This window comes from Pseudomonas oryzihabitans, from assembly GCF_032027545.1.
Lineage (GTDB): Bacteria > Pseudomonadota > Gammaproteobacteria > Pseudomonadales > Pseudomonadaceae > Chryseomonas > Chryseomonas oryzihabitans_F.
On sequence record NZ_JAVSJB010000025.1, the window covers coordinates 1 to 53,912 of the forward strand.

General features: G+C 66.3%; 46 protein-coding genes. 23 read left to right on the forward strand and 23 right to left on the reverse strand.

Features of this window, described 5'->3' with window-relative positions; translation table 11 throughout:
* Positions 1-58 precede the first annotated feature (58 nt).
* From RND78_RS24730 to RND78_RS24750, 5 genes are read right to left on the reverse strand one after another with little or no spacing between them, the layout of a single operon-like run.
* The gene (locus tag RND78_RS24730; RefSeq protein ID WP_312732636.1) at positions 59-1,783 is read right to left on the reverse strand and encodes an acetyl/propionyl/methylcrotonyl-CoA carboxylase subunit alpha; all 1,725 of its coding nucleotides are present in this window, start codon (positions 1,781-1,783) and stop codon (positions 59-61) included.
* A complete protein-coding gene (locus RND78_RS24735) occupies positions 1,780-3,384 on the reverse strand; it encodes a 5-oxoprolinase/urea amidolyase family protein (protein ID WP_312732637.1) in 1,605 nt (534 codons plus the stop codon). The genes RND78_RS24730 and RND78_RS24735 overlap by 4 nt, the downstream gene beginning before the upstream one ends.
* Before the next feature lie 10 nt (positions 3,385-3,394).
* Complete coding sequence (locus RND78_RS24740; protein WP_312732638.1) at positions 3,395-4,201, reverse strand: putative hydro-lyase; 807 nt, start codon at positions 4,199-4,201, stop codon at positions 3,395-3,397.
* Positions 4,198-4,968, reverse strand: coding sequence for a 5-oxoprolinase subunit PxpA (locus RND78_RS24745; RefSeq protein WP_312732639.1), 771 nt, complete (start codon positions 4,966-4,968; stop codon positions 4,198-4,200). The genes RND78_RS24740 and RND78_RS24745 overlap by 4 nt, the downstream gene beginning before the upstream one ends.
* Before the next feature lie 20 nt (positions 4,969-4,988).
* Positions 4,989-6,278 (reverse strand): NRAMP family divalent metal transporter, encoded by a 1,290-nt coding sequence (locus RND78_RS24750; protein ID WP_409457125.1) that lies wholly within the window; start codon positions 6,276-6,278, stop codon positions 4,989-4,991.
* Between the two features lie 207 nt (positions 6,279-6,485).
* Here RND78_RS24750 and RND78_RS24755 point away from each other — a divergent pair, with 207 nt between their 5' ends.
* The 5 genes from RND78_RS24755 (at position 6,486) to RND78_RS24775 (ending at position 11,908) form a co-directional block, all read left to right on the forward strand.
* Positions 6,486-7,148 carry a GntR family transcriptional regulator gene (locus RND78_RS24755; RefSeq protein WP_312732641.1) on the forward strand — a complete coding sequence of 221 codons (663 nt, stop codon included), beginning with the start codon at positions 6,486-6,488 and terminating at the stop codon, positions 7,146-7,148.
* Positions 7,149-7,408: 260 nt separating this feature from the next.
* Complete coding sequence (locus RND78_RS24760) at positions 7,409-8,002, forward strand: aminodeoxychorismate/anthranilate synthase component II (RefSeq protein WP_312732642.1); 594 nt, start codon at positions 7,409-7,411, stop codon at positions 8,000-8,002.
* Complete coding sequence (trpD, locus tag RND78_RS24765; protein ID WP_312732643.1) at positions 8,003-9,052, forward strand: anthranilate phosphoribosyltransferase; 1,050 nt, start codon at positions 8,003-8,005, stop codon at positions 9,050-9,052.
* Positions 9,049-9,873 (forward strand): indole-3-glycerol phosphate synthase TrpC, encoded by an 825-nt coding sequence (trpC, locus tag RND78_RS24770; protein WP_312732644.1) that lies wholly within the window; start codon positions 9,049-9,051, stop codon positions 9,871-9,873. Before trpD ends, trpC begins: the two co-directional genes overlap by 4 nt.
* A gap of 268 nt (positions 9,874-10,141) precedes the next feature.
* A complete protein-coding gene (locus RND78_RS24775; RefSeq protein WP_312732645.1) occupies positions 10,142-11,908 on the forward strand; it encodes a BCCT family transporter in 1,767 nt (588 codons plus the stop codon).
* A 205-nt stretch (positions 11,909-12,113) separates the two neighbouring features.
* On the opposite strand, the gene crp is transcribed toward RND78_RS24775, so the two are convergent.
* Complete coding sequence (gene crp, locus RND78_RS24780; RefSeq protein WP_312732646.1) at positions 12,114-12,758, reverse strand: cAMP-activated global transcriptional regulator CRP; 645 nt, start codon at positions 12,756-12,758, stop codon at positions 12,114-12,116.
* A 208-nt stretch (positions 12,759-12,966) separates the two neighbouring features.
* Between crp and RND78_RS24785 the strand changes: the two genes are divergently transcribed.
* Together RND78_RS24785 and speD are read left to right on the forward strand one after the other, a co-directional pair.
* A complete protein-coding gene (locus RND78_RS24785; protein WP_312732647.1) occupies positions 12,967-13,389 on the forward strand; it encodes an OsmC family protein in 423 nt (140 codons plus the stop codon).
* A 291-nt stretch (positions 13,390-13,680) separates the two neighbouring features.
* Positions 13,681-14,475, forward strand: coding sequence for an adenosylmethionine decarboxylase (gene speD / locus RND78_RS24790; RefSeq protein ID WP_026083764.1), 795 nt, complete (start codon positions 13,681-13,683; stop codon positions 14,473-14,475).
* Between the two features lie 57 nt (positions 14,476-14,532).
* Here speD and RND78_RS24795 read toward each other — a convergent pair whose 3' ends face one another.
* The 3 genes from RND78_RS24795 to RND78_RS24805 form a co-directional block, all read right to left on the reverse strand.
* Entirely contained in the window at positions 14,533-15,792 is a 1,260-nt protein-coding gene (locus tag RND78_RS24795) for a sodium:proton antiporter (protein ID WP_312732648.1), read from the reverse strand.
* Between the two features lie 194 nt (positions 15,793-15,986).
* On the reverse strand, positions 15,987-16,178 hold the full coding sequence (locus RND78_RS24800; protein ID WP_312732649.1) for a hypothetical protein: 192 nt from the start codon (positions 16,176-16,178) through the stop codon (positions 15,987-15,989).
* Between the two features lie 87 nt (positions 16,179-16,265).
* Entirely contained in the window at positions 16,266-19,772 is a 3,507-nt protein-coding gene (locus RND78_RS24805; protein ID WP_312732650.1) for an EAL domain-containing protein, read from the reverse strand.
* A 369-nt stretch (positions 19,773-20,141) separates the two neighbouring features.
* Between RND78_RS24805 and RND78_RS24810 the strand changes: the two genes are divergently transcribed.
* Positions 20,142-20,501: a BON domain-containing protein gene (locus RND78_RS24810; RefSeq protein ID WP_007159717.1), complete on the forward strand. Its 360-nt coding sequence runs from the start codon at positions 20,142-20,144 to the stop codon at positions 20,499-20,501.
* Between the two features lie 63 nt (positions 20,502-20,564).
* Positions 20,565-21,017: a PA2169 family four-helix-bundle protein gene (locus RND78_RS24815; RefSeq protein WP_312732651.1), complete on the forward strand. Its 453-nt coding sequence runs from the start codon at positions 20,565-20,567 to the stop codon at positions 21,015-21,017.
* A gap of 166 nt (positions 21,018-21,183) precedes the next feature.
* Here the strand turns inward: RND78_RS24815 and acs are convergent, their stop codons facing one another.
* The 9 genes from acs to RND78_RS24860 form a co-directional block, all read right to left on the reverse strand.
* Positions 21,184-23,148, reverse strand: a complete 1,965-nt coding sequence (gene acs, locus RND78_RS24820) for an acetate--CoA ligase (RefSeq protein WP_312732652.1) — start codon at positions 23,146-23,148, stop codon at positions 21,184-21,186.
* Between the two features lie 127 nt (positions 23,149-23,275).
* On the reverse strand, positions 23,276-24,940 hold the full coding sequence (gene pgi / locus RND78_RS24825) for a glucose-6-phosphate isomerase (protein WP_312732653.1): 1,665 nt from the start codon (positions 24,938-24,940) through the stop codon (positions 23,276-23,278).
* Positions 24,941-25,109: 169 nt separating this feature from the next.
* The gene (gene panC / locus RND78_RS24830; RefSeq protein WP_312732654.1) at positions 25,110-25,967 is read right to left on the reverse strand and encodes a pantoate--beta-alanine ligase; all 858 of its coding nucleotides are present in this window, start codon (positions 25,965-25,967) and stop codon (positions 25,110-25,112) included.
* Positions 25,964-26,764 (reverse strand): 3-methyl-2-oxobutanoate hydroxymethyltransferase, encoded by an 801-nt coding sequence (gene panB, locus RND78_RS24835; RefSeq protein ID WP_312732655.1) that lies wholly within the window; start codon positions 26,762-26,764, stop codon positions 25,964-25,966. Before panB ends, panC begins: the two co-directional genes overlap by 4 nt.
* 128 nt (positions 26,765-26,892) lie before the next feature.
* Entirely contained in the window at positions 26,893-27,396 is a 504-nt protein-coding gene (gene folK, locus RND78_RS24840; protein ID WP_312732656.1) for a 2-amino-4-hydroxy-6-hydroxymethyldihydropteridine diphosphokinase, read from the reverse strand.
* Positions 27,393-28,784, reverse strand: coding sequence for a polynucleotide adenylyltransferase PcnB (locus RND78_RS24845; protein WP_312732657.1), 1,392 nt, complete (start codon positions 28,782-28,784; stop codon positions 27,393-27,395). The genes folK and RND78_RS24845 overlap by 4 nt, the downstream gene beginning before the upstream one ends.
* A 700-nt stretch (positions 28,785-29,484) precedes the next feature.
* Complete coding sequence (locus RND78_RS24850; protein ID WP_059231998.1) at positions 29,485-30,900, reverse strand: sigma-54-dependent transcriptional regulator; 1,416 nt, start codon at positions 30,898-30,900, stop codon at positions 29,485-29,487.
* Positions 30,901-31,015: 115 nt separating this feature from the next.
* A complete protein-coding gene (locus tag RND78_RS24855; protein ID WP_312732658.1) occupies positions 31,016-33,964 on the reverse strand; it encodes a sodium:solute symporter family transporter in 2,949 nt (982 codons plus the stop codon).
* Positions 33,948-34,124 carry a hypothetical protein gene (locus tag RND78_RS24860; RefSeq protein ID WP_007159707.1) on the reverse strand — a complete coding sequence of 59 codons (177 nt, stop codon included), beginning with the start codon at positions 34,122-34,124 and terminating at the stop codon, positions 33,948-33,950. The genes RND78_RS24855 and RND78_RS24860 overlap by 17 nt, the downstream gene beginning before the upstream one ends.
* 103 nt (positions 34,125-34,227) lie before the next feature.
* On the opposite strand from RND78_RS24860, the gene RND78_RS24865 reads away from it, so the two are divergent.
* Positions 34,228-34,644 (forward strand): VOC family protein, encoded by a 417-nt coding sequence (locus tag RND78_RS24865; protein WP_312732659.1) that lies wholly within the window; start codon positions 34,228-34,230, stop codon positions 34,642-34,644.
* Here RND78_RS24865 and gluQRS read toward each other — a convergent pair.
* Together gluQRS and dksA are read right to left on the reverse strand one after the other, a co-directional pair.
* Positions 34,638-35,531, reverse strand: a complete 894-nt coding sequence (gene gluQRS, locus RND78_RS24870; protein WP_312732660.1) for a tRNA glutamyl-Q(34) synthetase GluQRS — start codon at positions 35,529-35,531, stop codon at positions 34,638-34,640. The two genes, RND78_RS24865 and gluQRS, sit on opposite strands and share 7 nt — an antisense overlap.
* A gap of 68 nt (positions 35,532-35,599) precedes the next feature.
* The gene (gene dksA, locus RND78_RS24875; protein WP_058763290.1) at positions 35,600-36,043 is read right to left on the reverse strand and encodes an RNA polymerase-binding protein DksA; all 444 of its coding nucleotides are present in this window, start codon (positions 36,041-36,043) and stop codon (positions 35,600-35,602) included.
* Between the two features lie 291 nt (positions 36,044-36,334).
* On the opposite strand from dksA, the gene RND78_RS24880 reads away from it, so the two are divergent.
* The 6 genes from RND78_RS24880 (at position 36,335) to deoA (ending at position 42,401) form a co-directional block, all read left to right on the forward strand.
* Complete coding sequence (locus tag RND78_RS24880) at positions 36,335-37,510, forward strand: pyridoxal phosphate-dependent aminotransferase (RefSeq protein WP_312732661.1); 1,176 nt, start codon at positions 36,335-36,337, stop codon at positions 37,508-37,510.
* Positions 37,507-38,214 (forward strand): DNA/RNA nuclease SfsA, encoded by a 708-nt coding sequence (gene sfsA, locus RND78_RS24885; RefSeq protein ID WP_312732662.1) that lies wholly within the window; start codon positions 37,507-37,509, stop codon positions 38,212-38,214. The genes RND78_RS24880 and sfsA overlap by 4 nt, the downstream gene beginning before the upstream one ends.
* A gap of 105 nt (positions 38,215-38,319) precedes the next feature.
* Positions 38,320-39,582: a NupC/NupG family nucleoside CNT transporter gene (locus tag RND78_RS24890; RefSeq protein ID WP_312732663.1), complete on the forward strand. Its 1,263-nt coding sequence runs from the start codon at positions 38,320-38,322 to the stop codon at positions 39,580-39,582.
* 135 nt (positions 39,583-39,717) lie between these two features.
* Positions 39,718-40,650, forward strand: coding sequence for a nucleoside-specific channel-forming protein Tsx (locus tag RND78_RS24895; protein ID WP_409457126.1), 933 nt, complete (start codon positions 39,718-39,720; stop codon positions 40,648-40,650).
* Between the two features lie 13 nt (positions 40,651-40,663).
* Entirely contained in the window at positions 40,664-41,077 is a 414-nt protein-coding gene (locus RND78_RS24900; protein WP_312732664.1) for a cytidine deaminase, read from the forward strand.
* Positions 41,078-41,090: 13 nt separating this feature from the next.
* Positions 41,091-42,401 carry a thymidine phosphorylase gene (gene deoA / locus RND78_RS24905; RefSeq protein ID WP_312732665.1) on the forward strand — a complete coding sequence of 437 codons (1,311 nt, stop codon included), beginning with the start codon at positions 41,091-41,093 and terminating at the stop codon, positions 42,399-42,401.
* Between the two features lie 193 nt (positions 42,402-42,594).
* On the opposite strand, the gene RND78_RS24910 is transcribed toward deoA, so the two are convergent.
* Together RND78_RS24910 and RND78_RS24915 are read right to left on the reverse strand one after the other, a co-directional pair.
* On the reverse strand, positions 42,595-43,407 hold the full coding sequence (locus RND78_RS24910) for a cyclic nucleotide-binding domain-containing protein (protein ID WP_312732666.1): 813 nt from the start codon (positions 43,405-43,407) through the stop codon (positions 42,595-42,597).
* Positions 43,408-43,537: 130 nt separating this feature from the next.
* The gene (locus RND78_RS24915; protein WP_312732667.1) at positions 43,538-45,085 is read right to left on the reverse strand and encodes an AAA family ATPase; all 1,548 of its coding nucleotides are present in this window, start codon (positions 45,083-45,085) and stop codon (positions 43,538-43,540) included.
* 152 nt (positions 45,086-45,237) lie between these two features.
* Here RND78_RS24915 and mrcB point away from each other — a divergent pair, with 152 nt between their 5' ends.
* Genes mrcB through RND78_RS24930 form a run of 3 tightly spaced genes read left to right on the forward strand, consistent with a single transcriptional unit; the run spans position 45,238 to position 48,694 of the window.
* Entirely contained in the window at positions 45,238-47,580 is a 2,343-nt protein-coding gene (mrcB, locus tag RND78_RS24920; protein ID WP_312732668.1) for a penicillin-binding protein 1B, read from the forward strand.
* Positions 47,581-47,615: 35 nt separating this feature from the next.
* On the forward strand, positions 47,616-48,368 hold the full coding sequence (locus RND78_RS24925) for a tetratricopeptide repeat protein (protein ID WP_312732674.1): 753 nt from the start codon (positions 47,616-47,618) through the stop codon (positions 48,366-48,368).
* Entirely contained in the window at positions 48,368-48,694 is a 327-nt protein-coding gene (locus RND78_RS24930; RefSeq protein WP_312732669.1) for a YqcC family protein, read from the forward strand. The genes RND78_RS24925 and RND78_RS24930 overlap by 1 nt, the downstream gene beginning before the upstream one ends.
* 1 nt (position 48,695) lies before the next feature.
* On the opposite strand, the gene RND78_RS24935 is transcribed toward RND78_RS24930, so the two are convergent.
* On the reverse strand, positions 48,696-49,160 hold the full coding sequence (locus RND78_RS24935) for a DUF4124 domain-containing protein (protein ID WP_312732670.1): 465 nt from the start codon (positions 49,158-49,160) through the stop codon (positions 48,696-48,698).
* 397 nt (positions 49,161-49,557) lie between these two features.
* On the opposite strand from RND78_RS24935, the gene RND78_RS24940 reads away from it, so the two are divergent.
* The 4 genes from RND78_RS24940 (at position 49,558) to pssA (ending at position 53,837) form a co-directional block, all read left to right on the forward strand.
* Positions 49,558-51,282 carry an acetolactate synthase 3 large subunit gene (locus RND78_RS24940; protein ID WP_312732671.1) on the forward strand — a complete coding sequence of 575 codons (1,725 nt, stop codon included), beginning with the start codon at positions 49,558-49,560 and terminating at the stop codon, positions 51,280-51,282.
* Positions 51,283-51,284: 2 nt separating this feature from the next.
* Positions 51,285-51,776, forward strand: a complete 492-nt coding sequence (ilvN, locus tag RND78_RS24945; protein ID WP_007159690.1) for an acetolactate synthase small subunit — start codon at positions 51,285-51,287, stop codon at positions 51,774-51,776.
* 26 nt (positions 51,777-51,802) lie between these two features.
* The gene (ilvC, locus tag RND78_RS24950; protein ID WP_007159689.1) at positions 51,803-52,819 is read left to right on the forward strand and encodes a ketol-acid reductoisomerase; all 1,017 of its coding nucleotides are present in this window, start codon (positions 51,803-51,805) and stop codon (positions 52,817-52,819) included.
* Between the two features lie 163 nt (positions 52,820-52,982).
* The gene (gene pssA / locus RND78_RS24955) at positions 52,983-53,837 is read left to right on the forward strand and encodes a CDP-diacylglycerol--serine O-phosphatidyltransferase (protein WP_312732672.1); all 855 of its coding nucleotides are present in this window, start codon (positions 52,983-52,985) and stop codon (positions 53,835-53,837) included.
* The last annotated feature ends 75 nt before the right edge of the window (positions 53,838-53,912 follow it).

Consider the following 53,912-nt stretch of genomic DNA (forward strand, 5'->3'; position numbering starts at 1 on the left):
CTCCTACAAAAGCATCACCCCCTGTAGGAGCGGCCCATGGCCGCGATAGGTCCGCTCGCTAGGCCTCTTCGATCCGTCCCAGGATCGCCCCGGCGGCCAGATAGTCCCCGGGCGCCTGGGTGATCGCCAGGCGCCCGGCGCGCGGGGCGAGCACCTGGGTTTCCATCTTCATGGCTTCCATCACGGCCACGACCTGACCGGCTTGGAGCTGGGCACCGTCTTCGACCGTCCAGGCGTGCAGGTTGCCCGCCACCGGGGCGGTGAGGGCGTTGGCGTCCGCCGCGGGGGCTGGCGCAGCCGTTTCGCCCGCTGGGGCGTTCACCGCCAGGCCGCGCAGCAGGACGGTGGGCAAGCCCAGGGCATGGCGGCGGCCGTCGATCTCGACGAAGGTGCGCAGTACGCCGTCGTCAGCCGGCTCGCTACGTGGCGCCAGGGCGATCTGCTCGGCGAACACCGTCTCTATCCAGCGGGTGTGCACGGCGAAGTCCGCGCCGGTGAAGTCGGCGTGGGCCATCACCGCCTGGTGGAAGGGCAGCACCGTGGCGACCCCTTCCACGCTGAACTCCGCCAGGGCACGGCGGGCGCGGGCGATGGCCTGCTCGCGGGTGGCGCCGGTGACGATCAGCTTGGCGATCATGGAGTCGAAGTTGGGCGCCACCTGGGAGCCGGCCGCCACGCCGCTGTCCAGGCGGATGCCAGGACCGCTGGGGGCGCGGAAGGCGGTGATGGGGCCCGGGGTGGGCAGGAAGCCGCGACCCGGGTCCTCGGCATTGATACGGAATTCGAAGCTGTGCCCGCGGGGCGCCGGTACCTCGCTGAAGGACAGCGGCAGGCCGTCGGCGATACGCAGCTGCTCGACCACCAGGTCCAGGCCGCTGGTTTCCTCGGTGACCGGGTGCTCCACCTGCAGGCGGGTGTTGACCTCCAGGAAGGACAGGGTGCCGTCCTGGCTCAGCAGGAATTCCACGGTGCCAGCGCCGACGTAGCGGGCGGCGGCGCAGATGTCGCGGGCGGAGGCGTGGATGCGCTGGCGCAGGGCGTCGTCCAGGAAGGGCGCGGGCGCCTCTTCCACCAGTTTCTGGTTGCGGCGTTGCAGCGAACAGTCGCGGGTACCCACCACCTCGACCCGGCCATGGCGGTCGGCCAGCACCTGGGCTTCGATGTGCCGCGGGCGGTCGAGGAAACGTTCGACGAAGCATTCGCCCCGGCCGAAGGCGGCGGTGGCCTCGCGGACCGCCGATTCATACAGCTCGGCCACCTCGTCCAGGCGCCAGGCCACCTTGAGGCCCCGCCCGCCACCGCCGAAGGCCGCCTTGATGGCGATGGGCAGGCCGTGCTGTTCAGCGAAGGCCAGCACCTCGGCAGCACCGCTCACCGGGTCCTCGGTGCCGGCCACCAGGGGGGCGCCGACGCCCAGGGCGATCCGCCGGGCCTGGACCTTGTCGCCCAGCGCATCGATGGTGTCCGGGTCCGGGCCGATCCAGGTCAGGTCGGCCTCCTGCACCGCCCGGGCGAAGTCGGCGCGCTCGGACAGGAAGCCGTAGCCGGGGTGGACGGCATCGGCGCCCGCGCGGTGGGCCACGTCCAGTAGCTTGGCGATGTCCAGGTAGGTCTCGGCCGGACGCTGGCCCTCCAGGCCATAGGCCTCGTCGGCCAGGTGCACGTGCAGGGCGTCGAAGTCGGCGTCGGCGTAGACGGCCACCGAACCCACGCCGTAATCACGGCAGGCGCGGACGATGCGGACGGCGATCTCGCCGCGGTTGGCGATCAGGACTTTTTTCATCGGGTGTTCTCGGCAGCGGGAGAAGCGCTGGGGCGCAGTTCGGCAAAGGGACCCAGCGGATTGAAGCGGATACGGGCGCCGACCGGGATTTGCCCGGCCAGGTCCAGATGGTGGCTGGCGACGGCGCCGATCACCGGATAGCCGCCGGTGAGCGGATGGTCGGCCAGGAACAGCACCGGTTGGCCATTGGGCGGCACCTGGATGGCACCCAGGGCGGTGCCTTCGCTGGGCAGCTCGCCGGATACCCGGCGCTCCAGGGGCGTCTCGCCAGCCAGGCGGATGCCGACCCGGTCGGACTGGGGCGTGACGCGCCAGCTCTGCCCGGCCAGGGTTTCCAGTGCGGCTGGGGTGAACCAGTCGCTGCGCGGACCGAGGACCACGTCGAGCACCACCTCTTGGTCGGCGCTGGGCAGCGTCACGGGCGGCATTTCGCTACAGGACACGGCAGCGCCGCCGACCTTGGGATGGAAGCCCAGGCGGTCGCCGGCGGCCAGGGGCGCCGGGCCGACGTTGGCCAGGGTATCGAACGCCAGGCTGCCCAGTACCGGTGCCACGGCGAAGCCGCCGCGCAGTGCCAGGTAGCTGCGCAGCCCCGCCGGCGGACTGCCCAGGCTGAGGCGGTCGCCGTCTTCCAGGAGGAAGGGCTGGTAGGGCAGGGGTTGCAGCCGGCGTCCGGCGCGGGTGAGCACCTCCAGGGGCGCCGGGGCGCCGGTGACGGCGACCAGAGCCCGGCCGTGACAGACGCAGCTGAAGCCGCCCAGCAGGATTTCCAGGCAGCCGCTGCCAGGCGCGTTGCCCACCGCGCGATTGGCCGCACGCAGGGCGCCGCGATCCAGGGCACCGGAGGCGGAGACACCCTGGCCGGTCTGGCCTTGACGGCCAAGGTCCTGCAGCAGGGTCCGCAGGCCGGGGGTGAGGATTTCCAGATAATCCCCGGTGACCGGCGCGGTGGGTGCTGCAGCCGGCATCTCGGGCAGGCCGCCTGCGGGCAGCGGTCCGGCGTCGCGGAAGCGTACCCGATAGCCGGGACGGAGCAGGGCCGGCTCCGGGCGCGACAGGTCCCAGAGGTGCAGGGGCGTCACCCCCAGCAGTTGCCAGCCACCGGGACTGGCCTGGGGATAGACGGCGGCGAAACCACCGGCGATGGCCACCGAGCCGGCCGGCACCCGGGTGCGCGGCGAAGGGCGACGCGGTACCTGGAAGCCCGGGCCGCCGCTGAGATAGCCGAAGCCCGGGGCGAAGCCGCAGAAGGCCACCTGGTAGTCGCTGCCGGTATGGCGGCGGATCACCTCGGCCACGCTCAGGCCGAGCAGCCGGGCCACTTCGTCCAGGTCCTCGCCGTTGTAGTGCACCGGGATCTCGACGAGCTTGCCGGCCTCGCGACCGCCGCCGCCGAGGGGCAGGGCGGCGATATGGTCCACCAGGTCGGCCGCTTTCAGGGCGCTGGGGCGGAACTGGACCAGCAGGGTGCGGGCCGCCGGGACGATCTCCTCGATCCCGGGCAGCGGCCGGGCCTGCAGGGCGTCGAACAGGGCCAGGGTCTCGTCGAGATCGGCCAGCTCCACCAGCAGCGCATCCAGGTTGACGGGCAGAAAACGCAAGGGGCTTCTCCTAGAGGTGATAGGTGCGGTCGGGCACATCGGTGATGAACATATGGCCGGGCGCATGGGTGATGGCGAAGGGCACCTTGGAGGCCATGACCGCTGCCTGGGGGGTGACGCCGCAACCCCAGAACACCGGGATCTCACCCGGCTCGATGCGCACGGCATCGCCGAAGTCCGGTCGCGCCAGGTCGGCGATGCCCAGCCGCGCCGGCTCGCCGATATGCACCGGGGCGCCGTGCACCGCCGGGTAGCGGGCAGTGATGGTGGCCGCCTCGGCGACCCGCTCGGCGGGGATGGGACGCATGGACACCACCATCTCGCCATGCAGGCGGCCGGCCGGGCGGCAGGCGCGGTTGGTGCGGTACATGGGCACGTTGCTGCCATCGGTGATGTGACGGATCTCGATGCCGGCTTCCAGCAGGCCGGTCTCGAAGGTGAAGCTGCAGCCGATCAGGAAGGTCACCAGGTCGGGATGCTCGGCCCAGGCCGCGCGGCCATCGGCGACTTCCTCCACCAGCATTCCATCGCGCCAGACGCGATACAGCGGCAGGTCGGTGCGCAGGTCGGCGCCCTCGGCCAGCGGCGTGCGGTAGCTGCCGGCGTCGGTGACGTCGAGCACCGGGCAGGCCTGGGGATTGCGCTGGGCATAGAGCAGGAAGTCGTAGGCCCAGTCGCGCGGCAGGGCGATGAGATTGGCCTGGGTCATGCCGGGGGCGACGCCGGCGCTGGGGGCGACCAGGCCGTCGCGGTAGCGGGCGCGGGCCTCGCGGGCGGCGTCGATGGCGGCGTTCTGGGCTGCTTGGAGCGGATTCATGGGTAGGTCTCCGTGAAGGCGCGGGGCGTGACCCCGGCGAGTTCGAGATGGCGACGCAGGGCGCGGGCCATGTCGACCGCGCCGGGACTGTCACCGTGGACGCAGATGGACTCGGCTTCGATGCGCGTCAGGCTGCCGTCGATGGCTTCCACCACGCCGTCCTGCACCAGGCGCAGCATGCGCTGGGCGACGAGTTCGGCATCGTGCAGCACCGCTCCGGGCAGGCGCCGCGAGACCAGGGTGCCCTCGGGGGTGTAGGCGCGATCGGCGAAGGCTTCGGCCACACAGGTCAGGCCGGCGGCGCGGGCCCAGCCCAGCAGCGGCGAGCCGGCCAGGCAGACCAGCACCAGGCCCTCGTCCAGCTGGCGCAGGGCGGCGATCACCGCCTGGGCCTGGCGTTGGTCCTGGGCGATGGTGTTGTACAGGGCGCCGTGCGGCTTGACGTAGGTCACCCGCGTCCCGGCGGCGCGCGCCAGGGCCTGCAGGGCGCCGATCTGGTAGAGCACATCGGCGGTCAGCTCGTCGCTGGCGATATCCAGGTTACGCCGGCCGAAGCCCACCAGGTCGGGATAGGCGACGTGGGCACCCACGGCCACGTCCTTGGCAGCGGCCGCCTGCAGGGTGCGCAGGATGCCGGCCGGATCGCCGGCGTGGAAACCGCAGGCGACGTTGGCGCTGGTGACGATGTCGAGCATGGCGGCATCGTCACCCATCCGCCACTGGCCGAAGCTTTCGCCCAGGTCGCTGTTCAGATCGATGGTCGGCATAGGGGGCTCCTGTGATGGGATCAGGCGGCGTTGAGCAGGGCGAAGATGGGGCCGGCGGACTTGACCGCCATGTACCACGACAACAGGCAGGTGAGCGCGCCGAGCACCAGCAGCCAGCGGGGGTAGTGGTAACCCTCCATGAGGTCGGAACGGCGCCAGCCGACGTACATGAACAGCGTCAGGCCGAGCGGCAGGATCAGGCCGTTGAAGCCACCGGCGAACACCAGCAGGGCGGCCGGCGGCTTGCCGATCAGCAGGTAGATGGCCAGGGCGATCAGCACGAAGACCACGGTGCAGAGGTTGCGGGCCCGTTCGGTGATGGTCTTGGAGAACACGGTGATGAAGGTCATGGAGGTGTAGGCGGCGCCGATGATGCTGCTGATGCCGGCGGCCCAGAGGATCAGGCCGAACACGCGCAGACCGTATTCGCCGAGACTGGCGTCGAAGGCCTGGGCGGCCGGGTTGGCGGCCTGGCCGGAGACGTCGATCACCACCCCGCTGGCGACCACCCCGAAGATGGCCAGGAACAGCACGTAGCGGGCGATGCCGGTGACCAGGATGCCGCTGAGCGCCGCCTTGGAGACCGCCTCGAGGTTTTCCACGCCGACGGTGCCACGGTCCAGCAGGCGGTGGGCGCCGGCATAGGTGATGTAGCCGCCGACGGTGCCGCCGACGATTGTGGTGATGGAGGCGAAGTCCAGCACGTCCGGGAAGAACGTTTGGTGCAGGGCCTCGCCGACGGGCGGATGGGAGGCGAAGCAGGCGACCACGATCAGTGTCACCTTGAACACGCCGAGCACCACCATGATGCGATCCATGGCGATCCCGGCGCGGTGCGACAGGAAGATGCCGATCGCCATCAGGGCGCTGAGCGCGCCGCCCCAGGCCGGGTCCATACCGATCAGGGCGTTCAGGCCCAGGCCGGCACCGGCGATGTTGCCCAGGCTGAACACCAGGCCGCCGGAGATCACCAGTACCGCCAGCAGGTAGCCACTGCCGGGAAGGGCGGCGTTGGCGATGTCCGAGGCGCGCATGCGGGTCAGGGCGACGATGCGCCAGACATTCAGTTGCACCACGAAATCGATGAGGATGGAGGCGAGGATGCCAAAGGCGAAGGCGGCGCCCAGCTTGGCGGTGAAGGTAGCGGTCTGGGTGAGGAAGCCGGGGCCGATGGCCGAGGTGGCCATCAGGAAGATGGCGGCGATCAGTGAGGCTCGGCGGTCCTTGGCAAAGGCATTGGCGGCATGGGTGGTCTGGGTCACGGCGGCGGTCCTGGTCGGGAAGGCAGGTCCGGCTAACGCAACCTCCATGCCACTGGCCGCCAAAAACCATTATTTGTAGGTTTTACCTGTATTTATTGTTCAACAAAAATATATTTTTGGTTCTTTCATTTGCACCATTTTGTTACTCATCTACCCAGGGTTGCTACCATCTGGTGCGCCGCCGCCTGGGTTTCCTTGCCTAAGCCCGCGCCCTCGGACACCATCGGCAGCGCAACTGCTTGCCCCGGAACCTCCATGAAGACACCCGTGCCCGACAATGCCCGTACCCTCGGCGAATCCGTGACCGCCGAGATCCGCCGCCAATTGGTGGAGGGGGAGCTCAAACCCGGCCAACGGCTTTCCGAAGCGGCGCTGGCGGAGCGCCTGGATATCTCCCGCAATACCCTGCGCGAGGCCTTCCGGATACTGACCCAGGAGGGACTGCTCAAGCATGAGCCCAATCGCGGGGTATTCGTCTGCGTGCCCGACATGGCCTCGATCATCGACATCTACCGGGTACGGCGCTTCATCGAATGCCAGGCCTTGGCCCAGGCCTATCCGCGGCATCCGGGCGCGCTGCGCATGCGCGAGGCGGTCTCGGCGGCCCAGCAGGCTCGCGCGGCCCAGGACTGGGTGGCGGTGGGCACCGGTAACATGGCCTTCCACACCGCCATCGTCGAACTCGCCGACAGCCCGCGGCTGTCGGCCTTCTACGCCCAGCTTTCCGCCGAGCTACGGCTGGCCTTCGGCCTGCTCAACGATCCGGAATTTCTCCATGGTCCTTACCTGGAGATGAACGTCGCCATCGTCGAGTTGTTGGAGGCGGGCAAGCCCGCCGAGGCCACGGCCGCCCTGGAAAGCTATCTGGTGCAGTCCGAGCGGACGGTGCTGGCGGCCTACGGTCGGCTCAAGGCCTGAGCCGCCAGCGGTTGCGCCGGGCGCCGGGCTGGGCTAATGTGCGGAGAGAACCACGTCGGAATCCATCCCGTGACCTGCAGCGCCGCCCTCTCGATGCCTCTCTTCAAGGCCCACGCCCGTTGGCGCTGGCGCGCCTGATATCCCCCCGCCGGTACGTCCGGCCCGCCTTGCTTGTTCCAGCCCCCGGCCAGCCGCTTCCGGCACCGTGGCGAAGCTGAGTCCTCTTCAACAGCTGCAATCGATTCCAAGGGTGATCCGCCATGCTGCTGATGCTCGATAACTACGATTCCTTCACCTACAACCTGGTGCAGTACCTGGGCGAACTGGGCGCCGAGGTCAAGGTGGTGCGCAACGACGAGGTGCCGGTCGAGGCGCTCGAAGAACTGGCGCTGGAGCGCATCGTTGTCTCCCCCGGCCCCTGCACGCCCAACGAGGCGGGCATTTCCCTGGCCACCCTGGAGCGCTTCGCCGGCAAGCTGCCGGTGCTGGGCGTCTGCCTGGGCCACCAGAGCCTGGGCCAGGCCTTCGGCGGCGAGGTGGTACGTGCCCGCGAGCCGATGCATGGCAAGACCAGCCCGGTCTACCACAATGGTGAAGGCGTCTTCGCCGGCCTGCCCAATCCCTTCACCGTGACCCGCTACCACTCGCTGGTGGTCAAGCGCGAAACCCTGCCCGACTGCCTGGAGATCACCGCCTGGACCCAGCATCCGGACGGCAGCATCGACGAGATCATGGGCCTGCGGCATCGCGAGTTCATGATCGAGGGGGTGCAGTTCCATCCCGAGTCCATCCTCACCGAACACGGTCACGATCTGCTGGCCAATTTCCTCCAGCAGCAGGGAGGGCACCGCTAGATGGACATCAAGCAGGCCCTGAATCGCATCAGCGGCCAACTCGACCTCAACGTGGCCGAGATGCAGGCGGTGATGCGCCAGATCATGACCGGCGGCGCCGACGAGGCGCAGATCGGTGCCTTCCTCATGGGCATGCGCATCAAGAGCGAGACCATCGACGAGATCTGCGGCGCGGTCAGCGTGATGCGCGAGCTGGCCACCCCGGTAGTGCTGCCGACGCTCGACCATGTCGTCGACGTGGTGGGCACCGGTGGCGATGGCGCCAACATCTTCAACGTCTCTTCCGCCGCGGTGTTCGTGGTGGCGGCGGCCGGTGGCAAGGTGGCCAAGCATGGCAATCGCGCGGTGTCCGGCAAGAGCGGCAGCGCCGACCTGCTGGAGGCCGCCGGCATCTACCTGGAATTGACGCCCGCGCAGATCGCCCGCTGCGTCGAGCAGGTGGGCGTCGGCTTCATGTTCGCCCAGTCGCACCACAGCGCCATGCGCCATGCTGCCGGTCCGCGTCGCTCCCTGGGGCTGCGCACCCTGTTCAACATGCTCGGCCCCCTGACCAATCCGGCGGGGGTGCGCCACCAGGTGGTCGGGGTCTTCAGCGCCGCCCTCTGCCGGCCGCTGGCCGAGGTGCTGCAGCGCCTGGGCAGCCACCACGTGCTGGTGGTGCACTCCCGTGACGGCCTGGATGAATTCAGCCTGGCCGCGGCGACCCAGGTCGCCGAACTCAAGGATGGCAGTATCCGCGAGTACGAGGTACTGCCCGAGGACTTGGGCATCAAGAGCCAGACCCTGGTCGGCCTGACCGTGGATGGCCCCGAGGCGTCCCTGGCGCTGATCCGCGATGCCCTTGGCCGACGCAAGACCGAAGCCGGCCAGAAGGCCGCCGACATGATCGTGCTCAATGCCGGCGCCGCCCTCTATGCCGCCGATCTCGCCCACAGCCTGCACGAGGGGGTACTACTGGCCCACGACGCCCTTTACAGTGGCCTGGGACGGGAAAAGCTCGAGGAGCTGGCCCATTTCACTTCCGTCTATCGAGAGGAGAATCGCGCGTGACCGTGCCCACCGTGTTGCAGAAGATCCTGGCCCGCAAGGCCGAGGAAATCGCCCTGCTCAAGGCCCGTACCACCCTGGCGGAACTCGAGGCCCAGGCGCGCGCCGCCGATGCGCCGCGCGGCTTCGCCCGCGCCCTGCAGGCCCGGGTGGCGCGCAAGGAGCCGGCCATCATCGCCGAGGTGAAGAAGGCCTCGCCGAGCAAGGGTGTGATCCGTGAACACTTCGTCCCGGCGGAGATCGCCCACAGCTACGCCCTGGGCGGCGCTACCTGCCTGAGCGTGCTCACCGACGTGGACTTCTTCCAGGGCGGCAACGCCTATCTGCAGCAGGCCCGCGCCGCCTGCCAGCTGCCGGTGATCCGCAAGGACTTCCTCATCGATCCCTACCAGGTGGTGGAGGCCCGGGCCATTGGCGCCGATTGCATCCTGCTGATCGTCGCGGCGCTGGAAGACGGCCAGATGAGCGAACTGGCCGCCGTGGCCAAGGACGTTGGCCTGGACGTGCTGGTCGAGGTCCACGATGGCGCCGAGCTGGAGCGGGCGCTGACCGTGCTGGACACCCCGCTGGTGGGCATCAACAACCGCAACCTGCACACCTTCGAGGTGACGCTGGACCACACCCTGGAATTGCTGCCGCGCATTCCCGCCGACCGGCTGGTGATCACCGAGAGCGGCATCCTCAATCGTGCCGACGTGGAGCTGATGGAGATCAACGAGGTACGTGCCTTCCTGGTCGGCGAAGCCTTCATGCGCGCCGACGAGCCAGGCCAGGAGCTGCAGCGGCTGTTCTTCCCGGAGCGGCGCTTCCCCCTCGACGCCTGATCCCGCAGGCGCGTTCGCGAAGGCCCTGGTGGAGGACACCAGGGCCTTTTGTTTTCTGGCGCAGTGATCCAGGTCGACTCCTGCGGCTGCCGGACAGCGAGAGCGACCTCCGTGTGTCCACAGCCGACGCAGGGGTTTTTTTCCGCCTGCCTAAACCCGGTTAATGGCGGCCGATTCGCTAAACCGTGACGAATCGGGGAGCTGTATGGCCGTCGTTCCCGCTGGCGACAGCTCCCGTGCATCAGGCTATCCAGGGGCAAGCAGAACCATGGCAACGGCAGAAAAGAGCGACACACTCGATATCAGCATCACCGATCCGTCGCGCACCGAGGAGGCCCGGCGCGATCGGCGCCTCGCCGGCACCACGGACTGGGTCGTCTTCGGCGTCACCAGTCTCGCCGCGCTGGCCTTCGTGGTCTGGGGCTTCGTCAGTCAGGCCAGCCTGGCCAGCAGCGCCTCCACCGCCCAGGCCTGGGTCATCACCCACTTCGGTTGGCTGTTCGTGCTCACCTCCACCGGCTTCGTGGTCTTCGTCATCTGGCTGGCCGCCAGTCGCTACGGACGGATTCCCCTGGGGCGCGACGACGAACAACCGGAATTCCGTACCCTATCCTGGGTAGCGATGATGTTCAGCGCCGGCATGGGCATCGGCCTGATGTTCTTCGGCGTCGCCGAGCCGCTGTCGCACTACCTCAACCCGCCGCCGGGTGGCGTAGCGGGGCAGAGCAGTGCCGCCCTGCAGGTGGCCATGGCCACCACGCTGTTCCACTGGACCCTGCACCCCTGGGCCATCTATGCCGTGGTCGGCCTCGCCATCGCCTACGGCACCTACCGTCGCGGACGCTGCCAGCTCATCTCGGTGGCCTTCCGGCCGCTGATCGGCGAGCACGCCAATGGCCCCCTGGGGCGCGTCATCGACATGATGGCGATCTTCGCCACCCTGTTCGGTTCGGCGGCCTCCCTGGGGCTGGGCGCCCTTCAGATCGCCGGTGGCCTGGAGCACAATGGCTGGATCGAGCAACCGGGCAAGCTGCTCTACATCGGTATCATCACGGTGCTGACCATCGCCTTCATCGTCTCCGCCGTGTCCGGGGTAGAGAAGGGCATCCAGTGGCTGTCCAACACCAACATGGTGCTGGCGGTGGCCTTGGCGCTGTTCGTCTTCATCGTCGGCCCGACGCTGTTGATGCTCAACCTGCTGCCCACCGCCATCGGCGACTACATCGACCTGCTGCCGGAGATGATGGCGCGCACCAGTGCCAGCGGTGGCGACGCCATGGGCAACTGGCTGTCCAGCTGGACGGTGTTCTACTGGGCCTGGTGGATCTCCTGGACACCCTTCGTCGGCATGTTCATCGCCCGCATCAGCCGCGGTCGCACCATCCGCCAATTCGTCACCGGGGTGCTGTTGGTGCCCAGCCTGGTCAGCGTGGTCTGGTTCGTGATCTTCGGCGGCGCGGCCATCGATGCCGTGCGGGTGGGGGCCTTCACCCTGGTCGACGGCGCGGTGAACAGCAACTTCGCCCTCTACGACTTGCTGGCCAGCTACCCCTGGGCCTCGGTCACCTCGGTGCTGGTCATGGTGCTGGTGGCGATCTTCTTCGTCTCCGGTGCCGATGCCGCCTCCCTGGTGATGGGTACCCTGTCAGAGCGCGGCACCACCGAGCCGTCGCGGCGCACGGTGATCTTCTGGGGCGCCCTCACCGGCGCGGTGGCGGCGATCATGCTGGCCATCGGTGACCCGGGCAATCCGGGCGCGGCTTTGAATGGCCTGCAGAATCTGACCATCGTCGTCGCGCTGCCCTTCGTGGTGGTGATGGCCTTGCTGTGCCTGGCGCTCTACCGCGACCTGCGCAGCGATCCGCTGATGCTCAGGCACCTGCGCGGGACCGAATTGATCGAGAAGGCGGTGCTCTATGGCGCGGCCAAGCACGGCGAGGAATTCCACTTCGTGGTGGGCGAGCCGAAGTCGGCGAAGACCACCGCCGCCAGCGGAGCGGCCGAGGTACGGGGCGAGAAGAAGAGCGAGATCTGAGAGCCTGTTCAAAATCTGCTGCGCGTCGGCCAAACGGCGTTGAAAACGGCTTCGGAATGCTCATTTACCACTCGTAAACTCCGCTTCCTCAGCCATTTTCGCCTTGTTTGGCTCTAGCTCGCGAGATTATGAACAGGCTCTGAGGCCCGGGCGAAAGGAAGGCGCCTTCCCCCCGGCACCTGGCGGGGGAAAGGCGCACGGTGGGTCAGCGGGTGCCGAACACCACCATGGTCTTGCCCTTGACGTGGACCAGTCCCTGCTCTTCGAGGGACTTGAGGACGCGGCCGACCATCTCGCGGGAGCAGCCGACGATGCGGCCGATTTCCTGGCGGGTGATCTTGATCTGCATGCCATCCGGATGGGTCATGGCATCGGGCTGCTTGCACAGGTCGAGCAGGGTGCGGGCCACGCGACCGGTGACGTCGAGGAAGGCCAGGTCGCCGACCTTGCGGGTGGTCTGGCGCAGGCGCTCGGCCATCTGGCGACCGAGGGAGAAGAGCATGTCCGGGTCCTGCTGGCTCAGTTCGCGGAACTGGCTGTAGCTGATCTCGGCGACTTCGCACTCGGTACGGGCGCGGACCCAGGCACTACGCTCGGGCTCGTTGCCTTCCTTGGAAAATAGACCCATCTCACCGAAGAAATCCCCGGCGTTGAGATAGGCGATGATCATTTCCCGGCCTTCGTCATCCTCGATGAGGATGGTGACCGACCCCTTGAGAATGAAGAATAGGCTTTCGCTGTTGTCGCCAGCGTAGATGATGGTGGTTTTCGCCGTGTAGCGACGACGCGAGCAATGCGCGAGCAACTTGTCGATGTGCTGTAACTTCGCGGGAGGGATGATAGCGGCCATGCTGATTCCTGAGGTTGAAAACTAACCTGAGTCGGGGCACCGATGTCCGAACCGGTGCATGCATAAGCTGCGCCGGTTCCGATTCAAAGACCGGAATGAGAACATGCGCAGTGTAAATGCGAGCTGAATAACCCAGCACCACCAGCCAGTTTACGACATTCAACATGTTAAGCTGATCACCATTTGCACCTAAAGTAGGACAAAAGCGATGAAGGCACGCATTCAGTGGACAGGCGAGGCCATGTTCCTCGGCGAATCCGGCAGTGGTCACGTGGTGGTCATGGACGGTCCGCCGGAGAGCGGCGGGCGCAACCTCGGCGTGCGGCCGATGGAGACCGTGCTGATCGGCCTGGGTGGCTGCGCCAGCTACGATGTGGTCAGCATCCTGCGCAAGGCGCGCCAGCCGGTGGAAAGCTGCGAGGCTTTCCTCGAGGCCGACCGCGCCGACACCGAACCCAAGGTATTCACCCGCATCCACCTCAAGTTCGTGGTCAAGGGCCGCGGCCTCAAGGAGGCCCAGGTCAAGCGGGCCATCGAATTGTCTGCGGAAAAGTATTGCTCGGCCTCCATCATGCTCGGCCGGGCCGGCGTCGAGATCAGCCATAGCTACGAACTCATCGAACTCGCCTGACCCCTCGCGCGACGCCCGTCCGGGCGTCGCCTGCCGGCCCGGGTTGGCCACCAGCGCCCTGGGTGGTGGCCAACCCGGGCCGACATCAATTCATCACCTGCCCCCGGCAGACTCTGGCCCCAGCCGCTGCCGATCTGCATAATGCGCCGCTCTTAAGGGGTCCAGACCCCGACAAGTACAGCCAATCGCCATCGCGAAGAGGTGTTCGCCGCCCTACGCAGCTTGCGCAATCCGCAACTGACGGGCATTCAGGACCGCGGTCAGAGACCGCACGACGGGAGCTTTACCACCGTGAAAAGCAAACTCAGGCTCCATGGGTTCAATAACCTGACCAAGACCTTGAGCTTCAATATCTACGACATCTGCTACGCCGAGACGTCGGAAGATCAACAGGCCTATGTCCAGTACATCGACGAGGAATACGACGCCGAGCGTCTGACCCAGATCCTGACCGACGTGGTCGACATCATTGGGGCCAACATCCTCAACATCGCCCGTCAGGACTATGATCCCCAGGGCGCCAGCGTGACCATCCTGATCTCCGAGCAACCGGTCGAGCCGACCGAGAGCCAGATCGAGGAGTCGCCCGGCCCGCTGCGCGAGACCATCCTCGGTCACCTGGACAAGAGCCACATCACGGTGCACACCTATCCGGAGATCCATCCGGACGACGGCATTGCCACCTTCCGCGTCGACATCGACGTCTCCACCTGTGGCGTGATTTCCCCGCTCAAGGCCCTGAACTACCTGATCCATCAGTTCGACTCGGACATCGTCACCGTGGACTACCGGGTGCGCGGCTTCACTCGCGACATCGAGGGGCGCAAGCACTTCATCGACCACGAGATCAATTCGATCCAGAACTACCTGTCCGAAGACACCCGTGCGGCCTACCAGATGACCGACGTGAACGTGTACCAGGACAACCTGTTCCACACCAAGATGCTGCTCAAGGAGTTCGAGCTGGACAACTACCTGTTCGGCGACGCCTCCCGCAGCCTCTCGACCGAACAGCGCCAGCAGATCACCCAGCGGCTCAAGCACGAGATGCGCGAGATCTTCTCCGGCCGTAATCTGCCGCGCTGATCGTTCGGGCGTTGCCCAGAGAACCCCGCCACGGCGGGGTTCTTGCTTTTCCGGGGCTCAGTGGTGCTCGTCGCGCGCGACCGGGGTGCCGCCGGTGACGCTCTTGACCACCCGGCCGATGGTCAGGCCCTGGCCGAGGATGGAGACCAGCACCACGATGTAGGTCAGGGCCAGGATCAGATCCCGTTCCGGACCAGCCGGCAGACTTAGCGCCAGGGCCACGGAGACTCCGCCGCGCAGGGCGCCCCAGGTGAGGATGCGCGCCGTGCCACGGGTCATGTTGCGCCAGTGCGGGCTGAGCAGCACCACCGGCGCCACGCTGATCCAGCGGGCGAAGAGGATCGCCAGGGTCACCAGCAACGCGGCGCCCAGGTGCGTCCAGCTGAACGGCAACACCAGGAGCTCCATGCCGATCAGGGCGAACAGCAGGGCGTTGAGCATCTCGTCGATCAACTCCCAGAAGCCGTCCAGGTAGCGGCGGGTGAAGTCGTTCATGGCCTTGGTGCGGCCCAGGTTACCGATGATCAGGCCCGCCACTACCATGGCGATGGGACCGGAGACGTGCAGGTGGCTGGCCAGGGTCGAGCCGCCGATCACCAGTGCCAGGGACAGCATCACCTCGATCTGGTGCTGCTCGATGCTCAGCATCAGCCAGTAGCAGAGGAAGCCGATCACCAGGCCGAAGAGGATGCCGCCGCCGGCTTCTTCGAGAAACAGCCAGAGCGCGGCATGAACGGTAGGCGTCTCACCCAGCTGGATCACCCCCAGCAGCACCGAATAGACCACCACCGCCACGCCGTCGTTGAACAGCGCCTCGCCGACGATGGTGGTCTCCAGCGACTTGGGGGCACCGGCCGAGCGCAGGATACCGAGCACGGCGATGGGGTCGGTGGGCGAGATTAGGGCACCGAAGATCAGGCAGTAGAGCAGGTCGACGTGCCAGCCGAGCCAGCCGAAGATCCAGTAGGTCAGGTAGCCGATCAGCACCGTGGAGATGACTACGCCGAGGGTGGCCAGGCCGCCGATGGCCCATTTGTAGTCGCGCAGGTCCTTGAGGTTGACGTGCAGGGCGCCGGCGAACAGCAGGAAGCCGAGCATCCAGTTCATCAGCAGGTCGTTGAAGTCGATCTGCCCGAGCAACTCGCCGATGCGCTGTTCCAGGCCGGGAAAGCCCAGCCAGGTCAGGCTCTGCAGGCCGACCGAGAAGATCAGCGCGATGACCATGACGCCGATGGTGGGCGGCAGGCCGACGAAGCGGTAGTTGAGGTAGGTCAGCAGGGAGGTGAAGCAGATGAAGGCAGCAGCGAGTTCGAGCATGGGCGTTCCAGATCCATCAGACAGCGAGACCCCGCGAACGCGAGGCCTGGAAGTAGGATGGGGCGGAGGCCGCAAAAGTTACATAATGAATAGCTCGCTATCCAAGAGCCCGATCAGTTGAGGCCGTGGGTCGGCCCTGGCCTGCGCTTTCGACAGCGGGAGCCGGACCGATCCACGAGATGAACGGCGGCGGGCTAGAGCGGTACGCTCGCGGGCGGCACCGCCTCGCGCAGGGGCAGTGGATGGGGCGCAGCGATGCGCGCTTCCAGGGTGGCGACGTAACTACGGGCGTCGGCTTCGCTGAGAAAGGTGATGGCTTGCTTGTCGAGACAGACTTGCCAGGCACTGGTACCGGACTTGCGCAACGGACGGACCACGATCTTCATGCTGATGCCCTCGGGAACAGACGAAAGGTGGAGCCTGCATTCTAGAGCGGTTTTGTTTGCAGGACAGTGACATTTCGTCGCCTGGTTTCAGGCGCGGGTCCGCTGGCGCTCGGTATACCAGGCCTCGAATTCCCGGGGTGGCAACGGCTGGCTGAACAGGAAGCCCTGGCACTGCTGGCAGCCCAGCTTGCGCAGGATGTCCCACTGCTCGGTGGTTTCCACCCCCTCGGCCAGCACGTCCAGGTCCAGCCCCTGCCCCAGGGCGACGATGGCGGCGGCGATGGCCTGGCTGCTGTGGGTGCCGCTGTCGCTGCGCAGCTCGTGCATGAAGCTCTGGTCGATCTTGAGCTTGTCCAGCGGGAAGCGGCGCAGGTAGGCCAGCGAGGAATAGCCGGTGCCGAAGTCGTCCACCGCGATGCGCACGCCCAGGGTCTTGAGGGTGGCCAGCGAGAGCAGCGCCTCCTCGACATTGTCCATCAGGGTGCCTTCGGTGATCTCCAGCTCCAGGTGCTCCGCCGGCAGACGGCTGCGCGCCAGGGCCCGGGAGATGGTGCTGGCCAGGTCGCGCTTGGCGAATTGCCGGGGCGAGATGTTGATGGCCAGGGTATGCAGGTCCAGGCCGCGCTCCAGCCAGTCGTGCATCTGCTGGCAGGCCGCTTCGATGATCCAGTCGCCCAGCGGCACGATGAGACCGGTCTCCTCGGCCAGGGGAATGAATTCCGCAGGCGGGATCAGCCCCAGTTCCGGGTCCTGCCAGCGGACCAGGGCCTCCACGCCGATGGCCTGCGCCGTGCTCACGCTCATCAACGGCTGGTAGTGCAGCACGAAGTCACCACGTTTGAGCGCCGTACGCAGTCGCGATTCCAGGTTGAGGCGGCGCCGCGATTGCTCGGTAAGGGCCTGGGTATAGAAGCGGAAGGTATCGCGACCCTGGTCCTTGGCCTGGTGCATCGCCGCATCGGCATTGCGGATGAGATCGTCGGCGGTGGTGCCGTCGTCGGGGAAGAGACTGATGCCGATGCTGGCGCTCAGATAGATGTCGTGGTCGCCGAGGTGGAAGGGCTGCTCCAGCTTGGCGAGCATCGCCTGGGCGATCTGGGCGGCGAATTCGGGTCGGTCGAGGCGCTCGATGATGACCAGGTACTCATCGCCGCCGAGACGCGCCAGGGTGATGTCCTCACTGAGCAGGGCACGCAGCCGCGCGGCGAACTCCACCAGCAGTTCGTCGCCCAGGGCATGGCCGTGGCTTTCGTTGACCGTGCGGAAATGGTCGAAATCGAGGACCAGCACCGCGACCAGGTATTCCTGTGGCTCGGCCAGGGCCAGGGCATGCTCCAGCCGAGTCCTGGCCAGCAGGCGATTGGGCAGGTCGGTCAGGGGATCGTGGTGGGCCAGATGGCTCAGCCGTGCCTCGCTTTCGCGCAAGCGGGTGGTGTCGCTGACGGTGACGGTGTACTGGCGTCTTTCCCGCGGGTAGAGGGTGTCGATGGCGGTCCAGGCCGGGAAGGTGCTGCCGTCGAGGCGCGGCCAGAGCAGTTCGCCTTCCCAGCGTCCCTCGCGGCGCACCGTGCGCCAGAGGTCGCGGTAGAAGCGCTGGTCCTGGCGGCCGCCACCGGGCAGGCCGAGGCGCTGCCCGAGCAGGGTGCCTTCCTGGGTGCCCAGCAGGCGGGCGAAGGCCGGATTCACCGCCAGGATCCAGCGGCGTTCGTCCAGCAGCAGCAGGCCGTCGCGGCTGTTCTCGAACATGGCCGCCGCCTGCCGCAGGCTTTCTTCCTGCTGCTTGCGCAGGGTGATGTCCTGGGCGGTGCTGATGAAGTACTGGGGAATGCCCTGGTCGTCGCGGATCAGCCGGGTGGTGACGTTGGCCCAGACCGGCTGGCCATTGCGATGCAGGTAGCGCTTCTCCAGGGTGTAGCGATCCTGGCCGGTATCGATCAGCTGTTGCCGGAGCGCAGCGCCCAGCGACCGTTCGTCGGGGTGGGTGACCGAGGCGGCATCGCGCTGCAAGAGTTCCGGTTGCGAATAGCCGAGCATCTGGCAGAAGTGGTGGTTGACGCTGAGCCAGCGGCCATGCAGGTCGCTGAGCATGATGCCAGTGTAGGCCTGCTCGAAGATGCCACGATAGCGCGCCTCGCTGGCGCGTTGGGCCTGGACGACCCGCTGCTGACGGATCGCCAGCACCGCCAGGCGGGTGAATTCGGTGATCAGCGCCTGGGTTTCCGGCTCGGGCAGCCGCGGTTCACCGTAGTAGATGCCCAGGGCGCCGACCGCGCGTTGCTGTTCGTCCTGTAGTGGCAGAGCCCAGGCGCCGCGGATACCGGCGGCCAGGGCTGCCGGCAACAGCGGCTGCCAGGCTGGGTCCAGTTCGATGTCGATGGTGAAGACCGGGGCGTTGCCGGTGACGGCGGTACAGCAACCCTGGTCGTGCCGTTGCCGCGGGACGCTCTCCAGGGCCGCCTGGAAGGCCGGTGGCAGACTGGGCGCCGCGGCCACCCGCAGGTGGTCGCCCTGATCGTCCAGCAGCAGGGCAACGCGCATCTCCGGATAGATGCGCTCCAGGCGCAGGGCGATCCCCTGCTGGATTTCCGCCAGCGGCAGGCCGGTGAGCAGGTCGTCGAGGACATCGCTGCGGGCCTGCTGCAGCTGCTGGGCCTGGTAATCGTGATGGATGTCGGTCAGGGTGCCCTGGATCTCGCCATCCAGGCCGGCGCGCAGTTCCATCTGCATCCAGCGGTGGCTTTCCACCGACAGGCGCAGCCGCACCACGCCGCTCCAGTGCAGGCGCTGGCCGCCGGCGAATTCGGCCACCAACTGACGCAAGCGAGTGCCGTCCTGCGGATGGAAGGCCTGGGCCAGGGGGTGGTTGAGCTGCTGGGTTGCGGCCTGGCCGGTGAGCGCTTCCCAGGCCGGATTGAGAAATTGCCAGCGGCCGCGGTGGTCGCTGGCGAAGACCACCAGCGGCAGATGCTGGACCAGCTCCCGATAGCGCCGCTGGCTATCCTGCAGGGCCTGCTCGGCGAGCTTGTGACTGGTGATATCGACCAGCGCGCCGCGGGTGATGCCGGCCTCGTCGAAGTCGCTCTGCCAGTTGAGCCAGCGCCAGCTGCCGGCACCATCGTCGAAATGTGCGGAGAAGTTCAGCGGGCCCTGCATGTGCTGCAGGCGTTCGAGCATGCTGCGTACGTGATCGCGATCATCGGCGCGGGCGCAGGCGACGATGGTGGCGAAATCCAGCGGATCACTGCCCTTGGGTTGGTGCAGCATCACCAGGGTGCGTTCGGAGCAGAGCAGGCGTCCATCGGGCAGCAGTTGCCAGTCGCCGGTGTTGGTCAGCCGCTGGACGAAGTCCTGGGTGTTGCGTTGCGCCTCCAGTGCTTCGATGACGCCTTCGCGCTGGTGGAGCTGGCGGCGCATCAAGCCATAGGTCGCCAGTGCCACGAGGGTAACGAAGCCCAGCCCCTTGACGGTCTGCCAGGGATAGTGGCTCGTCTCATCGCCGAGGAGTACGCGCAACAGGGTATCGGTGCCCACCACCCAGAGGATGCTCAGCACCAGATACGTCAGGGCAATGCGCGCAGGGGAAGGAAGCCGCATCCGGGATCCTCTAAAGCCCGATCATGGGGTTCGGGTTCAATTGAGCATTGACCTGCCGAACGTGAGGCAGTTCTGGTTTCAGCAGGTAGAAAGATACCGAAGGAGGGCATATCGCGCTTGGCCGTTCGTACGCTGGAAGGCGCCTTCCAGACTCAGGGGTTGCCGCTGGCCACGACCGTGCAATTTGCCTGACCATTTTATCGATTGATTGCATTTTGCCCGCTCTTGGTCAGCGGGGTTTTTATTCAACTCATTGATTTTATTTGTCTTTTAATCTCTTTGGAATTCGGCGAAACGGTTGCGCTCTACATGGAAGTCGCTGCTGCCAGGACCGGGCGCAGTACAACCAAGGAAAACAGGAGTCATCTCATGAAAAAGACTTTCGGTACCTTTGCCCTCGCTGCCGTCACCGCTTCCGTACTGAGCCTGCCGCTGGCCGGCGGTGCCTTTGCTGCCACCAGCCAGAACATGACACTGGCCGCCAACAACACCGTGGACAAGACCGAAGAAGCCGCCTCCGACACCTGGATCACCAGCAAGGTCAAGGCGTCCTTCCTGGCTGACGAACACATCAAGGGTACCGCCATCAAGGTCGAGACCAACAAGGGCGTCGTTTCCCTGTCCGGCACCGTGGCGACCGAAGCCCAGCGCGACCTGGCGATCAAAGAAGCCAAGGCCATCAAGGGCGTCAAGGCCGTATCGGCCGATGCGCTGAAAGCCGCGCAATAACGCCTGACATCCACGGCGGCCCGCCCAGCGGGTTGCCGTTGCCCATCACCCTGGAGAAGCGTCATGACCAGCACGACCGAAACCCTAAACGATCTGATCGAGATCGCCCGTGATGGCAAGAATTTCTACGAGCATGCCCTCACCGAAGTGAAGAATCCCGAACTCAAGGCGCTGTTCACCGAGATCGCCCAGAGCAAGACCGAGATCATCAGCGCCCTGAGCAGCCAGGTCTCGGCCGCCGGTGAGAAGCCCGCCGAACAAGGCACCTTCGCCGGCAGCTTCCGCAAGTACTACACCGACGTCAAAACCTCCTTCGCCAGCAAGGAGAAGGAAGAGGTCACCTACGTTAGCGAACTGGAAGAGCAGGAAGATCGCCTGCTGCACGCCCTGGAACGCGCCGTGAACGAACATGCCACGCCGGATGCCCTGGCCAACCTGCGCAGCCAGCTGGAAAAGGCCCGTGCGACCCATGATCGCATGCGTGACCTGAAGCACCGTATGCAAGCTGCCCACTGAGCCTGACCGGTAAGGAAAAGCCCCGCACAATGCGGGGTTTTTCATGAATCACTACCTGGGCCTCTATCGCTCCTGCCTAATCGCGGCCATGGGCCGCTCCTACGGTGGACCTGATCCGTAGGAGCGGCCCATGGCCGCGATAGCAGGACCGAAGTCAGACCCAACTTCATCCGTTTCCCGTCGTTCCGGCCTTGCTCGTACCGCGATTGAGGCGGGCCTCGATCAGGCTGTCGACCACGGAAGGGTCGGCCAGGGTCGAGGTATCCCCCAGGCTGTCCAGCTCGTCGCAGGCGATCTTGCGCAGGATGCGTCTCATGATCTTGCCCGAGCGCGTCTTGGGCAGCGCAGGGGCCCACTGCAGGAATTCCGGCTTGGCGAAGCTGCCAATCTCGTCGGCCACCTGCTGGCGCAGCCGGGCCTTGAGTTCGTCGCTCGGGGTCACGCCGCCCTTGGTGGTGACGAAGGCATAGACCGCCTGGCCCTTGACCTCATGGGGGCAGCCGACCACCGCCGCCTCGGCGACGTCGGGATGCTCGGTGAGCACGCTTTCCACCTCGGCGGTGCCGATGCGGTGGCCGGAGACGTTGAGCACGTCGTCCACCCGCCCGGTGATCCAGTAGTAGCCGTCTTCGTCACGGCGGGCGCCGTCGCCGGTGAAGTAGTAGCCGGGATAGGCACTGAAATAGGTATCGATCAAGCGCTGGTGATCGCCATAGACGGTACGGATCTGGCTCGGCCAGCTGGCCTTGATCGCCAGCACGCCGCTGCCGGGGCCGTCGATCTCCTTGCCTTGCTCGTCAAGCAGCACCGGCTGCACACCGAAGAAGGGCAGGGTGGCCGAGCCCGGCTTCAACGCCAGGGCGCCCGGCGGTGGGGCGATGAGGATGCTGCCGGTCTCGGTCTGCCACCAGGTGTCGACGATGGGGCAGCGCCCTTCGCCCACCACCCGGTGATACCACTCCCAGGCCTCGGGATTGATCGGCTCGCCCACGCTGCCCAGCAGCTGCAGGCTCTGGCGCGAGGTGCGCTGCACCGGGGCGTCGCCTTCGCGCATCAGGGCGCGCAGGGCCGTGGGCGCGGTGTAGAAGATGTTGACCTGGTGCTTATCCACCACCTGCCACAGGCGACTGGCATCGGGATAGCTCGGTACGCCCTCGAACATCAGGGTGGTGGCGCCATTGGCCAGGGGGCCATAGACGATGTAGCTGTGGCCGGTGACCCAGCCGACGTCGGCGGTACACCAGAAGACCTGCCCCTCGTGGTAGTCGAACAGGTACTTGAAGCTCAGGGTGGTGCCCAGCAAATAGCCGCCGGTGGTGTGCAGCACACCCTTGGGTTTGCCGGTGGAGCCCGAGGTGTAGAGGATGAACAGCGGATCCTCGGCGTCCATGGGCTCAGCTGGACAGTCGGGCGAAGCCGCGGCCACCGCCTGGGCATAGGGCAGGTCGCGCCCTTCCTGACGGGCCACGGCGGCACCGGTCCGTTCGACCAACACTACGGTGTGGACGTCCGGGCATTTGGCCAGGGCCTTGTCGACATTGGCCTTGAGCGGGACGCGCTTGCCGCCGCGCACGCCCTCGTCGGCGGTGATCACCACCCGGCAGTCGGAATCAAGGATGCGGTCGCGCAGCGCCTCGGGCGAGAAGCCGCCGAACACCACCGAATGCACCGCACCGATTCGCGCGCAGGCCAGCATGGCGTAGGCCGCCTCGGGGATCATCGGCAGGTACAGGCAGACGCGATCACCCTTCTTCACGCCGCGGTCCTTGAGCACATTGGCCAGGCGGCCGACGTGCTCGTGCAGCTGGCGATAGCTGATGGCCTGGCTATCGGCGGGGTCGTCGCCTTCCCAGAGGATGGCGGTCTGGTCGCCACGTGCGCCCAGGTGGCGGTCGATGCAGTTGTAGGCGACGTTGAGCTGGCCACCGCTGAACCAGCGGGTCTGGCCCTTGCGCATATCGCCGCTATGGACCTCGTCCCAGGTGCGGAACCAGTCGAGCAGGGCGCTGGCCTGTTCGCTCCAGAAGCGCTCCGGCTGTTCCACCGAGCGCTGGTAGAGCTCGCGATAACGGGCTTCGTCGAGGTGGGTGCGGGCACTCAGGCTCTCGGGCACGGGATAGCGTTGGCTCATGGCCGGCTCCTTCTTGGTGTTGTTGTGCTCACCAGTTTAGGCCGCGGATGGCCTGCCGGGGTTCAGCGAGGCGATGAAACGAAAAAAGCGCCGCAGAGCGGCGCTTTTCTTCGAGCGGGAACGGCGATCAGCCGCGGTGGCGACCGCGGAAGTAATCGATCAGGCCCTGGGTCGAGCCATCGTCGGCCTTGCCTTCGCCGCGGCCGATGATGTGCTGGTAGACGTCCTTGCCCAGCTCCTTGCCCAGCTCGACGCCCCACTGGTCGAAGCAGTTGATGCCCCAGATGACGCTCTGCACGAACACCTTGTGCTCGTACAGGGCCACCAGTGCACCCAGGCGCCGCGGCGAGATGCGCTCCAGTACCAGGGTGTTGCTCGGGCGGTTGCCCGGGATCACCTTGTGCGGCGCCAGCTTGGCGATCTCGGCTTCGCCCAGGCCTTTCTCGCGCAGTTCGGCCTCGGCTTCCTCGCGGGTCTTGCCCAGCATCAGCGCCTGGCTCTGCGACAGGCAGTTAGCATAGAGCCACTGCTGGTGATCGGCCACCGGGTTATGGCTCACCACCGGCACGATGAAGTCGCCGGGAATCAGCTGGGTGCCCTGGTGCAGCAACTGGTGGTAGGCATGCTGGCCGTTGCAGCCGACCCCGCCCCAGATCACCGGACCGGTCTCCAGACTCACCGGCGAGCCGTCCTGGCGCACGCTCTTGCCGTTGGACTCCATGTCCAGCTGCTGCAGGTGCTTCACGAAGTTACGCAGGTGGTGGTCGTAGGGCAGGATGGCATGGCTGGTGGCGCCCCAGAAATTGCCGTACCAGACCCCGAGCAGGCCCAGCAGCACCGGCATGTTCTCTTCGAAGGGCGCACTGGTGAAGTGCTGATCCATGGCGTAGGCGCCGGCCAGCAGGTCCTTGAAGTTGGACATGCCGATGGCCAGGGCGATGGGCAGGCCGATGGCCGACCACAGCGAATAGCGACCGCCGACCCAGTCCCACATGGGGAAGATGTTCTCTTCGGCGATGCCGAATTCCACCGCTACCTTGACGTTGCTGGAGACGGCGATGAAGTGCTTGTGCAGTTCCGGCTCCGGGCAGCCCTGGGCCAGGCACCAGGCGCGAGCGGCCTGGGCGTTCTTCAGGGTCTCCAGGGTGCCGAAGGACTTGGAGGAGACGATGAACAGGGTGGTGTCGGCGGACAGCTTGGAGGTCACCTCGCGGAATTCGCTGCCGTCGATGTTGGCCAGGTAGTGGCAGCGCACCCCACGCTGGGTGAAGGGCACCAGGGCCTCGGAGACCAGTTGCGGGCCGAGGAAGGAGCCGCCGATGCCGATGTTGACCACGTCGGTGATGGGCTTCTCGGTGTAGCCGCGCCAGAGCCCGTTGTGGATGCGGCTGACCAGTTCGGTCATCTGGTTCAGGACCCGGTGCACCTCGGGCATGATGTCCTGGCCATCGATCTGCACGCTGTCGCCCACCGGGCGGCGCAGGGCGGTATGCAGGGCCGGGCGATGCTCGGACGAATTGACATAGGCGCCGTCGAACAGGGTGCGGATGGCCCCTTCGAGACCCGCTTCGCGGGCCAGGTTCACCAGCAGCTCACGGGTCTGCTCGGTGATGAGGTTCTTGGAGTAGTCGAGGAACAGACCGCTGCTGCTCAGGGAAAAGTGCTTGAAGCGCTGCGGATCGGCCGCGAAGGCATCGCGCATGCGGAAATTCTGCATGGACTTGCGGTGGTCCTGCAGGGCTTTCCAGGAGGCGAGCTGGGTCACGTCGAGAGGCTGTTGGAAGTACTCCATGGGTCGGCTTTTCCTTGGTGGCTCTTGTTTGCTGTTGTGCCCCACAAGCCAGCGGCTTGCAAGGGAAAATCGGGCGCGGCACGGCGATGCGATTCGAGCATGAAAAAGCCCGGTATGTTCCGGGCTTCCTGGGAGCGAGCGGGCTGGGGTGCGCCAACCTTCGGTTGCGTCACACTCCGGCCCTGCGGCGGAAGCTCAGGTTGTCGATCAGCCGGGTCTGGCCAAGATAGGCCGCCACCAGCAGCACCAGGTCGCGATCCTCGGCGCTGACCGGCTGCAGGCTCGACTGCCGGCGCAACTCCAGGTAGTCCACGGTAAGCCCCTGAGCTTGCAATTCGGCGACACCGGCGGCCAGGGTCGGCTCGACCGCCGCTCCGGCGGAGAGTTGATCGGCCAGGCGCCGGAGCAGGCTGTAGAGGCAGGGCGCGCTGGCCCTCTGGCTCTCGTCGAGATAGCCGTTGCGCGACGACAGCGCCAGGCCATCGGTGGCACGGACCGTGGGCTGGGCGACGATGTCGATGGGCAGGTCCAGGTCCTGGACCAGCTTGCGGATCACCGCCAGCTGTTGGTAGTCCTTCTCACCGAACACCGCCACGTCCGGCTGCGCCATCTGGAACAGCTTGGTGACCACCGTCGCCACCCCTTCGAAATGCCCCGGACGGCGGGCGCCGCACAGGCCTTCGGAGACGCCGGGGACGGTCACCCGGGTCAGGCCGTCCATCCCGTGCGGATACATCTCGCTCACGGCGGGCGCGAACAGCAGGTCGCAATGGGCGTCGTGCAACTGCCGGCTGTCCTCGGCGAGGGTCCGCGGGTACTTGTCCAGATCCTCGCTCGGGCCGAATTGCAGTGGGTTGACGAAGATGCTGGTCACCACGAAATCGGCGTGGCGCCGGGCGGTCTCCACCAGGGCGATGTGTCCGGCGTGCAGGTTGCCCATGGTGGGGACCAGGCCGATGCGCAGGCCCTGGCGGCGCGCGGCGGCGACCGCGGCGCGCAGTTCGCGGACGCTATGGACCGTCTTCATGCGGAAAATCCGTGTTCGGGAGCGGGAAAGCTGCCGTCCTTGACGGCGGCGACGTAGGCCGCCAGGGCAGCCTGGATGCTGTCCTGACCGGCCATGAAGTTACGGACGAACTTGGGCGTGCGGCCGCGTAGCGCCAGGCCCAGCATGTCGTGCAGCACCAGTACCTGGCCGTCGGTGGCGGCCCCGGCACCGATGCCGATCACCGGCACCTGGGCGCCCCGGGTGATTTCTTCGGCCAGGGACGAGGGGACGCATTCGAGCAGCAGCATGGCGGCGCCTGCCTCTTCCAGCTCCTTGGCCGCGTCACGCAGTTGCTGGGCGCGGATCGGATCGCGCCCCTGCACCTTGAAGCCGCCGAAGACATTGACCGACTGGGGCGTGAGGCCCAGGTGGGCGCAGACCGGCACGCCATTGGCCGCCAGGCGGCGAATCGGCTCGGCCAGCCAGCCATCGCCTTCCAGCTTGACCATCTGGGCGCCGGCCTGCATCAGGCGGCCGGCGCTGGTCAGGGTCTGCTCCAGGGTGGCATAGGTCATGAACGACAGATCGGCGACGATGAAGGCACCGGCATGGCCGCGCTTGACGCAGGCGGTGTGGTAGACCATGTCGTCGAGGGTTACCGGCAGGGTGCTGTCGTGGCCCTGCAGCACCATGCCGAGGGAGTCGCCGACGAGCAGCATCTCGACACCGGCCTGGCTGGCGGCCTGGGCGAAGGTGGCATCGTAGGCGGTGAGCATGGCGATCTTCTCGCCGCGCTGCTTGAGTCCCTGGAGGGTCGTGAGGCTGATATCAGGCATGCAAAGGGTCCTCGTGGGACGGCGCTATGGTTATTGTCTGGCGCCGCGGGCGCGGGGTGGCCGCGCGAAAACGGCTGCTATAGTCCCGGCGCGCTCGGTACAAGTCAATGATCGTTGTTACCGCCGTGTTACTGGGTGGGTAACGACGGTACCAGTCGCTCGAGGCCTGCGAAAGGACAGACGGCTAGCAGGTCGGGCAGGTCGCGGCCATCGGGCAGGCGCAGTGCCGGGGCGAGATCCGCCAGGGGGTAGAGCACGAAGGCCCGGGCGTGGAGGTGGTAGTGCGGCACCTGCAGACGCGGCTCATCGATCAGCCGCTCGCCGAACAGCAGGATGTCGATGTCCAGGGTGCGCGGACCCCAGCGTTCGTCCTTGCGCACGCGGCCTTGCTGCTGCTCGATGGCCTGGGTGGCGTCGAGCAGATCCAGAGGGGCGAGTTCGGTATCCAGGGCGGCCACGGCGTTGACGTAGCGCGGCTGGTCGGGCGGCCCCAGGGGATCGCTGGCGTAGAAGGCCGATACCGCGACCAGGTGGCTGGCAGGCAGGGCGGCCAGGGCCTCCAGGGCCGCATCCAGCTGGCGCCGGGGTTCGGCCAGGTTGCTGCCGAGGCCGAGGTAGACCCGCTCCATCATTCTTCGCCGGCGGAAGGGGCGTCGACGCTGCGCCGCTTGCGACTGCTGCCGCCGCGGCGGCGGCGCTTGGCCGGTGCGCCTTCCTCACGGCTGAGGTTCTTGATCATTTCGCGTCGCTGGCTGTCGCCGACTTCCTGGTAACGGGTCCACCATTCGCCCAGGCCACCGGTTTCCTCGCCGGCGCTCTCGCGCAGCAGCAGGAAGTCGTAGCCGGCGCGGAAGCGCGGATTCTCCAGCAACAGGTCGGCCCGCTTGCCCTGGCGCCGCGGCAGGCGCTCCTGCATGTCCCAGATCTCGCGCATGGGCAGGGTGAAGCGCTTGGGCACGGCGGTGCGCTGGCACTGCTGCAAGGTCAGGTCGTGGGCGGCTTCCTGCATGGCCGGAATCGGCGGCAGGCCGCGGTCCTGGTGATGACGGACGCGCTCGGGCAGCGCCGGCCAGAGCAGGGCGGCGAAGAGGAAGGCCGGGGTGACCGGCTTGCCTTCGCGGATGCGGGCGTCGGTATTGGCCAGGGCCTGACGGATCAGGCTACCGGCATACTCGGGATCGCGCTCCAGGGCTTCGCCGCTGGCGGGGAACAGCGGGGCGAAGAGGCCGTACTGGCAGAGCAGCTCGAAGGTCCGTTCGGCCTTGCCGCCGAGCAGCAGCTTGATCACCTCGTCGAACAGCCGCGGGGCCGGAATGTCGCGCAGCAACGGGGCCAGGCGAGCGATGGGCTCGGCAGTGGCCGTCTCGATCTCGAAGTCCAGCTTGGCGGCGAAGCGCACGGCACGCAGCATCCGCACCGGATCTTCCTGGTAGCGCTGCTCGGGATCGCCGATCAGACGGATCTGCCGCAGGCGAATGTCCTGGGTGCCGTTGGCGTAGTCGAGGATGCGTTCGCCGCTGGCATCGTAGTAGAGCGCGTTGATGGTGAAGTCGCGGCGCTGGGCATCCTGTTCCTGGTTGCCGTAGATGTTGTCGCGCAGGATCCGGCCACTCTCGTGGCGCGAGCCCTGGGTCTCGTCCTCGGCATCGCCAGTGGGATGGTTGGCGCGGAAGGTGGCGACCTCGATGATCTCGCGGCCGAAGTGCACATGGACCAGCTTGAAGCGGCGGCCGATGACCCGGGCGTTGCGGAATTCCGCGCGGACCTGTTCGGGGGTGGCGCTGGTGGCCACGTCGAAGTCCTTGGGCGTGAAGCCCAGCAGCAGGTCCCGTACGCAACCGCCCACCAGATAGGCCTGGTAGCCGGCCTTTTCCAGCCGGTCGACGACGCTCAGGGCGTGACGGCTGATGCGCTCGCGTTCCAGGGCATGCTGACTGCGGGGCAGTTCGATGGGCAAGGCAGGCGCGGGCGGAGTGCGTCGCAGAGGCGAGCGCAGGGTCTGGATCAGCTTTTTCAGCATGCGAGTTTCTGTTCGGAAAGACGGCGATACGCAACCTGGACCATAGCCTGGGCCATTGCGCAATAGATAGGGAGGGAATCTTGAACGAGGGAGGGGAGGCTGTCAAAGGCACTGGGGGAGCCGAAGCTCCCCCCCAAGGTGGTACGTGCTTTGTTTTTATTGTCTATCCAGACCTCTTGTTTTTCTTGTGTGGTCTGTCCCGTGCGGTTACCGGCCGCCGGAAAGGCTCTGAAGTCTAGAGCCAAGAGCAAACGGATTACTTTGGAAGCTGATGCCGTCAGGATCATTCCTGCTCTGCCTGGTACGGGTGCTGCCTCGGGGCAGTTTTGTTGTTCTCTGTCCTGACATCGCGCGGACCATCCCGCAAGACGACTCTTCTCCAAAATGATCAGTTAGCTACGCCTCCGCCTGCTTGTTCTTATTGTGCTGGAGCCGCTACGTCTTGTTTTTATTATGGGGTGGGTAGGTTTTTATTGTTCTTGTGCCAGAACATAAAGCAGATGCCGTGCCAGTTTTTAAAAATATATATATTTCAGTGGCTTATGAAAAATGTAGTCTTTTGCTGGGGAGGCTACAGGCAATTTTTCGTTACCGCTGAACCCGCCGGCTGTTACGGCGGTAACACATTGCAAAGGGTGGTGCGGTTGGGGGAGGGTGTTACCTCAGGAGCGTGGGAAGGTTCCCACGCTCCTGGCAGATATCAGGAGGCGTCGCTGCTGGCACTGGCCTTGCGGCGCGGGATACCCAGGCGCTGCCGGCGCTCCCAGAGGCACTTGCGGCTGACGCCGAGCTTGCGGGCGAGCTCGGTCTCGGTCATGTGGTCCTGGTGCTCGAGGACGAAATGCTGGAAGTAGTCTTCCAGGGAGAGATCCTCGGTAGGCTCGTGGGCACCATTGCCGTTGCCCAGACCGGTAGCGGGCAACTGGTCCAGATAGCTGTCGGCCAGGTCCAGTTCGCCCAGCTCGACATCGATACCCAGTTGGTCGGCATTGATCTCCTGGCCTTCGCTGAGGATGACCGAACGCTCGATGGCGTTCTCCAGTTCGCGGACGTTACCCGGCCAGCTGTAGTGGCGGATGGCGGCCTCGGCCTCGGCGCCGAACTTCAGTCCCGGACGACTCATGCGCGCCGACTGGCGGGCCAGGAACACCCGGGCGATCTCCATGACGTCACCGCCGCGCTCGCGCAGGGCCGGCAGGCGCAGGGAAATGACATTGAGGCGATAGAAGAGGTCTTCACGGAATTGGCCGACCTTGGCCAGGCCCTTGAGGTCGCGGTGGGTGGCGGCGATCAGGCGCACGTCGACCTTCTGCGACTGCACCGAGCCGACCCGGCGGATCTCGCCTTCCTGCAGCACGCGCAGCAGGCGTGCCTGGGCTTCCAGCGGCAGTTCGCCGATCTCGTCGAGGAACAGGGTACCGCCGTCGGCCGCTTCCACCAGGCCGGTGCGGCTGGCGCTGGCGCCGGTGAAGGCGCCCTTCTCGTGGCCGAAGAGTTCGGATTCGATCAGGGTCTCGGGGATGGCCGCGCAGTTGACCGAGATCAGCGGGGCCTTGGCCCGGCGTGACAGGTTGTGCAGCGCCCGCGCCACCAGTTCCTTGCCGGTGCCTGATTCGCCCTGGATGAGCACGGTGGAGTCGGTGGGCGCGACCTTGCGGATCTTGCCGAACAGATCCTGCATCGGCGCGCAGTTGCCGATGATGCCGATCTCGCCGGTGGCGGGAGGCGGGGCAGGGCTTTCCTCGACGGCGCTCGGCGTCCGCTGTTCGCGCTCCACCAGGATGCGCGCCACGGCTTGCAGCATCTCGTCGTGGTCGAAGGGCTTGGCGATGTAATCCACCGCGCCCTGCTTCATGGAGTCGACCGCCGAGCGGAGGCTGGCGTAGCTGGTCATGATCAGGACCGGCTTGCCCTTGGCGAGATCGATCATCTCGGTGCCCGGGGCGCCGGGCAGGCGCAGATCGCTGATGACGAGGTCGAAGCTGGGAACGTCGTAGAGGTCCTGAGCCTCCTGGACGGAGCCGGCCTCGCTGACGCGGAACTGGTTGCGTTCGAGCAGCCGGCGTAGCGCCGAGCGGATGATCTTCTCGTCTTCGACAATCAGGATATGGGCCATCAAGTGCGCTCTCTTACGGGAAGGCAGGCCGACCCACGCCAGGCAGCGTGTCGTGTCGCGGTGGTCTGGACTTCCGAATGCTTTAGCAGAGCCATCCAGCAGGCGGATGGGTCCGTCACGGCGCCTCCGGCAACCCGAGATAACGCGGCAGCAGCACCCGAATGCGGGTGCCCTGACCGGTCACGGGGTCGGTAGGACTATCGATCATTATCTGACCATAATGCTCTTCTACGATGGAATAGACCAGAGCCAAGCCGAGCCCCGTCCCCTTGCCCGGGTCCTTGGTGGTGAAGAAGGGTTCGAACAGCCGGCTGACGATGGCCTTGGGGATGCCGCTGCCCTCGTCCTCCACGCTCAGGGTCACGGTCTGGCCCTGGGCTTCGCTGCGTACCCGGATCGGCGCACCGGCCGGTGAGGCGTCGCGGGCGTTGGACAGCAGGTTGATCATGACCTGTACCAGCCGCTGTGGATCGCCCTGCACGAAGTGGTCGGGATCGCAGAGATTGAAGAAGTCGACGTCCACGCTCTGCCGGTTCAGCGAGAGCAGGGCGATAGCCTCCTGGGCCGCCTCGGCCACGCACACCGGCTCGTGGGCCTGCTGGCGCCCGCCGGCATGGGCGAAGCTCATCAGCGACTGGACGATGCGGGTGATGCGGCGGGTCTGCTCGATGATCTGGCTGCTGATCTCGTCGATCTCCTCGTCCGCCTCGCGCTCCTCGCGCAGGTTCTGCGCCAGGCAGGCGATGCCGGTGACGGGGTTGCCGATCTCGTGGGCCACGCCCGCCGCCAGCCGACCGATGGAGGCCAGGCGCTCGGAGTGGATCAGGCGGTCTTCCAGCAACTGGGTCTCGCTGATGTCCTCCACCACCAGCACCGTGCCGTTGCTGCCCACCGCCAGGGGTTCGTCGATGGTCGCCTTGTGCAGGTTGAGCCAGCGCTGCTCGTGTTCCTGGGGTAGGCGCTGCTTGTAGAGGTGCTGCTGCGCCGGTTCGGCGAGGAAGCGCTCGAACAGGTCCTGCCAGGGATCGGGCAGGGCGTTGAGCCGTGAGCCCACCACCCGGGCGCCGTCGATGCCGGTGAGCTCCTCCATGGCGCGGTTCCACATGAGGATCTCGCGGTCCCGCGCCAGGGAGCAGACGCCCATCGGCAGCTCCTGCAGGGTCTGGCGGTGATAGCGGCGCAGGGCGTCCAGCTCGGCGGCAAGACCGGTCAGGCGTGACTGGTAGTCTTCCAGGCGGTTCTCGATGAAGTGGATGTCCTCGGTGGCATAGGCCTCGCTCTCCGCCTTGAATGGCAGGAAGGTCTCGACGATGTCCTGGGCGACCCGCGGACCCATGAGGCCGGACAGGTTGGCCTCGATGCGGTCGCGCAGCCGGCGCAACGCATAGGGGCGGCGCTCGTCATAGGGCAGCAGCAGGTCGGCCAGGGCGCGTTCGACCTCCTTCTGCGCGGTCTTGGCGCCGAGTGGCTTGGCCAGCTGGGCGGCGAAGTCCTGCGGCGAGCCAGCGGCCAGTTCGCGCCGTTGCGGCCGGCGGACATTGTCCACCGCGCAGGCCTCGGCGGCGCTCTTCTCTTCCTCGCTGGCCTCGGTGAACAGCGAGACCAGGGCGAACACCAGGACGTTGACGGTCAGGGAGGCGACCGCCGCCAGGTGCCAGTTGCTGGCGCTGATGCGATAGCCGAAGGCGCCGATCTGCAGCGGATTGATGTCGGCCACCAGCGGCATGAGCATGCTCAGGAACCACAGGCCCAGGCCGCACAGCAGGCCGGCGATGAAGCCCTTGCGGTTGGCCGTCTGCCAGTAGAGCACCGAGAGCGCGCCGGGCAGGAACTGAACGGTGGCGACGAAGGAGACGATGCCCAGGCTGGAGAGGTCGCCATGGCCCTGGAGCAGGCGATAGAAGCCGTAGCTGCCGAGGATGATGGCGGCGATCAGCATGCGCCGGGTCATGCGCAGCCAGCGATAGATGTTGCCGTCGGTGGGCGGCTGGTAGAGCGGCAGCACGATGTGGTTGAGCAGCATCCCCGACAGCGCCATGGTCACCACGATGATCAGGCCGCTGGCTGCCGACAGGCCGCCGACGAAGGCCACCAGCGCCAGCAGCGGATTGTCCAGCGCCAGGCCCACGCCCAGGGTGAAGTACTCCGGTGGCGTCGGCGAACCCAGGGCCAGGCCACCCCAGAGAATCGGCGGTACCGCCAGGCTGATCAGCAGCAGGAACAGCGGCAGGCCCCAGCTGGCGCTGACCAGCGCCTGGGGGCTGAGGTTCTCGGTGAAGGCCATGTGGTACATGTGCGGGGTGACGATGGCCGCCGCGAAGAACACCAGCAGCAGGATGCGCCAGGGGCCTTCCTGCAGCGGGGTATGGAGGGTGGAGAGGGCGCTCTGGTTCTGCTGTAGCCAGGTCTCCAGGCCATTGGGTCCACCGAACACCGTATAGAGGGTGACGCCGCCGACGATGCCGAGGGCCAGCAGCTTGACCAGGGATTCGAAGGCGATGGCTACCACCAGGCCTTCATGGCGTTCCTTGGAGTTGATCTGGCGCGCGCCGAAGAGCATGGCGAACAGGGTGATCAGCAGGCAGAAGCCCAGCGCCGGGGCGTCCTGGGCGCGGGCCTGCACCAGGATGCCGGTGCTGGTAGCCACTGCCTGGATCTGCAGCGCCAGCAGCGGCAGCACGGCGATCAGCATGCCCAGGCTGGTCAAGGCGCCGGCCCAGGTGCTGCGGAAGCGGAAGGCGAAGAGGTCGGCGAGGGAGGCCAACTGGTAGGCGCGGGTCAGGCGCAAGATAGGGTAGAGCAGTACCGGCGCCAGCAGGAAGGCACCGCACAGGCCCAGGTAGTAGGCGAGGAAGCCGTAGCCGTAGTCGTAGGCCAGGCCCACGGTGCCATAGAAGGCCCAGGCGCTGGCGTAGACCCCCAGCGACAGGGTGTAGATCAGCGGATGGCGCACCAGCCGGCGCGGCACCCAGCCGCGCTCGGTCATCCAGGCGACGCCGAAGAAGATCAGCAGGTAGCCGGCGCTGATCAACACCAGCTGGGACAGACTAAAGCTCGTCGGCATCGCGCTGGCTCTGCAGGATGAAGGTCACCACGATGAGGATGAGCCACAGCAGGTAGGGGCGATACCAGGCGCCGCTGGGGGCGATCCACCAATCCATGATGGCGGGGGAAAACAGGTAGATGCCTACCACGAGGAGCAGGACCAGCCGATAGATGTACATGCGCGCTTCCCGAACGGCGATGGCGCCATGGTAAAGCAAAAGCGCTGTACCCCGGAGCGCGACGGTTCTACGGTGAGGGGACGTTCCCGTCTGGAGACCGCTGATGACCCTGCCCCGGCTCGCGGCCGTATTGGAAACCGCGCTCTATGTAGCCGATCTGGCGCACGCCCGGCGGTTCTACGAAGAGACGTTGGGACTGGTCCCGATGTTCACCGACGGACGCCTGGCCGCCTATGCGGTAGGCGCCAGCGTGCTGCTGCTGTTCCAGCGGGGCAGCACCGAACAGAGGGTCGAGCTACCTGGCGGGCGCATTCCGCCCCATGGCGCCAGTGGCCGCCAGCACCTTGCCTTGGCGATCACGGCCGCCGAACTGGACGCCTGGGTGGCCCACCTGGAGGTTGCCGGGATAGCCATCGAGGAGCGCACCCAGTGGCCGCGTGGCGCGGTCAGCCTGTATTTCCGTGATCCGGATGGGCACCTGCTGGAGCTGGCCACGCCTGGGCTGTGGCCCAATTACTGAGCCGGTAGCTGGGCCTCGGCCAGATGGCGCACCCGTGGGATCCGCGCGGCATCCCAATGGGCGACGCCCCAGGCCAGCACCTGGGCGGGCGTTTCCTGGGCCAGGTTCGTCGCGACGGCCTGGCCGAGGGTACGCAGGGCGCGCACCAACAGGGTCCCGGCCTGCTCGGGAGGCAGCGGAGGGGAGCGATAACGCTTGCCCAGCTTATGGCCGTCGGGCTGGATCAGCAGGGGTACGTGCAGATAGCGCGGCGCCGGATGGCCCAGTAGTTCCTGCAGATAGAGCTGGCGCGGCGTGGAGTCAAGGAGGTCGGCGCCGCGCACCACGTCGGTCATGCCCTGCAGGGCATCGTCCATCACCACCGCCAGTTGATAGGCGATCAGGCCGTCGCGGCGCTGGATGACGAAGTCGCCCACCTCCCGACCCAGGTGCTGGCGGAACTCGCCCTGCACCCGGTCGAGGAAGCGGTACTCCAGTTCCGCTACCCGGATGCGGATGGCAGCATCTTCAGCGGGCAGGCCGCGGTTGCGGCAATAGCCGGGATAGAGGCCGCCACTGCCTTCAAGCTGCTTGCGCGAGCAGTCGCAGGCATAGGCCAGGCCACTGGCCAGCCACTGCCGGATGACCGCGCGATAGGTGTCCAGGCGCTCGCTCTGGCGCAGCACCGGGCCGTCCCATTCGAAGCCATAGGCTTCCAGAGTCTGGAGGATGGCGGCCTGGGCGCCGGGCACCTCGCGGGGTGGGTCCAGGTCTTCCATGCGCACCAGCCAACGGCCACCGGCAGCGCGGGCATCCAGGTACGAAGCGAGGGCAGCCACCAGCGAGCCGAAATGCAGGTAGCCACTGGGGGTGGGGGCGAAACGGCCGACATAGGGGCGCCTGGACATAGCTCATCCTGTGAATGCCGGATAGAACAAAGGGCGCCGTAGCGCCCTTGTCGGTAAGACCAGGCGAATCAGGTCCCGGTCTGCTTCTCGCGGATCTCAGCCAGCGTCTTGCAATCGATGCACAGGCTGGCGGTGGGCCGGGCTTCCAGGCGGCGGATACCGATTTCGACGCCGCAGGAGTCGCACCAGCCGTACTCGTTGTCTTCGATCAGCTGCAGGGTTTCGTCGATCTTCTTGATCAGCTTGCGCTCGCGGTCGCGGGCGCGCAGTTCCAGGCTGAATTCCTCTTCCTGGGTGGCGCGATCGGCCGGATCGGCAAAGTTGGCCGCTTCTTCCTTCATATGGTGCACGGTGCGGTCGACTTCCTCGCGCAGTTCCTGCTTCCACTTGTTCAGGATGGCGGTGAAGTGGGCGCGCATACGCTCACTCATGTATTCCTCGCCCTTGGTGGGCTCATAGGGTTCGTAGCCACGGGCCAGATGATTGTTCTGCTGATTTGCTTCGCTGGGCATGATTGACCCTCTCACTTTCGCTGATCCTGTCCACAGGCTGGATGCGTTTCCAGGCCTCTCCATGATGGAACGCCCAGGGGCTGGGGCTGCCAACGGCGTTCCGCGCATTGCCGACGCCAGGCTGAATATGTTCTCGACTGGCCAGTCGCCCTGCGGATGCAAGCCGGCGAACTTACCAGAAGCTTCCAGGGGGCGCTACTACCGGCCTCCCGCTCCGTGCTGACGCGGCGGGTGCCGGTCTGCGAAGCCTTGGTTAGAATCCCGCCTTCGCCACAAGTTCGGACCTCGTCCATGTCCAATTCCTACAGCGCGCGTAGCCAGGCCATCGAGCCCTTCCACGTGATGGCTCTGCTGGAGCGTGCCAACCAGCTCCAGGCCGCCGGGCACGACGTCATCCACCTGGAGATCGGCGAGCCCGACTTCACCACCGCCGCGCCGGTGGTCGCTGCCGGCCAGGCCGCATTGGCTGCGGGCCAGACCCGCTACACCGCGGCGCGTGGCCTGCCTGAGTTGCGTCATGCCATCGCCTCCTTCTATGGCGAGCGCTACGGTGTCGATCTCGACCCGGAGCGAGTGCTGGTCACCCCGGGCGGCTCCGGTGCCCTGCTGCTGGCCAGTGCCCTGCTGGTCGATCCCGGTCGCCATTGGCTGCTGGCCGACCCGGGCTATCCCTGCAATCGCCACTTCCTGCGGCTGGTGGAGGGTGCTGCCCAATTGATCCCGGTCGGTGCCGATAGCCGCTATCAGCTCACCCCCGAACTGGTCGAGCGCCATTGGCAGCCGGACAGCGTCGGTGCCCTGGTGGCCTCGCCGGCCAATCCCACCGGGACCCTGCTCGATCGCGACGAACTCGCCGCGCTGTCGGCCAGCCTCCAGGCGCGCGGTGGGCATCTGGTGGTGGACGAGATCTACCATGGCCTGACCTATGGTCTGGACGCGCCCAGCGTACTGGAAGTGGACGACGCGGCCTTCGTGCTCAACAGCTTCTCCAAGTACTTCGGCATGACCGGCTGGCGACTCGGCTGGCTGGTGGCGCCGCGCGCCGCCGTGCCGGAGCTGGAAAAGCTGGCGCAGAATCTCTACATCAGCGCCTCCACCGTCGCCCAGCAGGCCGCCCTGGCCTGTTTCACGCCGGAAGCCATGGCCATCTTCGAAGAGCGCCGCGCCGAATTCGCCCGCCGCCGCGACTACCTGCTGCCGGCACTGCGCGGGTTGGGCTTCAGGATCGCCGTCGAGCCCCAGGGCGCCTTCTATCTCTATGCCGACATCTCCGCCTTCGGCGGCGATGCCTATGCCTTCTGCCAATTCCTGCTGGAAACCGAGCACGTGGCCATCACCCCCGGCCTGGATTTCGGGCGCCACCGCGCCGACACCCATGTGCGCTTCGCCTACACCCAGTCGTTGCCGCGGCTGGAAGAGGCCGTCGGCCGCATCGCCCAGGGCCTGCAACGCTGGAGTGTCCGGTGAGATTCGACCCGCCCCTGGAGGAAGGCCGCCTGCTGCGCCGCTACAAACGCTTTCTCGCCGACATCGAGACTGCCACTGGCGAGGTGCTGACCCTGCACTGCCCCAACACCGGCTCCATGCTCAACTGCCAGCCTGCCGGGGCGAGGGTCTGGTTCAGCCGGGCCAGCGGGCCGAAACGCAAGCTGCCGGGCACCTGGGAACTGGTCGAGACGGAGCCTGGCCGACTGGCCTGCATCAATACCGCGCGCGCCAATCGCCTGGTGGAGGAAGCCCTCTTGGGCGGGGGCATCCCCGAGCTGGCGGGCTTCACCAGCCTGCGGCGGGAAGTGGCCTACGGGCTGGAAAACAGTCGCGCCGACTTCCGCCTGGAGTATCCCTCAGGGCCGCTGTACCTGGAGGTGAAGAGCGTCACCCTGGGCTTCGCCGACACCGCCATCGCCGCCTTCCCCGATGCGGTCACCACCCGCGGTGCCCGTCACCTGCGCGAGCTGGCGGCGCTGGCGGCGGCGGGGGAGCGGGCGGTGCTGCTCTATTGCGTGTTGCTCGACGGCATCGAAGCGGTGCGCCCGGCGGCGGAGATCGATGCCGCCTATGCCCTGGCCCTGGCCGAGGCTCGCCGGCAGGGCGTACAGGTGCTGGCCTACGGTGCGCAGCTCTCGCCCGCGGGTCTGCAATTGGTGCGACCGCTGCATCTCGCTGACTGACCAGTCACAGAAAGCTGATCGCCCAGACAGGATCTGGCAGGCGCCTTGCTTACGGATTTCGCCCATTGATCGCCGCAATCGGCGATCCTGCTGAGGAGTCCGTCGATGATCTCTGTGTTGGGCATGCTGTTGCTGGTGGCGATCGCCATCCTCTTCTCCCGTCAGCGACGCGCCATCCGGCTGCGTACCGTGCTCGCGGCCTTCCTGTTGCAAGCCGGTCTCGGCCTGTTCGTGCTCTATATCCCCTGGGGCCAGCAGGTGCTCGGCAGCGTCTCCGGCGCCGTTTCCTCGTTGCAGCTCTATGCCGACAAGGGCATCGAGTTCCTTTTCGGCGGTCTCGCCGGGCCCAAGATGTTCGAGTACTTCGGTAACGGCGGCTTCGTCTTCGCCGTGCGGGTGCTGCCCCTGATCGTCTTCTTCGGCAGCCTCATCGCCGTGCTCTACTACCTGGGCATAATGGGTTGGATCATTCGTTTGGTGGGCGGCGCGCTGCACGCCCTGCTCGGCACCAGCCGGGTGGAGTCCACCACGGTCACCGCCACCCTGTTCCTGGGTCAATCGGAAATGCCCCTGGTGGTGCGGCCCTTCATCGCCGACCTCACCCGCTCGGAGCTGTTCGCCATCATGGTCGGCGGCTTCGCCGCGGTTGCCGGCTCGGTGCTCTTGGGCTACGCCGGCATGGGCGTGGAGCTGAAATACCTGATCGCCGCCAGCTTCATGGCCGCGCCAGGCGGCCTGCTGATGGCCAAGCTGATGGAGCCAGAGACCGAGCAGCCGCGCGACCAGGCCATGAAGACCCTGGGGGAGGGCGAAGAGCGCCCGACCAATGTCATAGACGCGGCAGCGGAGGGCGCTCAGGTCGGCTTGCGCATCGCCCTGGCGGTCGGTGCCATGCTGCTGGCCTTCATCGCCCTGATCGCGCTGCTCAACGGCATCCTCGGCTGGTGCGGCGCCTGGTTCGGCATGCCGCAACTGAGCATGCAGCTGGTGCTGGGCTATCTGCTGGCGCCGGTGGCCTTTCTCATCGGCGTGCCCTGGAGCGAGGCGGTCCAGGCGGGCGGCTTCATCGGCCAGAAGCTGGTGCTCAACGAATTCGTCGCCTACGCCGATCTGTCCACCTACCTGGACCCTGTCAAGTCGGCCGCTGCCGGCGTCCAGCCGCTGTCGGCGCACACCCAGGTGATCGTCACCTTCGCCCTGTGCGGCTTCGCCAATCTCTCCTCCATCGCCATCCAGCTCGGCGGCCTGGGCGGTATCGCCCCCCAGCGCCGTCACGAACTGGCCCAGCTGGGCTTGCGCGCCATGCTCGGCGGCACCCTGGCCAACCTGATGAGTGCGGCCCTGGCTGGCTTCTTCGTCAGCCTCTAGGTCGGTCTCGACTGGACCATTCGGTCCACATTTTGGTGCGCCGCGGCCTTGGGTGCGCCAAAACGTAACAGCGGATGACCGTGGCCGGCGGCCACGGGCCCCCTTTCTCGTAAGCTCTAGCTCCAGGAACTCGCCATGCCTCTGTCCAGCCTTCGTCGCACTTCCCTCCCCGTGCTATCGCTGCTGTTCTGCAGCGCGCCCTTGTTCGCCGCCCCAGCCATGGATACCGACAGCGCCCAGGGCGAGACCGCCAGTCCCGCCGCGCAACAGACGGACAATCGCTCTCCCTATCTGTCGTCCTGGTACAACCAGGATCTGACCCTGATCGGCAGCAAGGACATCAGCTTCGGCCCGCAGCCCGTGGACGACGTCTATCTCGAGTACGAGTACTTCGGCCGCAAGGGGCCCTTCGAACTCTATGGCTACATCGACGTGCCCAAGGTGCTGGGCATCGGCAATAGCCATGACTCCGGCGTCTGGGATCGTGGTTCGCCCTTGTTCATGGAACACGAGCCGCGGATTTCCATCGATCAGCTGACGGGTCGCTCGCTGGCCTTCGGGCCCTTCAAGGAGTGGTACCTGGCGTTCGACTGGATCTACGATCACGGCAGCAGCCAGGCCAGTCGGCAGAACACCCTCTACGCCGGCTTCGGTACCGACATCGAGACCCATACCCCGGTACTGCTGTCAGCCAACCTGTACGGCCGCCGCCAGTGGGAAAACTATGGCGCCGCCAACGAGGATTCCTGGGACGGCTATCGGGCGCAGCTCAAGTACATCTGGCCGCTGGCCAAGTTCGACAACGGCGCTTCCCTGACCTACGTCGGCTTTACCAACTTCGACTTCGGCTCGAAGCTGGGCGACGAGCCAGGCCGCACGGCCAACGCCACCGTGTCCACCAACGTGCTGCTCTATGCCTTCACCCACCTGCGCTTCATGTTCGCTGCCCGCCACTTCCACAATGGCGGCAACTGGCGCGACGGTACCGAGCTGAACTTTGGCGAGGGCTCCTTCGAGGGGCGCTCCGACGGCTGGGGCTACTATGCTGGGGTAGGCTATCAATTCTGATCGGGAGACTGTCATGAGCACCCATTTGCCTGTGCACCTGGCCGCGCTGCTTCCAGAGGCGGTCGCCGCCGCCGGGCGCGCCTATTGTCCGCATTCGGCGTTTCCCGTGGGCGCCGCCCTGCTGACCGCCGAGGGCGAGGTCGTGCACGGCTGCAACGTGGAGAACATCTCCTACGGCCTGACCAACTGCGCCGAACGCAGTGCCCTGTTCGCCGCCATCAGTCGGGGCCTGCCGCCGCGCAGCTTCACCGCCATGGCCATCCATGCCCCGGGGGTACCCTTGATCAGCCCTTGCGGCGCCTGTCGCCAGGTGTTGCTGGAGCTGATGGCGCCCGACGCCACCATCGTCTGCAGCGGCAGCGAGCCGGGTCTGACGCGCACCTGGACCCTGGCCGAACTGCTGCCCGGCGCCTTCGACGACTTTTAAAAGGAACCCGCCCATGTGGCTCGCTCAGGAAGTGATTCGCCAGAAGCGCGACGGCCTGGAGCTGTCTGCGGCGGACCTGCAGCGCTTCGTTCGCGGCATCGCCGACGACAGCCTCAGCGAAGGGCAGATCGCCGCCTTCGCCATGGCCACCCTGCTGCGCGGCATGACCGCTGCGGAGCGCACCGCCCTGACCCTGGCCATGCGCGACAGCGGCCAGGTGCTGCGCTGGGACCTGCCCGGCCCGGTGGTGGACAAGCATTCCACCGGCGGGGTGGGCGATCTCACCAGCCTGGTACTGGCGCCCCTGCTCGCCGCCTGCGGCTGCCATGTCCCCATGATCTCCGGCCGTGGCCTGGGTCACACCGGTGGCACCCTGGACAAGCTGGAGAGCATTCCTGGCTATCTCATACGCCCCGGTCTGGCACGCTTTCGCCAGGTGGTGGCCGAGGTGGGCTGTGCCATCGTCGGTCCCGATGCCGAACTCGCGCCGGCCGATCGCCGGCTCTATGCCATCCGGGACGTCACCGCCACGGTGGAGTCGCTGGACCTGATTACCGCCTCCATCCTGGCGAAGAAACTGGCTGCCGGCCTGGACGTGCTGGTCATGGACGTCAAGACCGGCGGTGGCGCCTTCATGGCCGAGGCCGAGGCGGCGCAGCGCCTGGCCGATAGCATCGTCCAGGTCGCCGAAGCGGCGGGCGTGCGCACCCGTGCCCTGGTCACCGACATGGACCAGCCCCTGGCACGCAGTGCCGGCAATGCCCTGGAAGTGGAGGAGGCCATCGCCCTGCTGGCCGGGGAGGTCCGCAGCGAGCGTCTCTGGCAGGTGGTCCTGGCCCTGGCCGAGGAAGGCTTGCAGCTGGCTGGGCTGGCCACGGATGCCTCTGCCGCTCGACGCCAATTGCTCGTGGCCTGGCGCAGCGGCGCGGCGCTGGAGCGCTTCGCGGCCATGAGCCTGGCCTTGGGTGGTCCCTCTGGCCTGACGACGTCTCCCTGGCAGCACCTGCCTCGGGCGCCGGTCGTGCGCCCCGTCCAGCCACCGAGCCCCGCTTGGGTACGGCGGGTCGATACCCGCGCCCTGGGGCTGCTGGTGGTGACGCTGGGCGGAGGACGACAGCGCCCGGAAGACGCCATAGATCCCGCCGTAGGCCTTGCCGAGCTGGCGCTGCCGGGCGAGCGGGTGGGGGAGGGGCGACCGTTGGGCCTGATCCATGCCCGGGACGAAGAGACCGCGGCGCAAGCCGAAGCTCAGCTAAGGGCAGCCTATGAACTCACCGAGGACGGGCCGGCGGCGCCAGCCCCGCCGGTACTCGATCGGCGCTAGCCAGAAGTCAGGAATCAGGAATCGCGGACAAAAAAAGACCCGGCAGAGCCGGGTCCAAAACCGTGATTAGCCTGATGAGGAGATAACCCGAAAGACCAACTGCTGGACCTTCAGTTATCGACCGATCTCGCGACCGGCTGATTTGAATAATAACAATTCTCATTCCATAGTCAAGCGTATTCGAGAATATTTCTTAATTGCCGTCGACGGGTCGCTCCGGGATGCTCCGCAGGCGGGTCACTTCCTTGTTCAGCGAGTCGATATGGCGCGCCATGTTCTCGATCAGGCTGTGGGCGATGCGCGGGGTGGTCTCCATCAGCGAGACGAACTGATCCTGCGGGATCACCAGCACCGTACAGGCGGTCCGGGCGATCACGCTGGCGGTCCGCGGCGTATGGGTGAAGACCGCCAGGGCGCCGACGATCTCGTCCTGGCACACCTCGCCCACCTTGCAGCCATCGACCCAGGCCTCGGCGTGGCCTTCGGTGATGACGAAGACGTGCTCGGCGGTATCACCTTGACGGATGATCTCGTCGCCAGCCGCATAGCGACGGAAGCCCGTCGCCGGTTGGGTCACCGGCGGCTTGAGGCGGATCAGCGCCTGGGCCAGCAGCGCCTGTTGGCCCAGCAGATAGCGCAGCAGGGCATCGCGTTGGGCAGGGGTTGCGGTCGCCGCGGCCAGGAAGGCTTCGCGATCATAGGGCTGGATCAGCACCTCGGCTTCGCTCTCATAGTCGAGGCGGGGCAGGTCGAGCGTCCGGCCCAGACCGATCAGGTCGCCCTCGTCGAGCTGGAACAGTGCCCGCTGATCCAGCACCACCCGCAAGGGGCCCTGCTGGATCAGGTAGACCTCGTCGTCACGCATCCAGTCCTGCAACAGCGCTGCCGGACTCAGCGATAAAGGCGACCGGCTCGGCGTCACGCCACTGAGCAGTTGCGCGGGAATGGCCTGCAGCGCCTGGCGCAGCTGATCGACATAGGGGGGCTGATCGCCGATGAGGTACATGGTGCCAATTCCTTCTTGTTACGCAGAGGTTGTGACGTGGGTCGCACGATAAGCCGCCCGTCGGCGACCGTAAATCCGCAACGCTACGGGCTGTGACGGAGCGCTTGTTCTGCCTTCCGAGAGGTCACGGTCATCCCTGAACGCGACCCAGCCGACGGGTGATACGGGTAGGCAGTGCCTCCAGTTGTCCCTCGCGGCCCAGTTCCACGATCAGCGCCAGATCCTGTTCGGCCGGGTCCAGCGGATCCTGCGCCTGACGTTGCGCCGCCACCACGGCAAGGGTGGCCTCGGACGGATCGGTACCCGTGGCCTGGCGCTCCTGCAGCCAGCGCGCGATGAGTTCGTCGTCCGCCTGGCAGTCGATGATCAGCAGGGGCGTCGCCTGGGCTTCGGCCAGGCTCTGGGCGGCCTGGCGCTGGCCCTGCTTGAGGTAGGTGGCGTCGAGTACCAGCGGATAGCCGGCGGCCAGCACCTGGGCGCCGAGTTCGTGCAGGCGGGCATAGGTGGCCTCGCCGGCCGCGGCGCTGTAGCGCGTGGCCTCGTCGCTGTCGGCATAGAGCCGCTGGCGTTCGACGTCGGATCTCAGGCGAATGGCGCCGAGCGCTTCCACCAGCGCCAGGGCCACGGTGCTCTTGCCGATGCCCGACACGCCATGCATCACTGCCACGAAGGGCTGGGGCACTCGGGTGTAGCCTTCGGCCAGCGCGGTGTAGCTGCGATAGCCGGCGAGGATCTCGGCGCGCAGCTCCGCATCCTCGGCCTGGCCCAGGCGGAACAGGGCGATCTTGGCGCGCACCATGGCGCGATAGGCCTTGTAGAAGTCGAGCAGGGCCAGCCCCTGGTAGTCGCCGGTCGCCTCGAAGTAGGCATTGACGAATCTGTTGCTCAGCGCCCCAAGGCCGCGGTCCTCCAGGTCCATGGCCAGGAAGCCGGCGTCGCCCAGTGTATCGGTCAGGCGGAAGGGCTCGTTGAATTCGATGCAGTCGAACAGCACCACCTCGCCATCGAGCAGGGTGGCGTTGGCCAGGTGGATGTCGCCGTGGCATTCGCGGATGTAGCCCTCGCGGCAACGCGCCTCGAACAGCGGCAGCAGACGGGCGTAGCTGGCCTCGGCCCAGGCTTCGAGCTGGTCGAGCTGCTTGAGATCGGCGGCTTCGTCGAGCATGGCGCGGATCTGCTCGAAGTTCTGCCGCACCGGCGCCATGGCAGCGTCCGGCGTGCACAGCGGATGCTCCGCTGCGACCTGCGGCGCCACCAGGTGGAAGCGGGCGATCTGCTCGGCCAGGGCGTCGATGTGCGCGGGGCTCAGCTCGCCGCGCTTCTGCACTTCGCTGAGCAGCTGGCTCTGGGGGAATTCCCGCATGCGCAGGGCGTATTCGATCACCGGGCCGTCGCCACCCAGTTGAGGTGCGCTCTCGCTGCCGGTGATGGCCACTACGTCCTGATAGAGTCCCTGCGTCAGGCGCTGGTTGAGCCGCAGCTCCTCGCGGCAGAAATGGCCCCTGGCCTCCAGCTCGGTGAAATCGAGAAAGCCGAAATTCACCGGCTTCTTGATCTTGTAGGCGACTTCGCCCGTCAGCACGACCCAGGAAATATGGGTTTCGATGACCCGAAATGCCAACGTCGGATGGGGATAGAGCGCCGGATTCTGCAGGGCGGAAATCAGTAGTTGGCTCACGGGCGATCCTTAATAGAAATGGATGCCGGCATTATCCCTGCCAGGGCTCCCCACGCAAGCCGTGCGCCCTTCATGGAGGCCATGAACGAGAGCTGACGAAGCGCCGGTCGACCGGTGCCGAGCGCCGGGCAACCTGCGTATAATCCGCCGCCATGAAGCGACCCCGATCCTCCCGTTCCCGCAAGCGCAAGACCTTCGACTGGCGCCGTCTCTCCGGCTGGGCAATCAAGCTCGGCCTGGTCGCGCTGGTTGGCCTGGCCGGCCTGTGCATCTATCTCGATGCCGTGGTCCAGGAAAAATTCTCCGGCAAGCGCTGGACCATCCCGGCCAAGGTCTATGCCCGGCCGCTGGAATTGTTCAATGGCGTCAAGCTCAGCCGCGACGACTTCCTCACCGAACTCGATGCCCTCGGCTATCGCCGCGAAAAGACCGTGGACGGTCCCGGCAGCGTTGCCGTGGGTGCCTCCACTGTCGATCTGAATACCCGTGGCTTCCAGTTCTACGAGGGGGTCGAACCGCCCCGGGCGATCCGCGTACGCTTCGCCGGCGGTACCGTGTCGGGCGTCAGTGCCCTGGATGGCAGCAACCTCGCCGTCGCCCGCCTCGAGCCGCTGATGATCGGCGGCATCTACCCCGCGCACAATGAAGACCGCATCCTGATCAAGCTGGACCAGGCGCCGCCGCACCTGGTCGATGGCCTGGTGGCGGTCGAGGACCGCGAGTTCTGGCATCACCACGGTGTATCGCCCAAGTCCATCGCCCGCGCCGTCTGGGTCAACGCCACCAGTGGCCAGGTCCGCCAGGGCGGCAGCACCCTGACCCAGCAGTTGGTGAAGAACTTCTACCTCACCAACGAACGCAGCATCACCCGTAAGGGCACCGAAGCGCTCATGGCCCTGCTGCTGGAGCTGCACTACAGCAAGCAGGAAATCCTCGAGGCCTACCTCAACGAAGTCTTCCTCGGTCAAGACGGCTCCCGCGCCATCCACGGTTTCGGTCTGGCTGCCCAGTACTTCTTCGGCCAGCCCTTCAGCGAACTGAAGCTGCACCAGGTAGCCCTGCTGGTCGGCCTGGTGAAAGGTCCCTCCTACTACAATCCGCGGCGCTATCCCGAGCGGGCGATGGCGCGCCGCAACCTGGTGCTCGACCTCATGGCCGAGCAGGGCGTGGTCAGTGCCACCGAAGCCGAAGCCGCCAAGGCCCGGCCGCTGGGCATCACCAAGGCCGGCAGCCTGACCAACAGCTCCTTCCCGGCGTTCGTCGACCTGGTCAAGCGCCAGCTCAAGCAGGATTACCGCGACGAAGACCTTACTGAAGAAGGCCTGCGCATCTTCACCAGTTTCGATCCCATCCTGCAGACCAAGGCCGAGGCCGCCATGGCCGAGGCCCTGAAGCGCATCGATGGCCGCAAGGGTGCGGAAAACGTCGAGTCGGCCATGGTGGTGACCAATCCGGAAACCGGCGAGGTCCAGGCCCTGCTCGGCGGTCGCGATCCGCGCTTCGCCGGCTACAACCGCGCCCTCGATGCGGTCCGCCAGGTCGGCTCGCTGATCAAGCCGGCGGTCTACCTCACCGCCCTGGAGCGCCCCAGCAAGTACACCCTGACCACCCTGATCCAGGACGAGCCTTTCTCGGTCAAGGGTGCCGACGGCCAGGTCTGGCGGCCGCAGAACTACGAGCACAAGGCCCACGGCACCATCTTCCTCTACCAGGGGCTGGCGCACTCCTACAACCTGTCCACGGCGCGCCTGGGCCTCGACCTGGGCGTGCCCGAGGTGCTCAAGACCGTCCAGCGCCTGGGTGTGAGTCGCGCGCTGCCGCCTTATCCAGCGACCCTGCTCGGCGCCGGCGCCCTGACGCCCATGGAAGTGGCGACCATGTACCAGACGCTGGCCAACGGCGGCTTCAACACCCCGTTGCGCAGTATCCGCAGCGTGCTCGACGCCAACGGCGAGCCGCTCAAGCGCTATCCCTTCCAGATCGAGCAGCGCTTCGATACCGGCGCCATCTACCTGGTGCAGTACGCCATGCAGCGCGTCATGCGCGAGGGTACCGGGCGCTCGGTCTACAACCAGATTCCCACCAGCGTGAACCTGGCGGGCAAGACCGGTACCACCAACGACTCCCGCGACAGCTGGTTCTCCGGCTTCAGCCAGGATCTGCTGGCGGTGGTCTGGCTGGGGCGCGACGACAATGGCAAGACGCCCCTGACCGGCGCGACCGGTGCCCTGCAGGTGTGGAGCAACTTCATGCGCCGCGCCGATCCGGTCTCGCTGGACATGCCGGTACCCGACAACGTGGTCCAGGCCTGGGTGGATGCCACTACCGGCCGCGGTACCGACCCCTCGTGTCCCAATGCCGTGCAGATGCCTTATATTCGCGGCAGTGAGCCGCCGCCGGGTGCCTCCTGTGGTGCGCCGGCCGCACCCGCCGCCGGGCAGGGCGGCAACGGCGGCAATCCGGTCATGGATTGGGTCAAGGGTTGGTTGAATTGAGAGGTCCCAAGGTGACGAAAGCAGTCTGGCCGGTGATGATCGCCGGCGTTCTCCTCGCCGGTTGTGCCACGCCGCAGCGTGGCGCCATTCCCGTGGTCGACTCCGGTGGCCCTGTCTCCAATGGCGAACTCTATCGCCAGGGCAACAACCGGCCCATGCCGATCCAGCGCCAGGCGCCGGTCGCCGCCGCGCCCAGTGCGCCGGCCGACTCCGGGGTGACCGTCATGGTGCCAAGTGGCAGTTCCGCACCCCTGGAGACTTACGCCGCACCGGCCGCGTCCGCACCGCTGATCACCTCGTCCAGCCCCAGCGCGCCTGCCACCCAGGCACCGGCGCAGCCCAGCTACTCCCAGCCGGTCTATCCGCCGGCCAACCAGACCGGCTACGGCGCCGCCAGCAGTGCCCCTTCGGGCATTCCGTCCGCGGGCGCCGCCACCGGTGGCGGTCTGGCCGCCGACGAACAGCTGGACGGCCCAGTCCTGGCGCTGCTGACCACGGCGCAGCAACAGCAGAGCGGCGGTGACCTCAACGGTGCGTCGTCCAGCCTGGAGCGTGCCCAACGTATCGCTCCGCGCGAACCCCAGGTGCTCTACCGCCTGGCCCAGGTCCGCCTGGCGCAGAACGATCCCGCCCAGGGTGAGCAACTGGCTCGCCGTGCCCTGACCTACGCCAGCGGTCGTCCGGCCCTGCAGGCCAGTCTCTGGCAACTCATCGCCCAGGCGCGCGAGGCTCAGGGCGACGCCGCCGGCGCTGCCCTGGCCCGGCAAAAGGCTCAGGTGGGTACCTGATGGACGAGCGCCTGCCCGCCCTGGCCGATCAACTGCTGCAGATCGAGCGTGAATTGCGCCTGCTCGGGTGGTGGTCGGTGCACGCGCCTAGCGCCGAAGCCCTGGCCAGCCAGGAGCCCTTCTGCGTCGACACCCTGAGCTTCGCCCAGTGGCTGCAGTGGATCTTCGTGCCGCGGATGAAGCTGATCATCGAAAGCGATGCGGTCCTGCCGGCGCGCTCGGGCATCCGGCCGATGGCCGAGATGGTCTACCAGGGCAATCTCGATCCGGTCCTGCCCCTGCTCGCGTCCCTGGCCGAATTCGACCGCATCATCGAAAGCCCCTGAGCTACTTACCGCAGTTCTGCTCGATGGACAGCTGGATCTCCGCGGCCCGCTGCTCGCGCTCTTCCTCGGTCAGGCGGCGGGTCTCGCCCCGGCCCGATTGCACCATGACGCGGGGATTGTTACGCAACTGCGCCAGGTTCTGGCGTGACTGGTCGCAATACGCCTGCACCTTGGCCTGGTCCTCGCGCACCTGCGCCTTCACCTTGCGCTCGAGTTCCTGCTGCTGGGCGTCGTTGGAGACCGACGGCTGCTGGGCACCGTTGGGCAGCTTGTACGTGGGGGCGCTGCCACTGCCATTGATCTGCGGCGCCACCTTCACGTCCACCTCATTGGCCTTCTGGCCCTCGGGCGGCTGAGCACTGAAGTGGGTAACGCCCTTGTCGTCGGTCCACTTGTAGACCTGGGCGGCCTGGGCGGACAGGCTGCAGACGAAGGCCAGAGCGGGAAGCCAGAAGATCGAGCGCATGGGAATCCTATTAGGCGGAAGGGCAAGACCTCACTATAAGAGTTGGCGTCGACCATTTCACCAGGACCGACCACTGGCGGCCGATTGTGTGCAACCACACCTTTCGGCTTGACTTGCGCCGGTCGAATGCGAACAATCCAAAGTTCGCTGTAGCGAATCGGCCCAAAGCTGACTCCTCGGCAGACCATGAGGTGCCTACCCGCGCCGCCACAGTCAAATACCCTGCACCGCGTTACCTCGCGTCGGGTGGAAGCTCCAGCATTCATCGGAACCTTCCAACAAGGCTTTCTAGGCAGCTGAATCGTCGGTGATCACCGTCGCCCGTGCTCTGCCTTGCAGTCAACCGAACCTTGAACGTCCCAGATGGGCGTTCGCCACGCGTGGAATGAGGTGATACGTGGAGCTATTAACTGGCGCTGAGATGGTCGTCCGCTTCTTGCGCGACGAGGGCGTGAAACACATCTACGGGTACCCGGGCGGTGCCCTGCTGCACATCTACGACGCCCTGTTCAAGGAACCGGCGCTCAACCACATCCTGGTTCGTCACGAACAAGCCGCCACCCACATGGCCGACGGCTACGCCCGCGCCACCGGCAAGGCCGGCGTGATCCTGGTGACCTCCGGTCCCGGCGCGACCAACGCCATCACCGGTATCGCCACCGCCTACATGGACTCCATCCCCATGGTGGTCCTGTCCGGCCAAGTGCCGAGCAACATGGTCGGCACCGATGCCTTCCAGGAAACCGACATGGTCGGTATCTCCCGGCCGATCGTGAAGCACAGCTTCATCATCAAGCACCCCTCCGAGATCCCCGAAGTCCTCAAGAAGGCCTTCTACCTAGCCGAATCCGGTCGTCCCGGCCCGGTGGTGGTGGACATCCCTAAGGACATGGGCGATCCGACCAAGAAATACGAATACGTCTATCCGAAGAAGATCAAGCTGCGCTCCTACAACCCGGCACAGCGTGGCCACTCCGGCCAGATCCGCAAGGCCGTGGAAATGCTGGTCGCGGCCAAGCGGCCGATCCTCTATGCGGGCGGTGGCGTCATTCTTGGCGGTGCCTCCGGTGCCCTCACCGAGCTGGCGCGCCTGCTCAACCTGCCGGTCACCAATACCCTGATGGGGTTGGGTAGCTATCCCGGCAGCGATCGCCAATTTCTCGGTATGCTCGGCATGCACGGCAGCTACCCGGCCAACCTGGCCATGCACCACAGCGACGTCATCCTCGCCGTCGGTGCCCGTTTCGATGACCGCGTGATCAACGGTGCCAAGCGCTTCTGCCCGAACGCCAAGATCATCCACGTGGACATCGATCCGGCCTCCATCTCCAAGACCATCAAGGCCGACGTGCCCATCGTCGGCCCGGTCGACAGCGTCCTCGCCGAGATGGTCAGCGTCGTCCGCGAGCTGAACGAGAAGCCCCACGCCGAAAGCCAGGCCACCTGGTGGAAGCAGATCGAGGAATGGCGCGGCAGCCGTGGCCTGTTCCCCTATAACAAGGGCGACGGCAGCATCATCAAGCCGCAGACCGTCATCGAGACGCTCTACGATGTCACCGGTGGGGATGCCTACGTCACCTCCGATGTCGGCCAGCACCAGATGTTTGCCGCCCAGTACTACCTGTACGACAAGCCCAATCGCTGGATCAACTCCGGCGGTCTCGGCACCATGGGCTTCGGCTTCCCGGCGGCCATGGGCGTCAAGCTCAACTTCCCCGATGCCGACGTTGCCTGCGTCACCGGCGAAGGCAGTGTGCAGATGAACATCCAGGAACTCTCCACCTGCCTGCAGTACGACCTGCCGGTGAAGATCGTCTGCCTCAACAACGGTGCCCTGGGCATGGTCCGCCAATGGCAGGACATGCAGTACAGCAGCCGCTACTCCCACTCCTACATGGAATCCCTGCCGGACTTCGTCAAGCTGGCCGAGGCCTATGGCCACGTCGGCATGCGCATCCAGCGTCTGGAAGACCTCAAGCCGATGATGGCCGAAGCCTTCGCCATGAAGGATCGCCTGGTCTTCCTCGACATCGCCGTGGACAACACCGAGCACGTCTATCCGATGCAGATCAAGGACGGCGCGATGCGCGACATGTGGCTGAGCAAGACGGAGCGGACCTGACCATGAGACACATCATCTCCCTGCTGCTGGAAAACGAGCCCGGCGCCCTGTCCCGCGTGGTCGGCCTGTTCTCCCAGCGCAACTACAACATCGAGAGCCTCACGGTCGCCGCGACCGAGGACCCGACCCTGTCGCGCCTGACCCTGACCACCATCGGCCAGGAAGAGACGGTCGAGCAGATCACCAAGAACCTCAACAAGCTCATCGAGGTGGTGAAACTGGTCAACCTGTCCGAGAGCGCCCACATCGAGCGCGAACTCCTGCTGATCAAGGTCAAGGCCACCGGCGCCCAGCGCGCCGAGGTCAAGCGCACCACCGACATCTTCCGTGGCCAGATCGTCGACGTCGGCAGCAGCGTGTATACCATTCAGCTGGCGGGCACCAGCGAGAAGATCGACAGCTTCATCCAGGCGATCGGCGCCGCGTCCATCCTCGAGGTGGTGCGTAGCGGCGTGACCGGAATATCCCGTGGCGACAAAGCCCTGAGCATCTGATACCCCCTTTTCCAGGAGAACCTGCAATGCGCGTTTACTACGACAAAGACTGTGACCTTTCCATCATCCAGGGCAAGAAGGTCGCCATCATCGGCTACGGCTCCCAGGGCCACGCCCACGCCTGCAACCTGAAGGACTCCGGCGTCGACGTCGTCGTCGGTCTGCGCAGCGGCTCGGCCACCGTGGCCAAGGCCGAGGCCCATGGCCTGACCGTCAAGCCGGTCAAGGACGCCGTCGCCTCCGCCGACGTGGTCATGATCCTGACCCCCGATGAATTCCAGTCCAAGCTGTACAAGGACGAGATCGAGCCGAACCTGAAGCAGGGCGCCACCCTGGCCTTCGCCCACGGTTTCGCCATCCACTACAATCAGGTCGTGCCCCGTGCCGATCTGGACGTCATCATGATCGCTCCCAAGGCCCCGGGTCACACCGTGCGCTCCGAGTTCGTCAAGGGCGGCGGCATCCCTGACCTGGTCGCCGTCCACCAGGACGCTTCCGGCAACGCCAAGAACGTCGCCCTGTCCTACGCCTGTGGCGTTGGCGGCGGCCGTACCGGCATCATCGAAACCACCTTCAAGGACGAGACCGAAACCGACCTGTTCGGCGAGCAGGCCGTGCTGTGCGGTGGTGCGGTCGAGCTGGTCAAGGCCGGTTTCGAAACCCTGGTCGAAGCTGGCTACGCGCCGGAAATGGCCTACTTCGAGTGCCTGCACGAACTCAAGCTGATCGTCGACCTCATGTACGAAGGCGGCATCGCCAACATGAACTACTCGATCTCCAACAACGCCGAGTACGGTGAGTACGTGACCGGCCCCGAGGTGATCAACGCCGAGTCCCGCGCTGCCATGAAGAATGCGCTCAAGCGCATCCAGAACGGCGAATACGCCAAGATGTTCGTGGCCGAGGGTGCGTCCAACTACGCCTCTATGACCGCCTACCGCCGCAACAACGCGGCTCACCCCATCGAGCAGGTCGGCGAGAAACTGCGTGCCATGATGCCCTGGATCGCGTCGAACAAGATCGTCGACAAGACCAAGAACTGATCGCGCAGGGCGCTGCCCTGTAACGAACGGTAAAGACGCGGCCTTGGCCGCGTTTTTTATTGCACTGCCCACGGCCCCGGCAATGCCTTAGCATGGGAGGTTAGGCTGAACCCTGTGCGTACGGGGTCAGTCCAACCCGTCAGGTAATGCCCAAGGAAAATCCATGAGCGAGCGTCCCGAAGAAACCCCGTCCCCTTCCACCACCGACGGCCTCATCCCCGTGGATGAGCACATCGAGGAAACCCAGGACGCCCAGGGGCGCAAGATCAGACGCCGTGGCGTGTACCTGCTGCCCAACCTGTTCACCACCGCGGCGCTCTTCGCCGGCCTCTATTCCATCATCAAGGGCGTCGCTGCCCAGACCGCCTTCACCCAGGGGCAATACGAGCTGGCCTCCGCAGGCTTCTCCGCTGCCGCCGCGGCGATCTTCATCGCCATGGTGCTCGATGGTCTGGACGGTCGCGTCGCCCGCATGACCAATACCCAAAGTGCTTTCGGCGAACAATACGATTCGCTGTCCGACATGGTCGCCTTCGGTGTCGCCCCGGCGATCCTGGCTTTCCAGTGGGCCTTGAGTGGCCTGGGTAACGTCGGCTGGGCCGTCGCCTTCATCTATGTAGCCGGCGCCGCCCTGCGCCTCGCGCGCTTCAACACCCAGATCGGCTCGGTGGACAAGCGCTACTTCATCGGCCTGGCCAGTCCTTCGGCGGCCGCCCTGGTAGCCGGTACCGTCTGGTGCTTCAGTGACTTCGGCATCCTGGGCTCCAAGCTCTCCTTCCTGGTTGCCCTCATGGTGGCTGCCGCCGGCATGCTCATGGTCAGCAACTTCAAGTACTGGAGCTTCAAGACCCTGGGGCTGAAAGGCCGGGTACCCTTCGTGGTCATCCTGATCGCCGTGCTGGTCTTCGCCGTGGTCTTCACCGATCCACCGCGCGTCCTGCTGCTGGGCTTCCTCGCCTATGCCGTCTCCGGCCCCCTCATGACCCTCTGGCGCGGCCGTCGTACCGGTCGGGCCTAAGTCTCCAAAGAAGGGGCTGCGCAAGCAGCCCCTTCTTTTTTGCCCTTTTGGAAAATAACCTGTTGACCTGTTCCG

Coding starts and splice junctions, on each gene's coding strand:
- RND78_RS24730 (WP_312732636.1), bottom strand. CDS start 1,783: ATGAAAAAAGTCCTGATCGCCAACCGCGGCGAGATCGCCGTCCGCATC.
- RND78_RS24740 (WP_312732638.1), bottom strand. CDS start 4,201: ATGAATCCGCTCCAAGCAGCCCAGAACGCCGCCATCGACGCCGCCCGC.
- RND78_RS24745 (WP_312732639.1), bottom strand. CDS start 4,968: ATGCCGACCATCGATCTGAACAGCGACCTGGGCGAAAGCTTCGGCCAG.
- RND78_RS24750 (WP_409457125.1), bottom strand. CDS start 6,278: ATGGAGGTTGCGTTAGCCGGACCTGCCTTCCCGACCAGGACCGCCGCC.
- RND78_RS24755 (WP_312732641.1), top strand. CDS start 6,486: ATGAAGACACCCGTGCCCGACAATGCCCGTACCCTCGGCGAATCCGTG.
- RND78_RS24760 (WP_312732642.1), top strand. CDS start 7,409: ATGCTGCTGATGCTCGATAACTACGATTCCTTCACCTACAACCTGGTG.
- trpD (WP_312732643.1), top strand. CDS start 8,003: ATGGACATCAAGCAGGCCCTGAATCGCATCAGCGGCCAACTCGACCTC.
- RND78_RS24775 (WP_312732645.1), top strand. CDS start 10,142: ATGGCAACGGCAGAAAAGAGCGACACACTCGATATCAGCATCACCGAT.
- crp (WP_312732646.1), bottom strand. CDS start 12,758: ATGGCCGCTATCATCCCTCCCGCGAAGTTACAGCACATCGACAAGTTG.
- RND78_RS24785 (WP_312732647.1), top strand. CDS start 12,967: ATGAAGGCACGCATTCAGTGGACAGGCGAGGCCATGTTCCTCGGCGAA.
- RND78_RS24795 (WP_312732648.1), bottom strand. CDS start 15,792: ATGCTCGAACTCGCTGCTGCCTTCATCTGCTTCACCTCCCTGCTGACC.
- RND78_RS24800 (WP_312732649.1), bottom strand. CDS start 16,178: ATGAAGATCGTGGTCCGTCCGTTGCGCAAGTCCGGTACCAGTGCCTGG.
- RND78_RS24805 (WP_312732650.1), bottom strand. CDS start 19,772: ATGCGGCTTCCTTCCCCTGCGCGCATTGCCCTGACGTATCTGGTGCTG.
- RND78_RS24810 (WP_007159717.1), top strand. CDS start 20,142: ATGAAAAAGACTTTCGGTACCTTTGCCCTCGCTGCCGTCACCGCTTCC.
- RND78_RS24815 (WP_312732651.1), top strand. CDS start 20,565: ATGACCAGCACGACCGAAACCCTAAACGATCTGATCGAGATCGCCCGT.
- acs (WP_312732652.1), bottom strand. CDS start 23,148: ATGAGCCAACGCTATCCCGTGCCCGAGAGCCTGAGTGCCCGCACCCAC.
- pgi (WP_312732653.1), bottom strand. CDS start 24,940: ATGGAGTACTTCCAACAGCCTCTCGACGTGACCCAGCTCGCCTCCTGG.
- panC (WP_312732654.1), bottom strand. CDS start 25,967: ATGAAGACGGTCCATAGCGTCCGCGAACTGCGCGCCGCGGTCGCCGCC.
- panB (WP_312732655.1), bottom strand. CDS start 26,764: ATGCCTGATATCAGCCTCACGACCCTCCAGGGACTCAAGCAGCGCGGC.
- folK (WP_312732656.1), bottom strand. CDS start 27,396: ATGATGGAGCGGGTCTACCTCGGCCTCGGCAGCAACCTGGCCGAACCC.
- RND78_RS24845 (WP_312732657.1), bottom strand. CDS start 28,784: ATGCTGAAAAAGCTGATCCAGACCCTGCGCTCGCCTCTGCGACGCACT.
- RND78_RS24850 (WP_059231998.1), bottom strand. CDS start 30,900: ATGGCCCATATCCTGATTGTCGAAGACGAGAAGATCATCCGCTCGGCG.
- RND78_RS24855 (WP_312732658.1), bottom strand. CDS start 33,964: ATGCCGACGAGCTTTAGTCTGTCCCAGCTGGTGTTGATCAGCGCCGGC.
- RND78_RS24860 (WP_007159707.1), bottom strand. CDS start 34,124: ATGTACATCTATCGGCTGGTCCTGCTCCTCGTGGTAGGCATCTACCTG.
- RND78_RS24865 (WP_312732659.1), top strand. CDS start 34,228: ATGACCCTGCCCCGGCTCGCGGCCGTATTGGAAACCGCGCTCTATGTA.
- gluQRS (WP_312732660.1), bottom strand. CDS start 35,531: ATGTCCAGGCGCCCCTATGTCGGCCGTTTCGCCCCCACCCCCAGTGGC.
- dksA (WP_058763290.1), bottom strand. CDS start 36,043: ATGCCCAGCGAAGCAAATCAGCAGAACAATCATCTGGCCCGTGGCTAC.
- RND78_RS24880 (WP_312732661.1), top strand. CDS start 36,335: ATGTCCAATTCCTACAGCGCGCGTAGCCAGGCCATCGAGCCCTTCCAC.
- RND78_RS24890 (WP_312732663.1), top strand. CDS start 38,320: ATGATCTCTGTGTTGGGCATGCTGTTGCTGGTGGCGATCGCCATCCTC.
- RND78_RS24895 (WP_409457126.1), top strand. CDS start 39,718: ATGCCTCTGTCCAGCCTTCGTCGCACTTCCCTCCCCGTGCTATCGCTG.
- RND78_RS24900 (WP_312732664.1), top strand. CDS start 40,664: ATGAGCACCCATTTGCCTGTGCACCTGGCCGCGCTGCTTCCAGAGGCG.
- deoA (WP_312732665.1), top strand. CDS start 41,091: ATGTGGCTCGCTCAGGAAGTGATTCGCCAGAAGCGCGACGGCCTGGAG.
- RND78_RS24910 (WP_312732666.1), bottom strand. CDS start 43,407: ATGTACCTCATCGGCGATCAGCCCCCCTATGTCGATCAGCTGCGCCAG.
- mrcB (WP_312732668.1), top strand. CDS start 45,238: ATGAAGCGACCCCGATCCTCCCGTTCCCGCAAGCGCAAGACCTTCGAC.
- RND78_RS24925 (WP_312732674.1), top strand. CDS start 47,616: ATGATCGCCGGCGTTCTCCTCGCCGGTTGTGCCACGCCGCAGCGTGGC.
- RND78_RS24930 (WP_312732669.1), top strand. CDS start 48,368: ATGGACGAGCGCCTGCCCGCCCTGGCCGATCAACTGCTGCAGATCGAG.
- RND78_RS24935 (WP_312732670.1), bottom strand. CDS start 49,160: ATGCGCTCGATCTTCTGGCTTCCCGCTCTGGCCTTCGTCTGCAGCCTG.
- ilvN (WP_007159690.1), top strand. CDS start 51,285: ATGAGACACATCATCTCCCTGCTGCTGGAAAACGAGCCCGGCGCCCTG.
- ilvC (WP_007159689.1), top strand. CDS start 51,803: ATGCGCGTTTACTACGACAAAGACTGTGACCTTTCCATCATCCAGGGC.
- pssA (WP_312732672.1), top strand. CDS start 52,983: ATGAGCGAGCGTCCCGAAGAAACCCCGTCCCCTTCCACCACCGACGGC.